This window comes from Pseudomonas sp. HMSC08G10, assembly GCF_001808425.1.
GTDB classification, from domain to species: domain Bacteria; phylum Pseudomonadota; class Gammaproteobacteria; order Pseudomonadales; family Pseudomonadaceae; genus Aquipseudomonas; species Aquipseudomonas guariconensis.
On the sequence record NZ_KV793321.1, the window covers coordinates 67,760 to 125,283 of the forward strand.

Below are 57,524 nucleotides of genomic sequence, written 5' to 3' on the forward strand. Positions count from 1 at the left end.
TGATGCTGCCTTCGCCGGTGTCGTGGGCGAAGTTGCCCAGCTTGGCGCCCTGGTTCAGGGCGCGGATGGCGTTGGCGCTGAGCGAGCCGAAGCTCATGGCCGAGATATTGAAGATGGATGCCGAGTACGGCTGGCTGCACTGCGGGCCGCCGACCACCACGCGAAAGCTCGATGGATCCGCCAAGGGCGCCGGGCGCATGGAGTGGCCGATGAACTCAAAGCCCGATTCATAGACGTCGATCAGCGTACCGAAGGGTTTGTCGGACGCTTCGTTCTTGGCGCGGGCGTAGACCAGCGAGCGCTGGGCCCGGGAGAAGGGCAGGGCATCGCTGTCGGCTTCTAGCAGGTACTGGCGGATTTCCGGGCGAATGGCCTCGACCAGGTAGCGGATGTTGCCAAGGATCGGGTAGTTGCGCCGCACCGCGTGGCGCTGCTGCAGCAGGTCGAACAGGCCGATCAGGCTGAGCACGCCGGTGGTCAGGGTGAAGGGCCACAACCATTCGTGGTGCAGGAAGGGCAGGCTGGCCAAGGTGAACAGCACACAGGCGGCGAAGAAGGCATAGCGGCTGAGAAGTGACAGGCTCATACGGGGTCCTTGCGATGGCTCGGTCAGGCTCAGGGGCCTGGGTCAAACCCCGACCTTAGCCCCATTGCGTGGCGTATTGCCAGTCGATGGCCCGCTGTACACATGAAAGATTGGTCATCTCAAGGGCCGCTGCACGACCCAGCGCAGGCTTGGCCAGTTCTCACAAGGCTTTGTGGCATGCAATCGGCAGATGCCTGCGAAAGGGTGCGAAGCGGCTTCAGGGCCTGTCACGCAACAACTGCTGTCGCCAGCTCTCTTGTTCTGTGGTCGGCGCTTCCAGCAGGAACTCATAACGCCCCGCCACCCGGGTCGCGACCGGCACGCCATCGCGGTACAGCAGCCGATTGCCTCCCGCCGCGGCCACTTTGTTTCCTGGCAGCAACGTTCCCAGCAGGTTCAGCGGGTCGCAGGCGCTGACCATCACCCGCTCGCCTTGTCGCGTGCGCTTTCGTACCTGGCGCAGCAAACCGACCGCCTCGGGCAGGGCGAATTGCTCTCCGGCCAGCCCGGAGATGAAGCGTCCACCGCGGATCTCCCCGCGTGCCTCCAGGCGATGATAGCAACGAAGCAAATCACGCCAGGGCGGTAGCACGTCGCTTTCACGCTCCAGCAATCGCCAACAGATCACCCCGTATCGGCGCAGCAGCGTACGGGCGATGTGTTCCAGGCGCTGCTCTGGTTCCTGCGTCTGGCTGCTTCGGCGCAGCAGTGCCCAGCGCCCGGCGTGGGCCATGCTGCTCGAAAGCGGCGGATGGCCGCGGCGACTGTTGCGTGAACTTCGCTTGGCTGCGGGAGCGATCAGGCTGCGCAGGCCGGTGAAGCTGTCCGCACTGATCAGGCCTGCGCCCACCAATTGCTGCAGGGCTGTTTCGAGTTCGCTGGGTAGCAGATGCGTTTCTTGAGCCAGCTCATCGAAGAACAAAGCACCTTGTTCTTGGAGTGTCTGATACACACGTTGTGCCCTGGGGCTGAGTGTGTCGGGCGCCGGAGCGGGGGCCAGGCTGCGCCACAGACCCAGGTGCTCGCGGGGCAACAGTACCAGCGGTGTGCTCGACAGCGTGCTGGCGGAGACGGTCGATGCCAGTCGGCTCCAGGCCCACTGGCCGCTGCGACAGGCATCGTCTAGCCAGTGCGGGCTGTAGTCCTTGATGCGGGCAGGCAGCAGCTCCGCCTCCCAGGCTCCGGCCGCACTCGGAAAACCTTGCAGTTGATCGAGCACCAAGGCCACTGCCTGCGGGCCTTGCACGCGCTCGCTGGTCGTCACGTGCTGCCAGTCGAACAGAAAGCGCATGAAGTCTTGCAGGGTGACCGGCTCGATCTCCCGGCGCAGGCGCTTGACTGTGTACCGATGGATACGCGCCAGCAGATGCCGCTCGCACCACTGCTGGGTGTGCTGGCCAGGGCTGAAATGCCCCCGCAGTACGTAGCCTTCGACCTCCAGGCGGGCAAGGGCCTGTTCGATATCGCTGCTGGGCAGGCCCAGGGGCGCGGCGATTTGCGCCACGGTCAATGGGCCAAAACCGCTCAGACGCGAGCGCAGCAGTTCGGTCAGCGCGGTGTCTGGCTCGACAGCCTGGTCGAAGCCTGGCAGAAGCGTGAGCCCAGGCGTCAAGTGAGCCTGCGGATAACACGCCTGCAACAGATTCTGGCGTTCGCGGGCCAGCCACAGAATATGCTCGCCGGTGTGCAGCCGGCAGGCGCGACCGGCATCGGCCAATGGCCCGAGTAGGGCTGCCCACGATGCGTTGGCCTGCACCTCGGCCTGGCTGATGGCACCCAGGCTCATCAAGGCTTCGTGCATTTCGTCGGCATTGCTCGGTTGCGGCCAGGCTTCGGCCTGTACGGCGGCGATGGCGTCGATGTCCAGCGCGCCCAGATCGTCGCTGCCCTGGACTTCGTTCCAGCGGCGGTTGAGCACCGCCTGGGTGCGGCGCTCCTCCAGAGGCGCATCATCCAAGAAGGTGTAAGGCCGGGCATTGAGGATGGCCGAGGCCAGCGGTGATGGCGCGGGCAGATCGCGGGCAAGCAGGCGTATCTGGCCGCTTTCCATGCGCCGCAGCAGGGCCAGCCAGCCCTCGCTGTCCATGGCTTCGTGCAGGCAGTCGTCCAAGGTTTGCTCCACCAGCGGGTGGTCGGGGATCTGCCGCTCGCCCGCGATGTTCTCAAGGCACGCAATCTGGTCGGGGAACACGGCGGCGATCAGGTCTTCGCTTTTCATCCGCTGGATCTGCGGCGCCACCTTGCGTCCACCGACATAGCGCGGCAAGGCCAGGGCCACGCCAGCGTTCCAGCGCCAGCGCACGCCGAACAGCGGCGCGTCGAGCAAGGCCTGGATCAGGATCGGCTCGGCGCTTGTGCTGGACAGATACCGCCAGACATCGTCCAGCGCAAAGCTATGGCTGGTCGACAGCGACAGCACGATGGCGTCTTCGCTGGCCGCGGCCTGCAGTTCGAAGTTGAACGTGCGGCAGAAGCGCTTGCGCAGGGCCAGGCCCCATGCCCGGTTGATACGGCTGCCGTAGGGCGAATGAATGATCAGTTGGGTGCCGCCGGACTCGTCGAAGAAACGCTCCATCACCAGGGTTTGCTGGGAGGGCAGGGCGCCAAACACCTGCCAGGTGCGGCCGAGGTAGTCGAGCAGTTGGCTGGCGCAGGCTTCGTCCAGCGCGAAGGCGTCCTGGAGCCAGGCCAGCACCGGGGCGAAGTCGCCGGCGCTGGCCTGCAGGCGTTCATCGATTCGCGCCTGCAGACGGGCAACGGCGGCGGACAGCTCATCGCTGCGCCCCGGTGCTTCACCGAGCCAGAATGGAATGGTCGGGGGCAGGCCGTGGGCGTCTTCGACCCGCACCCGACCAGGCTCGACCCGCAAGATGCGATAAGACGCGTTGCCTAGCTGGAAGATGTCGCCGGCGATGCTTTCCACCGCGAAGTCTTCATTGACGCTGCCGATGTTAAGCGACTGCGGCTCGAGCAACACCGCGTAGTCGGCGGTGTCCGGAATGGTCCCGCCACTGGTCAGGGCGGTCAGCTGGCTGCCCCGGCGTCCGCGCAAGGTGGCGCTGACCGCATCGCGGTGCAGGTAGGCACTGCGTATACCCTGGCGTCCGTTGTAGCCCTCGGCGAGCATGCGCAGCAGTGCCTGGTAATGGTCCTGGTCCAGGGCGCTGTAAGGCGTGGCCTGGCGCAGGCAGTCGTACAGCGCCAGTTCCGACCAGGGCTGGTTGGCCACTTCAGCGACGATCTGCTGGGCCAATACGTCCAGTGGCGCCTTGGGAATGTGCAGCTCATCGAGCTCGCCGTGATGAATGCTGTCGAGCAAGGCTACGCATTCGATCAGATCGTCTCGCGAGGTCGGGAACAGCCGCCCCTTGGGCACCCCTTCCACCTGGTGGCCGGAGCGCCCGACCCGTTGCAGGAAGGCTGAAATCGAGCCGGGCGAGGCGATCTGGCATACCAGCTCAACCTCGCCGATGTCGATGCCCAGCTCCAGCGAGGCGGTGGCCACCAGCACCTGCAGCTCGCCCGCCTTCAGACGCTGTTCGGCGGCGAGGCGGTACTCCTTGGCCAGGCTACCGTGGTGCGCGGCCACTGCAGTCTGACCCAGGCGTTCGCCCAGGTGACGGGTCAAGCGTTCGGCCAGGCGCCGGGTGTTGACGAAGACCAACGTGGTGCGGTGTTCGCGGGCGAGCGTGGCGATGCGGTCATAGACCAAGTCCCACACATCGGTGGCCATCACTGCCCCCAGCGGGACCGGTGGTACTTCGATGGCCAGGTCGCGTCGGCGGGCATGGCCGACGTCGACGATAGCGCACGGGCGCTGGTGACCGACCAGAAACTGCGCCACCCGCTCCACGGGACGCTGCGTAGCGGACAGGCCGATGCGCCGCAGGGGGCGTCTACACAGTGCTTGCAGGCGTTCCAGGGTCAGGGCCAGGTGGCAGCCGCGCTTGTTGCCGGCCAACGCGTGGATCTCGTCGACGATGACCGTGTGCACGCTGGCCAGGCCCTCGCGGCCAGAGGCCGAGCCCAGCAACACGTAGAGCGACTCGGGGGTGGTCACCAGGATGTGCGGCGCCTGCTTGCGCATGGCGGCGCGTTCCTTTTGCGGAGTGTCGCCGGTACGTACTTGGGTGGTGATGCGTGGCGCCTGTAGGCCTTGGTCCTGCAATGCCTGGCTGATGCCCGCCAGCGGTACGTCCAGGTTGAGACGGATGTCGTTGGACAGCGCCTTGAGTGGCGATACGTAGACCACCTGGGTCTGCGCGGGTAGTTCCCCGCCCTGCGCCAGGCCCTGGCAAAACAGTTCATCGAGCACGGCAAGGAAGGCGCTCAACGTCTTGCCCGAGCCGGTAGGGGCGGCGAGCAGCATCGACTGGCCGCCGTGGATCAGCGGCCAGGCCCGGGCCTGGGCGTCGGTCACGGTGGCGAAGTGTTGCCGGAACCAGGTGCCGACGGCGGGGTGGAACAGGTCGAGCACCGGATGGTGCTGGGCGGGAAGGTTCATGTGTCGTTTATGGAGGGTGAGGCGGCCATTGGCAAGGGGCCGTTCGTCATGAACTTAGCGGTTCCTTGTCCATACCCTGCGCCCGTGTGATCCTTGCTGCCTTTTTACCTGTAAGCGAGTTCCCATGTCCCAGATCATCCGCATCGCCGCCGCCCTGCTGATCGACCCGCAAGGTCGTACCCTGCTCGTACGCAAGCGCGGCACCCAGGCCTTTATGCAGCCCGGTGGCAAGATCGATGCCGGTGAGTCGCCCAAAGCGGCGCTGGTGCGTGAGCTGCATGAGGAATTGGGGCTGCGGCTGGACCCCGCACAAGCGGTCTATCTGGGTCAGTTCAGCGCACCGGCTGCCAACGAGCCAGGCTTTGAAGTCCAGGCCGAGCTGTTCCGGGTCGACAGCGCCGAGGACGTCGCGCCGGCGGCAGAGATAGAAGAAGTGGTCTGGCTGGCAACTGACCAGGCCACGGACCTTGAGCTTGCGCCCCTGACCCGCGACCTGATCCTGCCGCTCTACCGCCAGACGGTCAGCGCACCGCGCTGACACCATCGAGGGTGGAGAAGGACGTGTCCTTGGCCGTCAGCAGGAAGTCGCGCATGTAAGGCGCATCGAGCATGTCGGTGCGCACTGCCGCGTGCAGGGTGGCGAACAGGCCCTTCTCACCCAGGCGTTTGCCTTTCACATAGCCGCGCGAGCTGTATTCGTGCAGTGCCCAGTGCGGGATACCGCACACACCACGGCCACTGGCCACCAACTGCATCATCATCACCGTCAGCTCCGAGGTGCGCACCGCGGCGGGCTCGATGTCGGCCGGTTCCAAAAAACGGGTGAAGATGTCCAGGCGATCACGCTCCACGGGATAGGTGATCAAGGTCTGGTCGAGCAAGTCCTGGGGCACGATGTAGGGCTTGTTGGCCAAAGGATGCTGGTTGGCGACCGCGAGCATGGCTTCGTAGGTAAACAGCGGCACGTAGGTGATCCCTGGCAGATCCACAGGGTCGGAAGTCACCACCAGGTCCAGGTCGCCGCGGGCCAAGGCTGGCAGTGGGGCGAAGGCAAAGCCTGAAGCCAGGTCCAGCTCCACCTCAGGCCACGCATCGCGGAACTGGTCGATGGTCGGCATCAGCCATTGAAAACAGCTGTGGCACTCGATGGCCATGTGCAGGCGGCCTGCGGTACCACCGGCCAGCCGGGCGATGTCTCGTTCGGCGCCGCGCAGCAGGGGCAGGGTGGCATCGGCCAGTTGCAGCAGGCGAAGGCCCGCGCTGGTGAAGCGGATCGGTTTGGTCTTGCGCACGAACAGTGCCATTCCCAAGCGTTCTTCCAGCTCCTTGAATTGGTGTGATAGGGCCGACTGGGTCAGGTGCAGACGTTCGGCGGCCTCTACCAGGCTGTCGGCTTCGCGCAGGGCATGAAGGGTTTTCAGGTGGCGGATTTCCAGCACGGCGGCTCCGAGGGCATTCATGGAGGGTAACAACGAGTGCTGTTGAGTTTCCCTCATGTTGAGCGCGTTGTCGACGCGGGAAAAAGAAGGGCACCTGAACAGGTGCCCACAATAGCTAGAAGTACGGTAAGAGGTGTTTCTGAGCCTGGGCACGACTCAGGTCGCCGCGCCAGATGGCCTCTACATGGCTGATTTGCCATTCTCGGCCCAGATAGCGTTGGGCCGGTGTCTTCAGGTGTGCCTTGACGAAGTCGTCGAACGCAGGTGTTGGCTTGTTGAAATGCACATGGGCGTACCAGAGTACCTTGGTCAGGTCCTGGCGCTTATCGATCACTTTGAATTCCTGCAGGAAGTCTCGACGTCCATCGGGGAGCCGCTTGAGCTCGACCAAGGCGCCCACTTTCTCGATCTTCACGACATCCTGCTCAACCAGGTAGTCGAGCTGCGCACCCTTGGGCTCGTGGGTCTTCACGATCTGTGCGATACGCAGGGTCCGGCCGCGTTCGACAAGACGCTCAGAAGCCTCGCGTAGGCGGGGCAACGAAGGGTCGGTGGGATCGAGCTGGGTGATCCGGCTGGCAATATCATCAAGATCCGCTGCCTTGAACTGCATCAGGTCTTGCAGGCTTGCTCCGTCCATGTTCTGTGCCGCGTACTGCTCGATCTGACGCTTGAAGGCCTCGAGCACGCCGAGGTGGCGAGCTGCTTCAGCTTTCAGTTCTTTGAGGGTTGCCTTGCGAAGGTGCCTCAGATCAGTGGGGGCCGGGTTGGTGAGAACGAACTTGCCGGAGGCGTCCTGTCGATAGATTTCGATGCGGCCGTTCGCGCCTGTGACGCGGTAGGTGTTGGGTTGTTGCCGGTCACGGGTGCCGATCAGGTAATCGTTCTGCACGGTTTCGAATACCCGTGGTTGGTTTGGTCCCTGAGCGGGGCGTTGTGGGTGCTGGGGGCGATCTGGCTGCTTGGCGGCCTCCTGCAGCTTTCTGGCATAGGGCATATAGGCATCGAGCTTGGTTTCCAGGCGTTTGACTCTGGAAAGGTCCAGGTAGTCGGTGTAGCTGAGCTTCCAGTACCTCAAACTGCTTTTGAACTGCCCTATCAGGTCGATCGATCTGGCAACGATGACGCTGCGTTGACGGTTGCTGGCCTGCACATTAGGCAGTTCATGCAGAAGATAGAGAGCACGATCCAGATCCGCTTGTGGCGCTGCCATCAGAACGCGGAGATTGAACCAGCCGCCATCGGGGGAATGTACGGGTTTGAGCAACAGGTCTTGCAGTTGGGAGATCTCCATGTAGTCCAGAACAGGGTCTGTCAGCCTCTGCATACCGGCATCTATGGTGGCGATATCCTTATGACGCGGCTGGGTGTTCGTGATTGCATTACGCCATGTGCGTAGCGTTTGTATGTGCTGGCGAAACTCGTCCAGTTCTGCCAGCGCCTTGACACGTTGGGTGCTCATTTGTTGGCGAATGGCCAAGTACTCCTGGAGTTTGGCCTGGAACAGCGAGCTCCCCATTTCAGGACGCAGCTCAAACGCTTTTGCATGGCTCGCCAGCCTGAGATTGCCTAGTTCGTCCAGTATTTCCAGGTAGCGCAACTGACTGACCTCGATCAGTCGGTAGTGACCGTCAACGATCATTATTGCCGCCCCATTCGCGTCAGCCATGCTATTGGCTCTGACGTGCCCTGACGATATTTCTTTCAGACTCAGGCAGTCCGCATGGAGGCGTTTGGCCTCCTTGATGCATGCTTTGATCTCGGCGATCAGGTCGGTATCGTGGAAATGTACCGATAGTGAAGGTTCCATGCGTTGCTTGAGCGCGTCAGTCCTAGCTTTCAACAAGTTCCAGTCGCGCGGAGTGCTTTTGCGAAGGCGGTTGTGCAGCCGGTAGGTCCGATCGCGCCACCAGCGAGGCAGTTGTTCTCTGATGAAGGCGGGCCATATGGGGTCCAGTGTGTCGGCAAGATGGCCCAATGCCTGACCACCGCCGGCGCCTCCACCCAGGCGGTGGACGCCGTACAGGGCAAAGTGCGTGTCCCAGTTACCCGTTTCATCAAGCGCGATTGCACGTTTGAATAGGCTGCCAGTGTCGCCGGTCAGTTCCCAGGTATGACTGGTCTCATCCCACCGTACCTTGTACTGGTGGTCCTGCACCACGATGTAGTTGCCTTGGGAATGACGGTAAATGCCACGGTAACGACCCTCATTGGCCGGGGAGCTTCCTACCAGGGAGACGGGTTCGCTGACCCGATAAGCGGCCAGGCCGGCAAGCGGTTCCGGTCTGGAGGTTGGCAGGTGGGGCGATGTTGCGCCCGCTGTCGACAATTGCCCTAATTGATATCGCCTGGCTGAACGGCGCAGCGCGGGAGCGCGGATGTCCACGCCACTGCCCAGCACATCCATGGCGACATCGATCAGACTGGCCACTACATTCTCAATGGCATCGAGTACATTGCTTGCCTGGCCATCGGCCAGGGCTCTGACCAATTCGGCAGAGGCGTCGTACAGATCATAAAGACTTACCGGTAAGCCCAGGACGGGGATCAAGCCCAATGCGATCTTGAAGCCCAGCAGCAGTTTTCCTGCCTGCGCGGCGAGGTTTTCGATGTGCAAGTCAAGGTTGGTCCGTGAGGTATCGCGATGTGCCTGGAGCAATTGCCCCATATGGGTATCGAGCTGCAACTGGGCAAGCGATTGTGTTGCGGGCCACTCGGCGCCAATGCCGATGATGCCGTTGAAACGATGTTGGTGGGCCTGATTCAGCCGCGAATGGTGAGCTCTTGAATTTCCCCCCAGGGCCCGGCTGACCAGATAGTCGCGCTCGCGTGCGTCCACGCTGCCCTCGAACAGGCTGAGCCGTGCCGACTCCAGATCCGGATACTGGCGTAGTGGTGCGATGGGATGGTCTGGTCGGTACAAGAGCGTGGTCTTGTGGATGCGATCCTCGATGAACGTGATGCCTGCAAGGGTGGTGGGCTGCTCGGAGGTGTCCTTGCCTCCACTTGTCAGCCGTGCAGCCAGTAGGCGCAGGTCGAAGCCGTTGGCCTGCAGGTCGGTTTTGCTGCGTGAATCGATCACCTGGGCGAACATGGCGTGGCTGGTGCTGTCCAGGTGACCGCTGGTATGAAACAGCAGATTTTGCAGCTTGAGTATCAAGCGGTGGGGCTCGATCAGGCATTCGCGTCGGTAGGCCTGCTCGAAGTCGCCTTCATCATTGCCTCTAAAGGCATGGATGATCGCTGCCTCGTATTGCTTTGCAACGTCCAGCTCGTTGGCCAGCGTGCGCAGATAGGCCGCATCGAGGTGGCCTTGCAAGCGCTGACGCAGGTCGTCATCGGCCGGTGTGACCTTCACATTCACAAAGCGCAGCCGGTCCTGCATCGCGTCATCGATGTGCTGCAGCAGGACAGTTTCAAGCGTGAGCGTGACACGTTCGGTACTGGGCTTGAGTGTGGATTTGACGGGCGTCCCGGGGGCTCCGCTGCCGGCGATCAAGTCTTTGCCGCTATTGGATGTGCTGACAGGCACGTCGAGTTCGATGTATTGGTCGACGAAGCCTTGAACGTCCTGCTTTAGACGTTTGTTGATCAGATTCCGGCAGAACTGTGTCCGCTCTGGCAGGTCGCGACGAATCAGGGATTGGGCCTTGCGCAACGCAGTGAGGTAGTCATGGATGAGCGTGCGCAGGGGCTGGCGTTCGTTGGCGGGTACTTTTTCCAGGCTATCGAGTGCAATACCTGCCTGGGTAATGACGTCCTGCTGCCGTTTGTGAAGAAGCAGGGCTGTTTCGCGGGCGGCGTGACGCGGCACTTGCATACGTAGGGCAAGCGACTCACGTAGTTGCGGCAGTTGTGCTGGCATCGCGTCTAGGCCTAGACGCTTTTGCAGAGTGTCCTTTTCCTTGCGGCAGGCGGCCAGCACGCCATCGAGCGTGTGGCCGAGCGCATTTTCCGACAGTGAGGACAGACGCACAGGCAAACCCGCTTTCAGGCCGGCCTCGAGCTGGCGTTGTCCTTCGCATCGCAAAAGCCCGCCGTGTTCACCTAGCCAATACAACAGCAACGTGTGGGTATCATCGGTTGCGTCCAGTGCCGCCTGGACTGTGATGACCAGCGCACCGTGCAGAATGTCGGGCGGCGTTCCGTCAGTGGGCTCGCTCGTTTCATGCAGCAGTTCGATCTGGGCGGCCACCGCTTCGGTACCTGCTTGGGTACCTGCCTCGGTGCAGACCGACTCCACCCACGCCAGATGCTGGTCGTCGAGCAGCCCCAGCGCATGTTGGAACTGTGCATGGGCAAGCAGTCCATCGCGATGAGCCTCGATCAGTGGTGTGCTGGTGGTCACAGGCCGGGCGTCCGAATGCCATTTGGCCGATGAGGTCACTTGGGTAATCAATGTTTGGGCCGAATTCCTGGCTTTGACCAAGGCGTCTTGATGCCGTTGGCACGCTTCGACTTCGCTGGCGGAGAGTGTCTCCAGCAGCGTGAGCTGTTTGTCGATCAATGCTTTGCGCAGGGTGGGGGCAAGATCCAACCCTAGGTTGCCGAAGTCGAACAGGGTGGGCTGGGTATCCTCGGGGTCGTGTGGGTAGTCGTCATTGGGCGCTTGGGCGAACACCGGGCTGTTACGCCAGCTTTGTTCCAGTTCGTCGGCGCGGGCCAGACTGGTGGCAGCATCGGTTTCAAGGTCCGGACCTACCCCTGTTTTCAGTGTGTCCAGCAGGTCGGCTTCGAGCTGGTCGAGCAGCGAGGTGAAGCCCAGGCCGATGCCGTCCACGGCGGTGTAGGTGATCGTTGCGTGGCCCGTAGAGGCCAGATGGGTTTGAAGCGCCTCACGCGTGGCGTAGCCCATGAAGGCCGTTGTCTGGTCCGGCGAGTAGAGCACCTGGGGCGCTTCGCCTTCGAGGCTGATGACCAGGGCGCCGGATTGGTTCGAGGGCACTTCGAGCTGCACCTTTTTCTGGTTGTGGATCAACCACTCCGGATTTTCCAGCAGGCCGATCACCGGCGCTCGATGCTCGACGTCCAAGGTGCCTTGATCCAGCACGATATCCAGCGTGGCCAGGAAATGTGCTCGGTATTGCTGGCGGGCAAGCTCACGCCGGCTCAAAGTCGTCCCTTCGGCGCGCGCGTCCCAGTACGTCTGCCAGCGCTTGCTCACCGCCGTTGGCAGGTCAAGCGCGGCGAGGCGGGCATACAGTTCGTTCGGGCGTAGCTGGGTCAGCTGGCGATTGGCGTCGGATTTGCCCTTCACCTTGGCCTTGGTGTTCAGGTCCTGTGGTGGTGTCCGATGTTGATAGGCGAACACGCACAGTTGGGTCAGGTTGACGAACTGGTTATCGGACTCCAGCACCAGGCCGGTATGCTCCGGATCGCTGGCGAGTGCGCTTCGCAGCACGTCATTGACCAATTGGCGAACGCCAGGCGCAAGGCTCAGCAGACGGTTGAAGATCTGGCGTGCCTGGCGCCACTGTGCAAGGGCACGGCGAGTCGACGGGGTATCGGCTAACAGGGCACGCGAGTCATCGTGAGGGGGCAGGTAAAGTGTCGTCGTAACGGTCATGAGGATTCCATCAAACGTTCGGCCGGATTGGCCGGAACCATTGAAGGGCAACCGCGTAGGAGGGATGAGGTACTCAGATATGGCAGGACCGCCTAGCAGGATTCACGAAACTGTCACGGTTTTATGGCAGCGCGCCCGAATGGATTTCATCAGACTCGCGCTCTACTGGGGATCTGCATTCTGGTGTTTCGTTCATGCGGGCTTTTTTGGTTTTCTTGTTTTTGTCACTCAGCATGCCGGCGAGCTTCGCCGAAGGACGCTGCGACACCCGTGCGCCGGTACAACGGGCCGAACTGGGCGAATTGAGCGTGGTGTACCAGAGCGTGGGGGCAGCGTCGGACCCCGTATTACTGTTGGTCATGGGGCTGGGCGGGCAATTGATCCATTGGCCCGACGATGTGGTCGAGGCCCTGTGTCGCCAAGGTTTCCGTGTCGTTCGTTATGACAACCGCGATGCCGGGCTGTCGCGTTGGAACCAGCTGCCAGCCTCGGCCAACCTGACCGTCGAGCTGTTGCGTTACAAGCTGGGGCTGCCCGTTTCTGCCCCGTATACCTTGACCGACATGGCCACCGATGGCTTGCGCCTGATGGATGAGCTGAAGGTCGAGCAATTCCATGTGCTGGGGGTGAGCATGGGCGGCATGATTGCCCAACACCTGGCGGCGATGGCGCCGGAGCGTGTGCGCAGCCTGACGCTGGTGATGTCGAGCTCTGGCGCCGAGGGCCTGCCGGCGCCAAGCGCTGCATTGGTGCAACTGCTGGCCCGGCGTGATGCGCCGAGTCGTGAAGTGGCCATCGAGCACCAGGCGGACCTGCTGGCTGCGCTGGGTAGCCCGACGATCACCGACGAGCGCACGGTGCTGTTGCACCAGGCGGCTGAGGCCTATGACCGGGCGTTCAATCCAGAAGGGGCTCAGCGACAGATCATGGCGATTCTGGCCGAGCCCAGCCGGGTGGCGCTGCTCAATCAGTTACGTGTCCCCACACTGGTGGTGCATGGCACGGCCGATCCGCTGCTGCCGGTGATGCATGGGGTGCACCTGGCCGCGCATATCCAGGGCAGCCAGTTACGGCTGATCCCGGGGCTGGCGCACCGCTTCCAGGAGCCGTTCAAGGCGCCGCTGTTGGCGGCGGTGCTGCCTTACTTGAGCTCGCACCGCGAAGAGCCGCGGCATGTGGCCGGCCTTTGACCTGTGATGTCCTTCTCGTGGGGAACCCGCACTCACAAGGATCACGAGGTGCGGCTGCTCAGTGAAAGCGCACCCACAGCGTGACCAGCACTGTCGCTGCCGCCAGCCAGGCCACCGTGGCCAGGGCCAGCGAGGCTTCCAGGCGCAGCCGATCGACCAGAACGTACAAGGTGGCCAGGTAGACGAAGTACGGGATGATCGACCACATGCCGAACAGGATGGTGGCCTTCAGGTCCGCCAGCGACCGGCCCTTGCCCACGATGTAGTGGGCGATCAGCGCAAAGGTCGGAAACAACGGCACCAGCCCCGCGATGTAGTAGTTGCGGGTCTTGGAAAGGATCGCCAGGAGCACCACGACGGCGGCGCCCAGGCTGGCTTTGAGTATGAGGTCCACGGGCTTCCCTTGGCCTCAGCTGAGGCCGTACTTCTTTACTTTGTCGAACAGCGTGGTCTTGGCCATGCCCAGCTCCTGGCTGGCCTGGCTGAGGTTGCCGCCGGTGCGCTGTAGGGCGTCGCTGAGCAGGTTGCGCTCGAAGGCTTCCACGGCCTCGGCAAAGCCCAGGCCTTGACTGGCGCCGCTGGCGTTCTTCTTGAAGGCTGGCAGGCCAAGGGCATAGCGCTCGGCCACGTTGCGCAACTCACGCACATTGCCTGGCCAATCGTGGGCCATCAGCCGTGACAGGGTCTGGCTGTCCAGCTCCGGCACCTCACGGTCGAAGCGCAGCGCCGATTGCTCGAGGAAGTGCTCGAACAACTGCAGGATGTCCTCGCGGCGTTCGCGCAGAGGCGGCAGCTCCAGGGTGACGACGTTCAGGCGGTAGTACAAATCGCTGCGAAACTGCCCGTTCTGGCCCATGGCGTCCAGGTCCGACTTGGTCGCGGCGATCACCCGGCAGTCCACCGGAATGCTCTGGTTCGAGCCCAGGCGCTCCAGCGTGCGCTCCTGCAACACGCGCAGCAGCTTGATCTGCAGGTTGATCGGCATGCTCTCGACTTCATCGAGGAACAACGTCCCACCATTGGCATGTTCGATCTTGCCGATGCGCCGTTTGCCGGCACCCGTGAAGGCATTGGCCTCATGACCGAAGATCTCGCTCTCGAACAGGTTCTCCGGCAGGCCGCCGCAGTTGAGCGCCACGAAGGGCTGCCCCTGACGACGACTGAAATCGTGCAGGCAACGGGCGACCAGTTCCTTGCCGGTGCCGGTCTCGCCTTCGATGAGCACGTTGGCTGAGGTATCGGCCACGTTGGCGATCAGTTCGCGCAGGTTCTGCATCGCTGGCGAGCGGCCGATGATGCGGCCTTCCAGCGTGCTGTGGCCGGCCAGCTGACGGCGCAGCGCATGGACCTCGCGGGACAGGCCGCGTTGCTCCAGGGCGCGGCGGACCACATCCACCAAGCGCTCGGGGGAGAAGGGTTTCTCCATGAAGTCATAGGCGCCGTTGCGCATGGCGCCGACCGCCATGTCGATGTCGCCGTGGCCGGTGATCAGCACCACCGGCAGGCTGCGGTCGCGGGCCTTGAGCCGGCCGAGGAGCTCCAGGCCATCCATGCCAGGCAGGCGGATATCGCTGACGACGATGCCGGCGAAATCATCGCCGATGCGTTCCAGCGCTTGCTCGGCGCTGCCCACGCCTTCGCAGGCGATGTCTTCCAGGGCCAGAGCCTGCTGGCAGCCCAGCAGCACATGGGGGTCGTCTTCGACGATCAGGACAGTCAAGGGCACTTGGTTCATACGGACCCTGCGTTCATAGAGGTTCTACCGAATTGCCGGTGGGCGTGACCAAGGGCAGGGCGAGCACGAAGGCGGTCCCGCCACTGGCAGGATGCTCGACGCTCAGCGAGCCCTTGGCAGCGGCGGCGAGGCTCGCCGAAAGGGTCAGGCCCAGGCCCAGGCCATGCTCGCCCGGTTTGGTGGTGAAGAAAGGTTCGAACAGGTGCTTGCGCGCCTCGGCATCGATGCCGTGGCCATTATCGCGCACCCGCAGTCGGTATTTGTCGCCTTGCAGCTCGCCTTCGAGCCAGAGCTGCGGTGTGGACTGATGGGTCATGGCGTCCAGGGCGTTGCCGACCAGGTTGACCAGGATCTGCTCCAGGCGTGTCTGGTCGATGGCCAGCTGCTGGTCCTCGAATTGGCTGTGCAACTGTAGCTTGCAGCCGGCGATGCGGTTGGCCAGCACCTGCAAGGAGGCATCGACGGCTTTGCTCAACGAGGCCTGGCCACTGTCATCGCCACGCCTTGCGAAGGAGCGCAGGCTAGCGGTGATACGGCCCATGCGGTCGATCAAGTCGTTCATGGTGCGCAGATTGGTGCTGGCCGTTTCCAGGGCCCCGCGTTCCAGGAAGCGCACGGTATTGCCAGACAACGTGCGCAGCGCCGCCAGAGGCTGGTTCAACTCGTGGGCGATGCTGGTGGACATTTGCCCGATGGCCGCCAGTTTGCCGGCCTGGACCAGTTCGTCCTGGGCGTGGCGCAGGGTCTGCTCGGCGTGCCGACGTTCGCGGATCTGCCCCTTGAGGCGCTCGTTGCTGGCGCGCAGATCAGCGGTACGCTCGGTGATGCGTCGCTCCAGTTGGCTGTTGGCCTCTTCGAGGGCTTCGCGGGCGGCCAGGCGGGTGGCGATCACCTTGCGGCGCTCGTTCCAGGCGATCGCCAGGATGGTCAGCAGGGCGAAGGCCACACCCACCAGGATGCCTTGGACCATGGACTCACGGTGCAGGTCCTGCAGCGGCGTGAGCAAGGTGAAGTGCCAGGGGGTGTCCACCAGTCGCCGGGTCTGGGCCAGGTAGGCCATTTCACGGGGCTTGCCCTGGCCGATTTCGCTGTTGGCAGGGAAGGTGAGTTTTTCCACGCCCTCGGACAGGGTTTCCCTGGCCAGTGGTTGCAATTCGTTGAGCGGCCACCAGTAGTACTGCAGGCTGCGCGCCAGGCGTTCCTTGATCTGCGGGGTCAGCGGGCGCACCGACTTGAGCCGGCGGGCCGGGTCGCTGGAAAGAATGATGATGCCATTCTCGTCGCTGACGAAGGCTTCCAGGCGGGCGCGTTGCCAGCGTTCTTCGAGGGTGTCCAGGCGCACCTTGATCACCGCCACGCCGATGATCTTGCCGTGCTCTTCCAGCCCATGGGCCAGGTAGTAGCCTGCTTCGCCAGTGGTGCTGCCGATGCCGTAGAAGCGGCCAGGCTCGCCGCGCACGGCATCCTGGAAGTAGGCGCGGAACGACAAGTCCTCGCCAAGGAATGAGTCGGCGTCGCGCCAGTTGCTGGTGGCCTGGACGCGACCGGTGGTGTCCAGGACGAAGATGGCCCGGCTACGGCTGCGCCGGTTCAGGCCTTCGAGGTATTCGTTGACAGTCTGGCGGTAGCCGCCGTCGGGGTCGGTGAGCAGTTTCGAGACGCTGTCTTCGAGTTCCAGCAGGCTCGGCAGGTAGGTGTACTTGCTGATCTCGCTCTCGACGGTGCGTGCGTGGAGCTCGAGCTGGCGTTCGCCGTTCTCGCTCAAGGCGCGGATGCCGTTGCTCTCGCTGATCAGGTAGCCGGCCATCCCCAGGCCGACCATCAGCAAAATGATCAGGGGCGGAAGCAGCAATTGACGGATCAGGCGGGATTTCACGGCAGGCTGGGCAGGGCGAAGGAGCGAGGGGTCGCATTTCATCACAGTGGCCTTGTCACGACCAGCGTCCGCTGCCCGGATCGCCGGGCAGCGGCATGGCCGACTCAGTGCTGCAGGATCTTGCTGAGGAAGTGCTGGGTGCGCTCGTGGCGGCCTTCGGGGTTGCCGAAGAAGTCCTCCTTCTGGCAGTCCTCGATGATGCTGCCCTTGTCCATGAAGATCACCCGGTTGGCCACCTTGCGAGCGAAGCCCATCTCGTGGGTCACGCACATCATGGTCATGCCTTCATGGGCCAGTTCGACCATCACGTCCAGCACCTCGTTGACCATTTCCGGATCCAGCGCCGAGGTCGGTTCGTCGAACAGCATGACGATCGGGTCCATCGACAGCGCACGGGCGATCGCCACACGCTGCTGCTGGCCGCCGGAGAGCTGGCCAGGATGCTTCTTGGCGTGGGCGCCCAGGCCTACCCGGTCGAGCAGGGCCAGGCCTTTCTTGGTGGCTTCGGCCTCGCTGCGGCCCAGTACCTTGCGCTGGGCGATGGTCAGGTTCTCGGTGATCGACAGGTGCGGGAACAGCTCGAAGTGCTGGAATACCATGCCGACGCGTGAACGCAGCTTGGGCAGGTTGGTCTTCGGGTCGGCGATGGAGGTGCCGTCGACCACGATGTCACCCTTCTGGAAGGGCTCCAGGGCATTGACGCACTTGATCAGCGTGGACTTGCCCGAGCCGGATGGCCCGCAGACCACCACCACTTCACCTTTCTTGACCTCGGTGCTGCAGTCGGTCAGCACCTGGAAGTCCCCGTACCACTTGTTGACGTTCTTGATGGAAATCATACGGTGATCCTTTTTTGCAGGCGCTTGACCAGCCACGAAGCGGAGAAGCTGATGAGGAAGTACACGACCCCGGCGAAGATCAGGAACTCATGGGAGCGCCCGATGATGTCGCCGTTGGAGCGTGCCGAGTTGAGGAAGTCCACCAGGCCCACGGTGTAGACCAGCGAGGTGTCCTGGAACAGGATGATGCTCTGCTGCAGCAGCAGGGGGGTCATCTTGCGAAACGCCTGGGGCAGGATGATCAGGCGCATGGTCTGGCCGTAGGTCATGCCCAGTGCCTGCGCGGCGCCCATCTGGCCCTTGGAGATCGACTGCACGCCGGCCCGCACGATCTCACAGAAGTAGGCGGCCTCGAACATCATGAACGCCACCACACAGGAGGTGAAGGCGCCGACCGGGGTGTCCTCGCCGGTGATCCAGCGCAGCACGAACGGGACCGCCAGGTAGAACCAGGTGATCACCAGCAGCAGCGGGATGGAGCGGAAGTAGTTGACGTAGGCGCCGGCCAGATTCGACAGCAGCTTGCTCGATGACAGGCGCATCAGCGCCAGGATTGTACCCAGCACGATACCGCCGACCACGCCCATGACCATCAGTTGCAGGGTCATCACCATGCCTTCCCAGAGGGCCGGCAGGGCGGGGATGATTTCGCTGAAATCCATGTCCATTTACTTGCCCCCCACGGAGATCAGGCCAGGTACCGAGACTTTCTTCTCGATGAAACGCATGAACAGCATCAGCCCCATGTTCAGGGTGAAGTAGATCAAGGTGGCCAGCGTGAATGCCTCGAACAGGTTCGCGGAGAACTCGGCGGTCTGCTTGGTCTGGGCCAGCAGTTCCATCAGGCCGATCAGCGACGCCACGGAGGAGTTCTTGAACACGTTCAAAAATTCCGAGGTGAGCGGCGGGATGATGATCCGGTAGGCCTGGGGCAGAAGCACGTTCATGTAGATCTGCGGCAGGCTGAAGCCCAGCGCCCGGCCAGCCGATTCCTGACCGCGAGGCAGGGCCTGGATGCCGGTGCGTACCTGCTCGCAGACCCGCGCGGCGGTGAACAGGCCCAGGCAGATGACTACGCTGATGAGGGCGGAGGTGGTCGGGTTGAGGTCTTGCTTGAACCACTCCTGCAGCCTTTCCGGCAGCAGGTCCGGCACCAGGAAGTACCAGATAAACAGCTGCACCAGCAGCGGCACGTTGCGGAACAGTTCCACATAGGCGGTGGCGATCCCCGATACCACACGGTTCGGCACGGTGCGCATCACGCCGAGCAGCGAGCCCAGCAGCAAGGCGATGATCCAGGCGGTCACGGCAATGGCGATGGTCCAGCCCAGACCGGTGATATACCAGTCCAGGTAGGTTTCGCTGCCCACGCCGGTGGACTTGAAGAATACGCCCCAGTCCCAGTTGTAATTCATCGGGATTTCCCCTCAGACGGTTGTTTCACGGGCACCTTCGAGCAACCGAGGGCGGCGAGCGCCCTCGGTTGAAAGGTTAGACACTAATGAGTGGCCTGTCGGGTTGATTGCTGCTCGGGTCGAGCAACAGGCCACTGGCTGGGGATCAGGACTTCTTCTCGTCCGCCGCCTTGTCGGTCGGCTCGGCGATCAGCTTTTTCAGCTCTTCGCTCATCGGGAAGTTCAGGTTCAGGCCTTTTGGCGGAATCGGCTGCTGGAACCACTTCTCGTAGCTCTTGTTGACCGCGCCAGACTTGAAGTACGCCACGATGGCGTCATCGACCGCTTTTTTGAAGGCGTCGTCACCCTTGCGCACCATGCAGCCATAGATCTCGTAGGACTGCGGGGTGCCGGTAATGACCCAGTCGGCAGGCTTGCGCGCCTTGGCCATTTCGCCGGCGAGCAGGGCGTCGTCCATCATGAAGGCTACGGCGCGGCCGCTTTCGAGCATGTTGAAGGCTTCGCCGTGGTCTTTTGCGGAGATCACGTTCATCTTCATCTGCTTGTCGGCGTTCATCGCCTTGAGGATGCGTTCGGAGGTGGTACCGGCGGTGGTCACCACGTTCTTGCCGGCCAGGTCCGGGAAGTCCTTGTAGGCTGGCTGACCGTCCTTGACCTTGGTCAGCAGGCGGGTGCCGACTTCGAAGATGCCGACCGAGAAGCCGACCTGCTGCTGGCGCTCGACGTTGTTGGTGGTGGAGCCGCACTCAAGGTCCACGGTGCCGTTCTGCACCAGCGGGATGCGGGTCTGGGAGGTGACCAGGTTGTAGCGGACCTTGATGTCCGTACCCAGTTGCTTTTTCAGCGCGTCGACGACGGCCAGCTGGATGTCGTGGGAATAGCCCACAGGCTCTGGCTTGCCGGCCAGGTAGGAAAATGGAATGGAGGAGTCGCGGTGGCCCAGGGTGATGGTGCCCGAATCCTTGATCTTCTTCAGGGTGCCGGTCAGTTCTTCGGCCATGACAGGCGATGCGATGACAGCGGCCGCGATGGCGGCGCCCAGCAATTGACGAACGATGCGCATCAAATTTTCCTCGACGTGTTTGTTTTTTTTATGGAGCCGTTGGCGGACTCTTCGTTCCACGAATACAGCAGCAAACGTGGTGCATTCGGCTACCAAGTGTAGAGCATGAGTCGTGCCAAGCCCTGCTGTCGATCATATCGCCGCGAAATTACTGGTTTTGAGGCTTTTTTTTACCGTTTTTTGCCAGAGCAGGCGTGCGGATTTCCGAATGAATACCCTCTGCGTGTTCGGAAATCCGAATGAGGGGCCTGGGTGGTACCCCGGTACTGCGCCACCGGGGCAAGCAATTGATGAGATCGAGCTTTTCAACCGCTCGAGATTGCACATGCCTGATTCCGCTCCATCTGACGATTCCATCGACACCTTGTTCGCGCAACAGATGCCAAGCTGGTTGCGCCGTGAGGACGGCCACCTGCACAGCATCGATCGCTTGCGTGCGTTTCACAAGGCATTGCTCAGGCAAGAGCGTGCGGTAGCTGCCTTGCGCCCGGTGCTGGCGCAGATTCCTTCGATCGAGGCGTTCGCCGAGCCGCTTTTACGTGAAAAGCTGGTGCAACTGGGTGAAGCGGCCCCTGACGTCAGGCACAGCCAGGTGTGTATCTGGCGGCGTCCGGTCATGCCGTCCTTTGCTTTAATACTTTCGACGCGCCAGTTCGTTCCATCATCGACACAAAGCCTATTGGTCGCTGCGCTGCACAACTTTCATCTGGTCGAGACCCGGCCTTCCGACACTCGCAAAGGGTATCTGCGCACGCGTTCGGGCAAGCGGATGGCCTTGGGGTTTCATGCCTTCGCCGGGCGCTGCCGAGAGCTGGACATCGGCGCGAAGTACCAGGAAAAACTCAAGGCGGTTCTCAAACCCAAAGACGGTGCTGACGCCGTGTATCGCCTGTTCCAGGAAAACCAACAGGCGCACCTTGAGGTCGCCGTGCGCTCGGCGCAGCTCAAGGGCGAGCTGGATGAGCACAGCTTCCAGTGCATGCTGGCCTTGATGGCGTTTCCGTCAATCGTGCCGGCAACCTCGTCCAACGTGGAGCTTCGGCACCTGTATTTATTGGGCGTACCCATTCATGGCGTGGTCTGCGCAGCGGCCAGTGCGGCTGATGGTGGGGCGTTGCAAGGTGTGATCGTCTGGGTGCCCAATGATCCGGATTGTCCGGTAAAGCGTTTTGATTCCTGGCAGGCGGTCTACGACGGGCTGGCCAGGCGTTTGGTCAGCCGTCGTTATCGGCAGTTTTTCGCCCGATTCGTCAGCGAGGCCGACCGCGTCAAGTTCTTCACCCGTCTGGCCGAGCAGTCCAAGGGCTGGACGCACGAACGGTTGGCGACATTGACCGGCGGACATAAGCCGATCATTGCAAAAAAGGACAAATCGATAGGAGAGCGGTTGAGAGTCTTTCTGGCTGACTCGCAGATCGACAAGATTTTCGACGATGCACGTGTGCTCGCTGTGCCGACAGGCCAGGAAGACGAAAACGATCGTAACGAACGGCTAAGCGGTTACGAGTCCTTGGGCCTGAATGTACTCAATATCGCTTCGCTGTTCGTTCCGGTATTGGGGGAGGCATTGCTGCCTGTGGCCCTGGCGCAGATCGCCAGCGAGTTCTATGAAGGTTACGAGGATTGGAACCTGGGCGATCGTCAGGGGGCTATCGCCCATGTGTTTGGGGTGGCCGAGAGCATGGTCGCTGGAGCGCTGCTGGCTAAAGGGGTATCGGTGGCGGTAAAGGCGCTCAAGCCAGTGGCATTCGTCGATAAGCTCAGCCTGGTTCGCACCCGTCAGGGCAAGGTGAAGCTGTTCGACGGCTCGCTCGAGAGTTACCAGCTAGACCCCGCCAGCCACAATGCTCAAACCCCGCAAGAACAATGGTTGCTGCATGACGACAATCAGCTCTACCGGCTGCAGACCGAGCGTGGCGGGCGCCTGCGTCATCCCACGCGTGCTGATATGTACACGCCGCGTATAGAAGACAACGGAGCAGGGGGCTGGCGCCACGAATTCGAGCAGCCGCGGACCTGGAGCGGTGCCGGTACCTTGGTTCGGCGGCTGAGCGGGCGCTTGTCTGACCTTTCCGATGAAACGGCAAAGCATTTGTTGCAGGCGACCGGTTACAGCGAGGCGCAGATACGCCAATTGCACCTCGAAAACCAGGGGGCGCCTGCGCGATTGCTCGATGCGCTGAAGCGTCATCAACTGCATCAGCAGCATGCTCATCTGGGGGGCGCTGAGCTCGAGGCGCTGTTCAAGGAGCGCGAACCCTTGGGCGGTCCAGCGCAAAGCAAATTGCTGCGGGATTTTCCGGGGTTGTCGCTTCGTTGTGCGCGGGAAATTTGTGCCCAGGCCACTGGCGCCGAAATCACCCGCCTGGAGACCCGCGAGCGAGTGCCGTTGGCATTGGCCGAACGTGCTCGATGGTATCTGCGCGAGAGCCGTCTCGACCGCGCCTGCGCCGGGCTGCGCCTGTTCAGGGCGACCAATGCCGACACCCAGCGTCTGGCGCTTGAGTTGATCGAGTTGCTGGCGCCCTGGCCTGCGGATTTGCGGATCGAGATTCGCGAAGGCTCGATCGAGGGACCGCTGCTGGCCAAACAGGGCAAGGCGCAGGCCGCCAGGCTACGGCAGATCATCCGCTCGGGTAGTCAATACACGCTTCAGGGACAGGAGGGCGAGCAGGACTTGATGTCGTTGTTGTTCGGCCTGTTGAGCGACACGCAAAAACGTACGTTGGGTATTGCGGGAAAGCAGGTCGACGCCCTGGAAAATCGCTTGGCAGCGTATGCCAGCGAGTCGCGTGATCGGGTTGCCAAGTGCCTTGGTATGGGCGATGCGAAGGCCCTACGTGCCCCGCTGCGCTTCGGCGATGGGCAGGTGGGGTATGCGCTCAGCGGAAGAGGGGCTGTCGATGGATCGGCCATCGTGCGAGGCATCCATCGGATTTTCCCGACCTTGAGCGCGCTGCAGCTCGATGCCTACATTCGTGAGCTGCGCACCCGTCGATTGGGGTTGTACGAGCACTTTTCGATGTTGTCGCTGCATCTGGAGCAGTTGCGCACGGGGCTGGAGGCTTGGCGCAACGAGGCCAGCGGGCTGTTCACTCGTCTGCGTCGTCGTCGGGTCGCCGACCAGATCAGGCGTAGCTGGCGACGCAAGATCGTCAATGAAGATGGCTCCTACGTCCTGGTAATCGACGGAGAGCGGGTCGGCGGGCTGCCGACCTTGCCTGAAGGGGTGAGGTTCGATCACGTCGAGCGGCTGGTTCTGCGCAACATGGAACTGTCCGACATCGAGGCGGATTTTCTGCACCGCTTCGCCAATGTGCGTGAGCTCGATCTGAGGGGTAATCGCCTTGCCCGCGTACCTCAGGGCCTGGAACACCTTGGGCAGCTCAGGTGGCTCGATCTGTCGCGTAATCTCATCGTCATGGATGAAGCCGGGGAACGCTGCCTGCGTGGCCTGGCGCGCCTTCAGCATCTCAACCTCAGCCATAATGGCGAACTCGGCCGCGCGCCGGACCTGAGCCACCTGCGCCACCTGCGCGAGATGAGCTTGCGGGCGACGGGGTTGATGGCGTTGCCGGAGCGACTCCCACTGGCTGCACTGGTGGACTTGCGCAGCAATCGTATTCAGTTGCTGCAGCGTGACAACCACAGGCTTCGCCACCGACTCGAGCGGGTGCTGCTGCACGATAATCCGCCCTCGCACAGCGGCAGCGAAGGGTCCTCCAGCTCGGGCGATGTGTCGTTGGCGCCGGTGAGGGCGATCGCGGGCGAGGATGTCCAGGAGAACCCCGGTTACCAGCATGCTGTCGTCGACGCTGCGCTGCGCGCGCGGTGGCTGGATGAGGGAGCGGATGAACAGAGCCTGCGCAGGCAGGCACTCTGGGAGACGTTGCAGGAGGAGCCTGGTTCGGCATCGTTGTTCCAGTTTCTGGCTGACTTTGCCAGCTCGCGGGATTTCACGAGGAATCCGCAGCGCTTTCGCGCCCGCATCTGGTCATTGCTGCAAGCGTGTGCCGAGCGTGAGCCCTTGCGCCAGCGGCTGTTCATGATGATGGATGGCCCCCGCGGCTGTGATGACAGATTGTTGCTGACGCTGCGTCACGCCGAAGAGGCCGTGCTTGCCGAACAGGCCATTCTCGGCGTTGCGAAGGATCAGGTGGAAAGCACCTTGCTTGGCCTGGCACGTCCATTGTTCCGACTGGATGAGATCGACCGGATTGCCAAGGAGCACGTCGCCCGGCTGGAGTCTGAACGGGAAATGCAACTTGCCCTGGGGCAAGAGACGGGTGTGGTGGATCCGGTTGAGACGGAGCTGGCTTACCGGGTCGCGCTCTATGAATGGATCGGTCTGCCGCTGCAAAAGGACTGGATGCATTTCGGGCGTTTTTCCAGGCTTACCAAGCACGACGTGGAAATCGCTCAAGCGCGGGTGCTCTCGCTGGAAAATGATGACGCCTTTATCGACTCGCTCGCTCAACGCCCGTTCTGGGCGCACTACGTCAGGGAACACTATGCGCAGCGCTTCGAGGCGGTGCATCAGGCGTCTTGGGGAGAGCTGGATTCGCTCGACGATAAGCTGGCTACGGACCGGATCACGGAAGGGGAATACGCAAGACGGCTGAAGGAGATGGCTGATGAGTTCAACCGGGCCGAACGTGAGCTGGTGAAGGCGCTGGCCCGGGAGGTCTACATGCGCGCCAAGCCATAGGCTGGCTGTCAGCCCCCTGGCTGCGCGGGCGCCATGCCAGGGGGCTTGAGGGTCAGGCTGCCTGCTCGGCGGCTCGGTTGGAGTGGGCGCGGTGCAGGTAATCGGCCAGTGCCTGCTTTTCAGCCAGGCTGGTGAACAGCCCCAGCTTGGTCCGGCGCCAGAGGATGTCATCGGCTTGCACCGCCCATTCCTGGGCGATCAAATAGTCCACTTCACGGCTGAACAAGCCGCCACCGATTGGTTGGCCCAGGTCCTCGGGACCACTCACGCCTTCGATCAGGCGCCATACCCGGCTGCCATAGGTCACTGCCCAACGCTTGGCGATATCCACCGGCAGCCAGCCGTGGCGGGCCAATACCGCATCGACCAGCGCTTGAACCGTCGTCATGTTTTCACCGCCTGGGAGTGGGGCGGTGGCCGTCCAGCTATCACGCATCTGGGTGAAGAATGGCTTGAGTTCGCCCATGGCCGATTCGGCCAGCTTACGGTACGTGGTGAGCTTGCCGCCAAAGACCGACAGCAGAGGTGCCTGGCCGTCGCTGGCCGACAGCGCCAAGGTGTAGTCGCGGGTGACGGCCGACGGATTGTCGGATTCGTCGTTGCACAGCGGGCGTACCCCGGAATAGGTGTGCAGGATATCGGCGCGGCTGAGCTGATGGTTGAAATGCTCGTTGACGATCTTGAGCAAGTAGTCGGTTTCCATCTCGGTGATGGCTACCTTGGCTGGGTCGCCGCTGTACTCACGGTCGGTGGTGCCGATCAGGGTGAAGCGCTCCAGGTACGGGATGGCGAAGACGATGCGTTGGTCTTCGTTCTGCAGGATGTAGGCGTGTTCGCCGTCGTACAGACGCGGAACGATGATGTGGCTGCCCTGGATCAGGCGGATGCCGTAAGGCGCGTCGAGCTTGAGATCGTCCTTGATGAAGCTGGCTACCCAAGGCCCGGCGGCGTTGACCAAGGCGCGGGCGCGGATGGTGCGCTGGCTGCCGTCGGCCTGTTGCAGTGCCACCTCCCACACCCCATCGACGCGCTCTGCGTGCAGGCAGCGGGTATGGGTATGGATGTGCGCGCCTTTTTCACGGGCAGCCATGGCATTGAGCACCACCAGACGGGCGTCGTCCACGGCGCAATCGGCGTACTCGAAACCTCGGGTAATGGCGGGCTTGAGCGGATTGCCAGGGCCGAAGCGCAGGCTGCGCGAGGCCCCCAGGCGCTTGCGCTTGCCCAGGTGATCGTAGAGGAACAGGCCCGCGCGGATCATCCAGGCTGGGCGCAGGTGTGGGCGGTGGGGCAGGACGAAACGCATGGGTTTGACGATATGCGGTGCCTTGGCCAGCAACACCTCGCGCTCTGCCAGGGCCTCACGGACCAGACGGAACTCATAGTGCTCGAGGTAGCGCAGGCCGCCATGAATCAACTTGCTACTGGCCGAGGACGTATGACTGGCCAGGTCGTCTTTTTCGCAAAGGAACACCTTCAGGCCGCGTCCCGCTGCGTCGGCGGCGATGCCCACGCCATTGATGCCTCCCCCGATCACAGCGAGGTCGTAACAATCGGCGAGGGGCGGCTGGGACGAAGCGGGCTGGGACACGGCAAGGCCTCCTGAGGGCGCAGTTCACATCGAAAGTGAACATTGATGTTCATTTTCGAAAATACTAGCGCAACGAATAGCCGTTATCCAGTCAGTCGCTATAGAAAAAACTGATCAGAGAACAAGAAAATGAACAATAGCGAACATAGGAGGCGCCGTATTCGGCGCATGCGAGCACTGGGGGTGGGCCGGTGAGGACCTTGCCTGTGATGGGCTGCGAGGCAGCCCAGGATCTGCTGGATTCCGGCGGCCAGGATCAGACGACTTCTAGGCGAATCTTGTGCTGGTTGAGCAATTGGGTGAGGGCGGGGGTTGGGGGCTGGTCGGTCACCAGGCAGTCGACCAGGCTGATCGAACCCAGGCGAACCATGGCATTGCGGCCGAACTTGCTCGAGTCGGCAGCCAGGATGACCTGACGGGCGTTGTTGATGATCGCCTGGGAAACCCGTACTTCCTGATAGTCGAAATCGAGCAGGCTGCCGTCTTCGTCGATGCCACTGATGCCGACCAGGGCGAAGTCGACCTTGAACTGGTTGATGAAGTCGACGCTTGCCTGGCCCACGACCCCGCCGTCGCGGCGCACGGTACCGCCAGCCACCAGGACTTCGAAATCGTCCTTGGCGCCGAGTATCGCTGCCACATGCAGGTTGTTGGTGATGACCTTGAGATGGTTGTGATTGAGCAGGGCGCGGGCGATCGACTCGGTGGTCGTGCCGATATTGATGAACAGCGAGGCATGATCGGGAATCTGCCGGGCCACGGCTTCGGCGATGCGTTGCTTCTCATCGCGCATCTGGTCTGCACGCATGGCGTAGGCGGTGTTCTCGATGCTCGAATCGTAGGCTGCGCCGCCGTGGTAGCGTCGGAGCAGGTTGCCCTCGGCGAGCTGGTTGATGTCACGGCGAATGGTTTGTGGGGTGACGACGAACAGCTGCGCCATTTCTTCGATGCTGACGTAACCGCGCTCGCGCACCAGTTCGAGGATTTGTTGTTGGCGGGGAGGCAGATTCATGGGCGGTCCTTTGGGGCTGCCGGACAAATTCTGCAATGAAACCAAAGGCGGCTATAAGCTACAAGCTACAAGTTACAAGCCATAAGAAAAAGCAGCGTTCGGTTGGGCGACGTGCCTATGCTTGGCTTGCAGCTTGCAGCTTGCAGCTTGCAGCTTGCAGCCTACTCTTCCCAGTCGCGGGTGCGCTCCACAGCCTTCTGCCAGCCTTTGTAGAGCTTTTCTTTCTGTGCTTCTTCCAGTTGTGGGCTGAACTCGCGCTCGATGATGGCCTTGTCCCGCAGTTCGTCCAGTCCGCTCCAGAAACCACAGGCCAGGCCTGCCAGGTAGGCTGCGCCCAGGGCTGTGGTTTCGCGCATTTTCGGTCGTTCGACGCAGGTGCCGAGGATATCGGCCTGGAACTGCATGAGGAAGTTGTTGGCCACTGCGCCCCCGTCGACGCGCAGTTCGCTCAGGCGCTGGCCGCAATCTTGCTGCATGGCATCGAGCACGTCGCGGGTCTGGAAGGCGATCGATTCCAGGGCTGCCCGGATGATGTGATCGACCTTGACACCGCGGGTCAGCCCGAACAGCGCGCCACGGGCATAGGGGTCCCAATAGGGGGCGCCGAGGCCGGTGAAGGCGGGTACCAGGTAGACGCCATTGCTATCCTTGACCTTGCTGGCGAAGTATTCGGTGTCATAGGCATCGTTGACGATCTTCAGCTCGTCGCGTAGCCACTGCACGGTGGAGCCGCCGTTGAATACTGCGCCTTCCAGGGCATAGGCCACTTCACCCCGCGGGCCGCAGGCGATGGTGGTGAGCAGGCCGTGGGACGATTTTACCGCCTGCTTGCCGGTATTCATCAGCAGGAAGCAGCCCGTGCCGTAGGTGTTCTTGGCCTGACCGGGTTCGACGCACATCTGGCCGAACAGGGCCGATTGCTGGTCGCCGGCGATACCGGCAATGGCGATGCCGCTCTTGGTGTGACCATAGACCTCGGACGATGGGCGTACCTGGGGCAGCATCTGGCGAGGAATACCCAGGATCTCTAGCAGCTGGTCGTCCCATTGCAGGGTATGGATGTTGAACATCAGGGTGCGCGAGGCGTTGGTGTAATCGGTGACATGAACCTTGCCGCCCGAGAATTTCCAGATCAGCCAGGTATCGATGGTGCCGAACAGCAGTTCGCCCCGTTCGGCACGCTCACGGACACCTTCGACGTTGTCGAGGATCCATTTGAGCTTGGTGCCGGAGAAATAGGGGTCGGTGACCAGCCCGGTGGTTTCGCGGATGTACGCCTCATGGCCTTCGCGCTTGAGCTGCTCGCAGATCTCGGTGCTGCGCCGGCACTGCCAGACGATGGCGTTGTACACGGGGCGGCCGGTTTCCTTGTCCCAGACCACAGTGGTTTCACGCTGGTTGGTGATGCCTAGCGCGGCCACCTGGGCATGGCTGATGCCAGCCTGGGCCAGCGCCTCGACCATGGTCGCGCTCTGGGTGGCGAAGATTTCCATCGGGTCGTGCTCGACCCAGCCAGCCTGGGGATAGTGCTGGGCGAACTCGCGCTGCGAGGTGCCGACCACGTTAGCGTCGCGGTCGAAGATGATGGCCCGCGAACTGGTGGTGCCCTGGTCCAGGGCGATGATGTAGTTCTTGTCCTGGGTATCTGTCATGTCGGTGGCCTTGCACAAAATTGGGGGAAGTCAGGGCTGGTCGGGCAATTGGCCCGGCGGCGGCATCAGGAGACCTGGGTCTTGCCCTGAGGATTATCGTCTGTTTGTAGGTTCGCAGGTTGCACCGTCGGCAAATTGCGGGCGATCAGGCCCCGATACAGGGCGGCGCCCAGGCAGGCGCCTAGGATCGGTGCGAACACCGGAACCAAAAAGTAGGGGATGTCACGCCCGCCAGTGAAGGCGATTTCGCCCCAGCCAGCCAGGAAGGTCATCAGCTTGGGCCCGAAATCCCGGGCCGGATTCATCGCAAAGCCGGTGAGCGGGCCCATGGCGCTGCCGATCACTGCGATCAGCAAGCCAATCAAGAGCGGTGCCATGGCGCCTCGGGGCAAGCCGTTGTTGTCGTCGGTCAGCGCCATGATCACGGCCATGAGAATGGCGGTGATCACCACTTCGACCACTACGGCCTGGGCAATGGACAGAGACGGGTGTGGATAGGTGGAGAATACCGAGGCCAGCTCCAGACTGGCCTGGCTGCCACGAACCATCGCGTGGGTCTGTTCGAAATCGAAGAACAGGTTGCTGTACAGCGTGTAGACCAGCGCTGCGGCACAGAAGGCGCCACAGACTTGGGCGAGGATGTAGAAGGGCAGCTTGCGCTTGTCGAAATCGGCGAACAGGCTCAAGGCAATGCTCACGGCAGGGTTCAGGTGAGCCCCTGAAATGCCGGCGGTGAGGTAGATCGCCATGCTGACGCCAATGCCCCAGATGATGCTGATCTCCCAGAGACCGAAGCTGGCGCCCGCGACCTTGAGGGCGGCGACGCAACCGGTACCGAAGAAGATGAGCAAGGCGGTGCCGAGGAACTCGGCCAGGCATTGGCTTGAAAGGGTGGGTTGTCGTAGAGCAGTCGTCATGTGAAACCTCGTTTCTTGTTGTTGTGAGGCACTGGGCGCTCGACAAAAGGCTCGGTGTCTATCCCCATAAACCCCGGGCGAATGTGGGAAACGCACCTTTAAAGGGCGCCATTTATTCAAAAACGAAAAAATATAGACAAGAAACGCTGATGTCAAAGGTCGAAAGTGAACCGTCATTCACAATCTGACTGCCTGTATCAAGCGTGAATCCGCGAGCCAGACACGGTGGAGCTCGGTTCGCTGGTCGCTCTGTGGGATTTGTCCTAAAGTAGCCGGCGACTTGCCCTCGACTGGAGCCGTACATGACCCCCGCCCTCGATCTTTTGAAGAAGGCGCGTGCCGAACACCGCGTGCACAGCTACGAACATGACCCCAAGGCTGCCTCCTACGGCTTGGAGGCCGCAGAGAAGCTAGGGCTCGACCCGCAGCGGGTGTTCAAGACCCTGTTGGCCAGCAGTGAAAAAGGTGAATTGCTGGTGGCAGTGGTGCCCGTGGGAGGCACGCTGGATTTGAAGGCGTTGGCCCATGCGGCAGGGGTGAAGAAGTGTGAGATGGCCGACCCGGTGGCGGCGCAGCGTGCCACGGGCTACCTGGTGGGTGGGATCAGCCCGCTGGGCCAGAAGAAGCGCCTGCGTACTTTCATCGACGATTCTGCGCAGCAGTTCGAGAGCATCCATGTGAGCGCCGGGCGACGCGGGCTTGAGGTGGAGCTGGCGGCGGCGGTGCTGGCCGAGCATACCCAAGGGAAGTTCGCCGGGATCGGGCGAGGCTGACCCTTAGCGGATTGGATGGAGGGAAGCAGGTGCTCCGGACAATCAGGAATGGGCCGCCCAGCGGCCCCTGTCGGGTGGCTCAGGTTGCCGAGCTGTAGCGGCGAACCCCGTTCTCCTGACGTGGCAACTGCGCCGCCACGCTGCCTGGTACCGGGAAAAGTACCAGGTGATCTGCTGCCACGCTGATGCCGACATCCTGACCGACCTGATGGTCGATATGGCTCGGGAAGATCGCCTCGAGCTGGCTACCGGTGGGCAGCTGCAGGCGATACAGCGTCGACGCGCCGAGGAAGCTTTTGCCGATGATGGTTGCCCGCAAATCGCTGTCCGGCGCGTGGATGATGTCATCCGGACGCAACAGCACGTCCACCGAGCTGCCCAGCGCCATGGTGTAGGCACGATTGCCGCGCAACTCACCCAGTTCGGTATTGACCGCATCATGGCTGCTCATCTGGCCACGGATGAAGTAGCCCTGGCCGATGAAGCTGGCGACGAACGGCGTTTGCGGTTCGTGATAGAGGTTGTAAGGAGTATCCCACTGCTCCAGGCGGCCTTCTTTGAACACGCCCACGTGATCGCTCACGGCGAAAGCTTCCTCCTGATCGTGGGTAACCAGGATGGCGCTGGTGCCGCGGCTCTTGAGGATATCGCGCACCTCATGGCTCAGACGCCGGCGCAGCTCCACGTCCAGGTTGGAGAAGGGCTCGTCAAGCAGCAACAACTGGGGTTCCGGCGCCAAAGCCCGAGCCAGGGCGACCCGTTGCTGCTGGCCGCCGGACAGCTCGTGGGGGTAACGACTACCCAGGCCGCCGAGCTTGACCAGCTCCAGCATTTCGTCGACCACCTCGCCCTGACGGGGATGCTTCCCGATACCGAAGGCGATGTTCTGTGCGACGGTCAAATGGGGGAACAGTGCATAGTCCTGAAACACCATGCCAATGCGGCGTTTCTCCGGCGCCAGGGTGAAGCCTGCGCGGGAGATGACCTCGCCGGCCAGCTGGATCTCGCCCTCATGCACCGGCTCGAAACCGGCGATGGCGCGCAGTGTGGTGGTCTTGCCGCAGCCTGAAGACCCCAGCAGGCAACCGATGTCGCCTGCATTGAGGTGCAGATTTAGGTTCTGGACGATGCGCTGGTCGCCATAGCCACAGGCCAGGTTGCGCAGGTTAAGCAGTAGCGGATGACTCATGCGTGGTGGTAAGCCGGTTCTACAAGGAATTCCAGAAGGGCCTTCTGCGCATGCAGGCGGTTTTCAGCTTGGTCCCAGGCGACCGAACGTGGGTCGTCGAGCAGGTCCTGGCTGATTTCCTCGCCACGGTGGGCGGGCAGGCAATGCATGAACAGGGCGTCGGGTGCCGCCAGGTCGAGCAGTTCGCGGGTGACCTGGTAGGGCGCGAAATGCGCCAGGCGCCGTGCAGTTTCCTCCTCCTGGCCCATGGAAGTCCAGACATCGGTGGTCACAAGGTGTGCACCGCGCACGGCTTCTCTGGGGTCGCGGACGATGGTCACGCGATCGCCACCCAGTTGGAGGAAGCGCGGATCGGGCTCATAGCCTTCCGGGCAGGCGATGCGCAGTTGGAAGTCGAATTGGTGGGCCGCTTCGATATAGGAGTTGCACATGTTGAAGCCATCGCCGATCCAGGCCACGGTCTTGCCTTGGATCGAGCCGCGGTGCTCGAGGAAGGTCTGCATGTCGGCCAGCAACTGGCACGGGTGCGACTCGTCGGACAGGGCGTTGATCACCGGGACGCGCGAATAGGCGGCGAATTCGGTCAGGGTGTTGTGGGCGTGGGTGCGGATCATCACCACGTCAAGCATGCTCGACAGGACGATGGCGCTGTCGCTGATCGGCTCGCCACGACCCAGTTGGGTGTCACGCGGCGAAAGGAAGATCGCCTGGCCGCCCAGTTGGATCATGCCAGCCTCGAAGGAGACACGGGTACGGGTCGAGGATTTTTCGAAGATCATCCCCAGTACGCGATTCTTCAGTGGCTCGAACAGCACGCCTCGTTTGCGCAGATCCTTCAGCTCGATGCCTCGGCGGATCACACCGAGCAATTCGTCGGTGGTGAAATCCAGCAGGGAGAGAAAGTGCCTAGCGCTCATGATTGACTACCTTATCTGCAACGGTTTGCAGGTCGACCGTATGGTTTTGTTGACAACGGGAGTGACCTGCGGCGTAAGCCGCACGAGGCGGACGGAATAGGGGAAGGCGCAATACTATAATTAAATGTCGCCTCAAACCAAGAGGGGAAACAGCTGCTCTATTACTGCGGATGTCATAACCCCTTGTAGGGCAGCTGTTTTTTATTTTCTACAGGGGTTGTACACGGCTTGCCGGCGGTTTGGCAAACCCCTTGTCGCGAATCGCGCGGCACAGGTCGGAGGATGTTCAAGGCATTGCGCGGCGTCGATACCTATGTGAAGGCCGCTGTGGTGCCGGCAAGGCCGAGCATGCTGCTCGGCTTTCCGTTACAATGCGTCACCGTGCCGACGATTGCGTCGGAAAGTTCAGCCGAGGTGCTTCATGGATATCATCGAAACAATCAAAGAGCAGATCGCCAACAACACCATTCTGCTTTACATGAAAGGCTCGCCGAATGCCCCGCAGTGCGGCTTCTCGGCGCGCGCTGCGCAGGCCGTGATGGGTTGTGGCGAGAAGTTTGCCTACGTCGACATCCTGCAGAACCCGGAAATCCGCGCCAACCTGCCCAAGTACGCCAACTGGCCAACCTTCCCGCAACTGTGGGTCGGGGGTGAGCTGGTCGGCGGCAGCGACATCATGCTTGAAATGTTCGAGAAGGGTGAGCTGCAAACCTTGATCAAGGAAGCCGCCGCCAAGGCCAAGGCCTCCGAAGCCTGATCTTGCCGCCAGCCCCGCGACAGAACAATCCGGCGGGGCTGACAAGGTTTGACAGGTATGAAAAAGCCCCGCATATGGCGGGGCTTTTTCATTGCTGGCGAAACTTATTCTTCGCCCATCTGCGATTGCAGGTAGTTCTCGATACCAATTTTTTCGATCAGACCCAATTGGGTTTCCAGCCAATCGATGTGTTCCTCCTCGGACTCGAGGATATCCTCGAGCAGGTCGCGAGAGCCGAAGTCGCCTGCGGTCTCGCAGTGGGCGATCGCAGCCTTAAGGTCGGCCAAGCCCTTCTGCTCGATCTTCAGATCGCATTCGAGCATTTCCTTGGTGTGTTCGCCGATCAGCAACTTGCCCAGGTCCTGAACGTTGGGGATGCCTTCGAGGAAGAGAATACGCTTGATCAGTTTATCAGCGTGCTTCATCTCATCGATGGACTCCTTGTACTCGTGCTTGCCGAGTTTGTTCAGGCCCCAGTCTTCATACATACGTGCGTGCAGGAAGTACTGGTTGATTGCGACCAGCTCGTTTCCGAGGATCTTGTTGAGATGCTGGATGACGCTTACGTCGCCTTTCATGTCGGGTTCCTGCCCTTGTTGAAGTGTGTCAATACAAGAAGTCTGATCCCGCCAACGGCCTCTGTCAAACCTAAGTAATTGAATAGTAAGTGAAAATTAATAGAAATAAGAATGTTTGTGAACCGCGTTAGGACGCTAACTTCTTGAATTCTGGGCATAAAAAAACCGGACACTGGGTCCGGTTCTTCTTGATTGGGTGTGTTCAGGCCGCGTTGAATTCAACAGGGTAGGGCAGGGCAGCGTGCTGGGTGGCCTGAAGTTCAGTCAACGTCTCGCGAACGACCTGCTTGGCAAGGCAGGCGCATTTGCCGCACTGGCTGGCCACGTTGGTGGCGGCTCGGACTTCCTTGTAGCTGCAGCATCCTTCATAGATCGCATCGCGGATCTGTCCGTCGGTGACGCCGACACAAAGACACACATACATAGGGGAGACCATCGCTGGTTAGGCTCGATGGGTTGGAGCTTAATGGTAATGAGAATGCGTGTCAAAGAACTTTCGGTAAGCGTCCGTCTAGAGCGACCGGTGGTTGGATTCGGCCTGTCACCAGAAGCCGTGTATGATGGGCGGCCTTTGCTGGATGCCGGGCGGCCCCGCCCACCCAGGCATCGGTATTTCACCACCCTCAGGAGATCACGAATGAGCGTACTCGTTGGTAAACAAGCCCCTGACTTCACCGTTCCAGCTGTGCTGGGCAACGGCGAGATCGTCGACAGCTTCAACCTGGCTTCGGCCATCAAAGGCAAGTACGGCCTGGTATTCTTCTACCCGCTGGACTTCACCTTTGTCTGCCCGTCCGAGCTGATCGCTCTGGACCACCGCATCCCTGACTTCCAGGCGCGCGGCGTGGAAGTGATCGGCGTGTCGATCGACTCGCACTTCACCCACAACGCCTGGCGTAACACCCCAGTCGACAAAGGCGGCATCGGCCAGGTCAAGTACACCCTGGCAGCTGACATCGCCCACGACATCTGCAAGGCCTACGACGTCGAATCCGAAGGCGGCGTGGCCTTCCGTGGCGCCTTCCTGATCGACAAGAACGGCGTTGTCCGTTCGCAGATCGTCAACGACCTGCCTCTGGGCCGTAACATGGACGAATTGCTGCGTCTGGTCGATGCTCTGCAATTCCACGAAGAGCACGGCGAAGTGTGCCCGGCCAACTGGAAGAAAGGCGACAAAGGCATGACTGCTTCGCCAGAGGGCGTTGCTGCCTACCTGAGCGAGAACGCTGGCAAGCTGTAATTGCCAAGCGCATAAAAAAACCGGCCTTCGTGGCCGGTTTTTTTATGCGTCGGATTTGAGCTCAATCGTTGAAGTCGCGCCAGCCGCCCATTTCCTTCCAGCGGTTGACGATGCCGCAGAACAGCTCGGCGGTCTTCTCCGTATCGTAGCGGGCCGAGTGGGCCTCGCGACCGTCGAAGTCGATGTCGGCGCTCTGGCAGGCCCGTGCGAGTACGGTCTGGCCGTAGGCCAGGCCCGCCAGAGTGGCCGTGTCGAAGCTGGAGAACGGGTGGAACGGATTGCGCTTGAGGTCGGTGCGCGCCACCGCGGCATTAAGGAAGTTCAGGTCGAAGCTGCTGTTGTGCCCGACCAGGATAGCCCGTTTGCAGCCATTGGCCTTCAACGCCTTGCGCACGCCGCGGAAGATGTCGGTGAGCGCCGTTTCCTCGCTCACCGCCATGCGCAGCGGATGGTCCAGCTTGATGCCAGTGAATTCCAGGGCTGCCGGCTCGATGTTGGCCCCTTCGAAAGGCTCGACCCGATAGAAGTAGGTGTGCTCCGGGAACAGGAAGCCCTTTTCGTCCATGCCGATGGTGACTGCGGCGATTTCCAGCAAGGCATCGGTCGCACTATTGAAACCGCCGGTTTCAACGTCCACCACAACGGGCAGGTAACCGCGGAAACGCTCGGCCATCGGATGGCGAGCGCCGCTGCCTTGACCTTCCTGGTCTTCTTCGTAGAACGCTTCGCTCACGCCTGACCCTCCAGCAGACGCCAGCGCAGCTTCTCGCCTGCGCGCAGGGGGATCACGGTATTGTCGCCCAGTGGCAGGCTGTCCGGGGCAGTCCACTCCTCGCGAACCAGGGTAATGGTGTCGGTGTTCGCCGGCAGGCCATAGAAGGCCGGGCCGTGGAGGCTGGCGAAGCCTTCGAGCTTGTCCAGCGCATTACGTTGCTCGAACGCCTCGGCATACAGCTCGATGGCGGCATAGGCGGTGTAGCAGCCGGCGCAACCGCAGGCGGCTTCCTTGGCATGACGGGCGTGCGGTGCCGAGTCGGTCCCCAGGAAGAATTTGCTGTTGCCGCTGGTGGCCGCATCCAGCAAGGCTACCTGGTGGGTGTTGCGCTTGAGGATCGGCAGGCAATAGAAGTGCGGACGGATACCGCCCACCAGCATGTGGTTGCGGTTGTACAGCAAATGCTGGGCAGTGATGGTCGCGCCGACGTTGGCCGGGGCCTGCAGGACGAATTGCGCGGCATCGGCGGTGGTGATGTGCTCGAACACCACTTTCAGGGTCGGGAAACGCTCGACCAGGCGAACCAGGTGCTCGTCGATGAAGCGCTTCTCGCGGTCGAACACATCGACCTCGGGGCGGGTCACCTCTCCGTGCACCAGCAGCGGCATGCCGGTCTCGGCCAGGGCTTCGAGCGCTGGTGTGATGTTGTCCAGGCTGGTCACCCCCGAGTCGGAGTTGGTAGTGGCGCCGGCCGGGTACATTTTGGCGGCATACACGAATCCGCTGGCCTTGGCCGCGCGGATGTCCTCGGCGCTGGTTCGGTCGGTGAGGTACAGCACCATCAAAGGCTCGAATCGGCTGCCGGCCGGACGTGCGGCCAGGATGCGCTCACGATACGCTCCGGCCTCGGTGGCATTGCGGACCGGTGGGACGAGATTGGGCATGATGATGGCGCGGGCGAAGGTGCGCGCCACGTCGCCAACGGTGTGGGGCAGGACGGCACCATCGCGCAGATGGATGTGCCAGTCGTCGGGGCGCAGGAGGGTCAGGCGATCGGACATTGGGGATTCCAGGCGGGTCGAACTCGTGTGCCAATGCTACCGGAAAACCCTCGTTCGAGCACGGCTATCAAGTTTTCCTGCCGGCGTCCGATAGCTTGCAGGTAAGCCGTCAGAATCAATGGAGCCGCCCGTGCGCCAGCGTTACCTAGCCCTGTTCACCCTGTTTGCCAGCCTGCCGGCCGGGGCATTGACCTTCCAGACTCGCGTGGAGAACGTTACCTGGAACGTCGAAGGGGATCAGTTCGAGTGCCGCCTTGTCCAGCCGATCGACGGTTTCGGTAGTGGCGAGTTCGTGCGTCGGGCCGGTGAGCAGCCGATCTTCCAATTGCGTTCGGACACCAACGCATTGGGAGCCGGCGGTGCGACTTTGCTGGCGGCAGCAGCGCCTTGGCAGCCAGGTCGCGGTGATATCAATCTCGGCTCAGTGCGCATGGGCCGCACGGGGGTGTTGTTCACCTCGTCCCAGGGCCAGGCCAGCCGACTGATCAATGGCCTGCTCGATGGTCGCAGCACGGTGGTGCGCAACTACACGGGCGAAGCTGGCAGGCCCATGGAAGTGCGTGTGCTGCCTGTGAGTTTCGCCAAGGCTTACAGCGACTACCAAGTGTGCGCCAGCAAATTGCTGCCGATGAACTTCGACCAGATTCGCCAGACCCAGGTGAGCTTCCCCCGTGGGATCGAGCTGGACAGTGCTGCCAGGGCGCGACTGGATGTGATCCTTGATTACCTCAAGGCCGACCCTTCGGTGAATCACATCGAGCTCGATGGCCATTCCGACAACAGCGGCAATCGGCTGACCAACCGCGACACATCGCGGCGCCGGGCCTTGGCGGTCGCCGATTACCTCAAGGCCCATGGCGTGCCACAGGAGCAGATCACCGTGCGCTTCCACGGCGAGCGATATCCGCTCGCGCGCAACAACAGTGCCGCCAACCGGGCGCGCAACCGCCGGGTGAGCATCCAGCTGGATCGCGTCGCGCCGGTGGAAAAACCCGTGGAAGCCCCCACCGACAAGCCCGCTGGCCAACCGCCGGCGACGCCTCCCGCCACCGCCCCTGCAACCCCGGCTGCGGCCGCGGCTGGCCCACGTGCGGGCAAAACCGCCTGAATGCGACCGCTGGTCGCGGTCTTGACTGTTCCTGTCGCTTTGTCGTCACAAGCTGTCGCCCCATTGTAAATATTTCAATGGGGCCGGTAGAATCAACCGCTTTCCGTACAACCCCGTGGAGTGATGGCATGGCGGACGTAAAAAAGGTCGTACTGGCGTATTCCGGCGGCCTTGATACTTCGGTGATTCTCAAGTGGCTGCAGGATACCTACAACTGCGAAGTGGTGACTTTCACCGCTGACCTGGGGCAGGGCGAAGAGGTCGAACCGGCCCGCGCCAAGGCTCAGGCGATGGGCGTGAAAGAAATCTACATCGATGACCTGCGCGAAGAATTCGTGCGTGATTTCGTTTTCCCGATGTTCCGCGCCAACACCGTCTACGAAGGCGAGTACCTGCTGGGTACGTCCATCGCCCGTCCGCTGATCGCCAAGCGTCTGATCGAAATCGCCAACGAAACCGGCGCCGATGCCATTTCCCACGGTGCCACCGGCAAGGGTAACGACCAGGTACGCTTCGAGCTGGGCGCCTATGCGCTCAAACCAGGCGTAAAGGTCATTGCACCCTGGCGTGAGTGGGATCTGCTGTCCCGCGAGAAGCTGATGGACTATGCCGAAAAGCACGGCATTCCGATCGAGCGCCACGGCAAGAAGAAATCGCCGTACTCGATGGACGCCAACCTGCTGCACATCTCCTACGAAGGCGGTGTCCTGGAAGATACCTGGACCGAGCACGAGGAAGACATGTGGCGCTGGAGCGTGTCTCCGGAAAACGCCCCGGATCAGCCCACCTACATCGAGCTGACCTACCGCAATGGTGACATCGTCGCCATCGACGGCGTCGAGATGACCCCCGCCACCGTACTGGCCGAGCTTAACCGTATCGGCGGTGCCAACGGCATCGGTCGCCTGGACATCGTCGAGAACCGCTACGTGGGCATGAAGTCCCGCGGTTGCTACGAAACCCCTGGCGGCACCATCATGCTCAAGGCTCACCGTGCCATCGAGTCGATCACCCTGGACCGCGAAGTCGCTCACCTGAAGGATGAGCTGATGCCGAAGTATGCCAGCCTGATCTACACCGGCTATTGGTGGAGCCCGGAGCGTCTGATGCTGCAGCAGATGATCGACGCTTCCCAGGTCAACGTTAACGGTGTCGTTCGCCTGAAACTGTACAAGGGCAACGTGATTGTCGTAGGGCGCAAGTCGGACGATTCGCTGTTCGATGCCAACATCGCGACCTTCGAGGAAGATGGCGGTGCCTACAACCAGGCCGATGCCGCGGGCTTCATCAAGCTCAACGCCCTGCGTATGCGCATTGCCGCCAACAAGGGCCGTTCGCTGCTCTGATCTTTGCGAGCACCTCGAAAACCCCGGCCGTGTGCCGGGGTTTTTTTTGCCTGGATTTCAGGGCTGCTCATGTTTTTCGTTTGTGCCCTCGACATTGATCGAGAGATGGATGCGAACACCGGTCTCGAGGTTTTCGAGAACCCAACTGCGAGGGAGCGTATGAGGTTGGTTGATGGCACGCAGAATGTGGGTTTCGACGATCTTGCGTGTGTCTGGCTCGGAAAGGGTGATGCTCAGGGGCTGTTCTGGCGAGACGTGTTCAGGAGGGGATGAAAGGGAGCTCTGAGGGTCGGTCTTTTCTGCCGTCTCCGGTAGGGGAGGTTGATACAAAGATTGATTGTTGAAGTTCAAGGTCAGGAAAAACAGCATAGTCAGGAAGAAGGGAAAGCCTACCAGGAACCACGTGTAGATTTCCTGACTGTTCTCACTGAGAAAAGGCAACGTCGCCAGCGCAGAAGCTTCGATGATGCCTGCAAAGATGGCGATGATAGCCAAGGGGCTGATGGAGTCTGTTTGCATGGTGCTTGCCCACGAATGTTTGCCTATCTCTCGCCTGTTTTGAGCCTGATGAAAAGATAGAGCTGTTTCCCGTGGAAGCGACATGACGCTTCATGTCATCTGTATTTTCTAAAGTTACCCCGCCTGAATCGAGAATTCCTTCAAGTTAGAAGCGTTATGGAGGTGGGGTTTTATATTCCTTATTGTTAGTTTTATAGGTGGCGCCTGGGAGCAAAAGTTTTAAGTAACTAGGCTTGTAGGAAAATTCTTTAATTTATGTAGGGGCGCTCTCTGCTTGCTGATGAGCGGCAATTCGCTGCGCCATAAGGCAGTCAGCTCGGTTATCGTAATGCTTTGGAGTTGTAATAGTGAACCAATGGATGCCGCATGAATAAAGTGCTTATCGTGGATGATCATCCGGTAATTCGTCTGGCCGTACGCATGCTGATGGAACGGCACGGGTACGACGTGGTGGCGGAAACCGACAATGGTGTGGATGCCTTGCAATTGATCCGGGAGCACCTTCCGGACATCGTGATACTCGATATTGGTATTCCGAAGCTGGATGGGCTGGAAGTCATCGGCCGTATGGCATGCATCAGTCCAGGCAGCAAAGTGTTAGTACTGACCTCGCAGGCGGCGGGACATTTTTCGATGCGTTGCATGCAGGCCGGTGCTGCCGGGTATGTGTGCAAGCAGCAAGACCTGACGGAGTTGCTCAGTGCGATCAAGGCCGTGTTGTCTGGATACAGCTATTTCCCCAATCAGGCGCTGCACAAAGCTCGTGGATGCGTGAAGGGCGGTAGCGAGGAGGAAATGGTCCAGCGCCTCTCCGGCAGAGAGGTGATGGTGTTGAAGGAGCTGGCCAGCGGCAAGAGCAACAAAGAAATCGCCGACAGCATGTTCCTCAGCAACAAGACGGTGAGCACTTACAAGACGCGTCTATTACTCAAGCTCAATGCTCATTCGCTGGTCGACCTCATCGAGCTCGCCCAGCGCCATGGCTTATCCCGTCCCTGAAACACGAAGCCTCCGCAAAGGAGGCTATCTAGGATATCCGACCCGTCACAGGTCGTAATCAAAATCGGCGAGTTGCTTTTGCAGACGCCGCTCCTCGAGAAGGTTGTCGATGGTGCGGCGCTTGCTCAAATTGGTCTTTGCAGGTTCCACCTGAGGCTCTGCGTCGTCTTCCGAGGTGGAAAATTCATCGTCGATTGACAGCTCGTCTTTATCGGTACTCATGAGTCACTCCAAGCCAAGGGGCCGTTGGCCGTCCTTATAGCGAGAAACCCGATTCCGGTAAAAAAGATTTTTTCAATCGTGTAGAACCCTTTCTTTCTATTGCATCAATCGTCAGAAGTCTTGTGTTTGTACTCGCACAAGTCTTCGATTCGACAGCTGCCACAGCGAGGCTTGCGCGCCTGGCATACATAGCGACCATGAAGGATCAACCAGTGATGAGCGTCGAGCAGGTAGTCTCGGGGCACGAACTTCATGAGTTTCTTTTCCACCTCCAGCACCGTCTTGCCAGGGGCGATGCCAGTGCGGTTGCTGACCCGGAAAATATGCGTATCAACCGCCATGGCGGGCTGACGGAAAGCGGTATTGAGCACTACGTTCGCGGTTTTGCGACCCACACCCGGCAGTGCTTCCAAAGCTTCACGAGTTTGTGGCACTTCGCTGCCGTGGTGCTCAATCAGCAAACGACAGGTTTCGATGACATTCTTGGCTTTGCTGTTGTAGAGGCCGATGGTCTTGATGTATTCGCTAAGCCCTTCGACACCCAGTGCGTAGATCGCCTCGGGGGTATTGGCCACCGGATACAGGCGAGCGGTGGCTTTGTTGACGCCGACGTCCGTTGCCTGGGCGGATAGGATCACGGCGATCAGCAATTCGAAGGGCGTAGTGTAGGCCAGTTCGGTTTTCGGATCGGGATTGTCTTCGTGCAGCCTGCGAAAGATCTCCAGGCGTTTGGCAGCATTCATGGGCTCAACGGCTTCCTTGACAACGTGAGGGGGCAGCCCCCGGATGCAGGCGATTGTACAGGGCCAGCAGCAGGCCAAGCAGCATCAACCCCCCAGGCACAAGGCCCGCTAAATGAAGACCTGGTCCTGTTGCCAACCATTGACGACAGGCGCCAAGCAGCACGCATAGCATTGACAGAGCGCTCACGTGAACCGCGAGATAGCGCCACCGCCCCGTGGTGGGGAGCAGGTAATCCACCGCGAGGCTCTGCACGCTCAGCAAGGCCGGGTAATGGCCGAGCGCCAGGGCCAGGGGTAGCGCCCAAGCGTTCAAACCTAATTGCAGGCAACTGGCCAAACCGGCGAGCAGCAGCAGGCTGGCCAGCAAACGGGGGAGGCCAGTCAGATTTTTGCGCAGTGGGAGCATCAAGACCTGGTGAGTGATGATCATCCCGGCCGCGCAAAGGCCGATCATTATCCCTTGCGCCAGGGTCGAGGTCGCACCGACCAACGACACCACGCTCACCCCCAGCAATCCGAACCTATTCATGTGCACTTTCCTCCAGCAATGCGGTTCGATGGGTGTCGAAATAGCGCAATGCGTCCTGCAGGGCGTCGATTACCGCGCGTGAGGTGACGGTAGCGCCTGCCAGCTGGTCGAAGTCCCCTTGATCACGTTTCAATGCCCATCGGCTGGTCTGGGCGTGGCCTGAAAATTGCTCCAACCAGTGCACCGCAGGGTCGATCAAGCGCGCCCCCAGTCCAGGGCTCTCCTGTTGTTCTAGCACCTGAATGCCCAGCAGACGCCCATTGGGGGCGATCGCGATTGCCAGGACTATCGGGCCGGCATAACCCTGGACCTGACTGCGCAGCAAGATAGCGCTCGGGCTTCCAGCCAATGTGGCACGGTAACCGGCCAGCAACTGACTATGGGGCAGACGGGTATCGCGCAGGGCGAGGGGCGCTTGCAGGGGCTGGTTGTCATAGCTGCTGTCAGGAAGCACTGAAAGCCATTGACGGCTTTGCAGCTGTTGCTCGGCTTGCTGGATGGCCGAGAGCGTCCAATGCCTCCAGATCAATGCCATACCCAGTGACAAGGCGCCGACCGCGACAACCAACAGGACACCGCGCGCTGTTCGGTTCATGGGGCGGCCTGCGTGCGACGTACGGCGTATCGCTCCAGAACCGGCACGGCAAGGTTCATCAGCAAGATGGCGAACGCGGTACCGTCGGGGTAGCTACCCCAGGTTCGGATCAAGTAGATGAGCAGCCCAGTGCCGAAACCGAACAGTAGCCGCGCCGGAGGACTCTTGGGGCCAGACACAGGCTCAGTGGCGATGAAGAATGCGGCCAGCATGGTCGAGCCGGAAAACCAGTGCAGCAGCGGCGAGCCATTGGAGTCGGAACCTGATCCGTTCCAGCACAGCAGGCTGAACAGGAACAATCCGCCGAGCAAGCCTGCCGGCGTGTGCCAACTGATGACCTTGCGCTGAAGCAGGAACAGCCCGCCCACCAAAAAACCGACATTCACCCATTCGCTGCTTCGACCTCCAATCGCGCCGAATCCAGGGTGCTGGGCGAACAGTTCATCGATGGTCAGGCTGCGATTGTGGCGCAGGCCATCGAGCACTGTCGGGGTAGCCCAGGCGTCGATGTGTCCGGTGCTGGCCCAAAGGCTGTGCAGGCTTTCCATGAGCCCGGGCGAGTGGCCCGGCCATTGGTTCATCTGTAGGGGGAAGCTCAGGAGCACGAAGGCATAACCGACCATCGCGGGGTTGAAGGGGTTGCGGCCGACCCCGCCAAAAGCGTGCTTGCCAACGCCGATGGCGACGCTTGTGGCGATGACCGGCAACCACCAGGGCGCATGGGGGGGCAGTGAGGCGGCCAGCAGTACGGCGGTTACCAATGCGCTTGCATCGGCCAACGCCGGTTGCGCAGGTTGGCTGCGCAGGGCCAGGAGTAACGCTTCGCAGGCCAGCGCAGTGCTTGCGCAAAACAACAAGTTGAACAGTACGCCCCAGCCGTGCAGCCAAAGTAGCCCTAGCAAGCCTGGCACACAGGCCAGCAGCACTTGGCCCATGGCGCTGCGCAAGCGCGGATCAGGCGCGGGCATGATCCGCCCCGGCCTGAAGGGCGTCGAGGTGCTGTTGGGCGTCTTTGGCGGCTTTTTCCAGTAGGTTTAACTGGGCGTGCTGCGCCTCGTTCGGTGCGGCGCCGAATGCGCTGCGGGCTTTGTTCAGTTGCGCGCGGCTCATGGCCGCTGCGATCTTGGCTTGCTTGAGGGCGGCATCGTTGTGGGCGGCCTTTTGTGCCTTGACCCGTTCGATAGCGGCTTTGATCGGGTCGGATGCGTCGCCACTGGCGGTCGGAGTGTTCGCAGCACGCTGGCTGCGTGCCATACGTTCGGCCTGGCGACGTGCTTCCTCGCGCTGCAGTCGGGCATTGCGTTGTTCGTGGCGATAACGAGCGTGGTCACGACGTTTGGCGCGGGCATCGAGTTGTTCGGCGGTGTGAGCCAGGCCGCCGACGATAGGTACGATTTTGTCAGGCAGGGGCAGCAAGTCGATACAATCGACCGGGCAAGGCGCCAGGCAGAGGTCGCAGCCGGTGCACTCGCTGGCGATGACCGTGTGCATCAGCTTGGCGGCGCCGACGATGGCATCCACTGGGCACGCCTGGATGCATTTGGTGCAACCGATACATTCGGCCTCGCGAACAAAGGCGACTTGGGGCGGTGCGTTACCACGCCCAGTGTCCAGTGCAATGACCGGCACCTTGAGCAGGTTGGCAAGGGCGGCGATGGTTTCGTCGCCGCCGGGTGGGCATTTGTTGATCGCTTCGCCCGCGGCCAGCCCTTCGGCATAGGGCCGGCAACCGGCATGGCCGCACTTGCCGCATTGGGTTTGCGGCAGCAGGGCATCGATGCGTTGAATCAGACTCATTGTGTAAATAATCCGTTGAAACCGGAAAATGCCATGGTCATCACTCCGGCACCGATCAGGTCGATGGGAAGGCCACGCAAAGCACTGGGGAGGTCTGAATGATCGCTGCGCTGGCGCAGGTCATCGAACAATGCCAGGGCAAGCCAGAAGCCCAATCCACCGAATACGCCCCATCCCCACACCGCCAACCATCGATCATTCGCATGGATGACCTGTAGCAGCAAGCCTAGCACCAGGGCGTTGCAGAGCAGCCAGGGCAGCAGGTCCTGCAATGGCCAGGTCGGCTGTATCCGCTGGAGCGCATTGGCGATGCCCCAGCCCAGTAACAGCAACAGCGGTAGGAACAGGAACAATTGCAGGTCCTGCAGGCCCAACGCATTCAACACTTGATCATGCAATAGCTTTCCAAGCGGCAGGCCCAAAAGCATGAGTAAGGCTATGGATGCGCCGAGCAAGTGAATCCGCAGGCGGGAGACCGGCGTCCTATGCAAGATCAGGTGATTGACCAGCGCAGCGCTGACCAGAACCAAGACGTAGTCGTTCATGGGGATGCCGATGGCCGGGGCTGCCGTCATTATCCGGTAGGCGGCCGGGGATGGAAATGCCCCGGCACTGGACCGGGGCAGAAACGCGGACGTTTACTTGATGCGCTGGCCAGGCTTGGCGCCGCTGTCAGGGCTGAGCAGGTAGATCTCTTCGCCACCCGGGCCGGCCGCCATGACCATGCCTTCGGACACGCCGAAGCGCATTTTCCGTGGCTTGAGGTTGGCGATCATCATGGTCAGACGGCCTTCGAGCTTGGCCGGGTCAGGATAGGCCGATTTGATACCGGAGAACACGTTGCGACGCTCGTCGCCAATGTCCAGGGTCAGGCGCAGGAGCTTGTCGGCCCCTTCCACGGCCTCAGCTTTGACGATCAGCGCCACGCGCAGATCGACCGCGGCAAAAGTGTCGAACTCGATTTCTGGCGACAGCGGGTCCTTGGTCAGTTCACCGTTGCCTGCCGGGACCGGGGATTGGGTGGCAGCCAGGTCTTCCTTGCTGGCGGCGACCATGGCTTCGACCTTGGCAGGCTCGATGCGGCTCATCAGCGCCTTGAATGGGTTGAGCTTGTGGTTTTCCAGGCGCGACAGGTGGTCATTCCAGGTCAGCGGCGCGACGTTGAGGAAGGCCTCGGCATCGGCAGCCAGCAGCGGCAGCACAGGCTTGAGGAAGATCACCAGTTGGCGGAACAGGTTGATCCCCTGGGCGCAGATGGCCTGGACCTCGTCCTGCTTGCCTTCCTGCTTGGCCAGGGACCAGGGGGCCTTGTCGGCAATCCAAGCGTTGGCGCGGTCGGCCAGTGCCATGATTTCACGCATGGCGCGGGAGAAATCACGATTCTCGTAAGCTTCGGCGATCGACGGCGCAGCCGCGAGGAAGGCCTCGCTCAGTTCGGGTGCGGCATCGCCGGCGACCAGGACGCCCTCGTTGCCCTTGTGCACGAAGCCTGCGCAGCGGCTGGCGATGTTGACCACTTTGCCGACCAGGTCGGAGTTGACCTTCTGCACGAAGTCGTCGAGGTTCAAGTCCAGGTCGTCGACGCCACGGCCCAGCTTGGAGGCGTAGTAGTAGCGCAGGTACTCGGGGGCCAGGTGGTCCAGGTAGGTACGCGCCTTGATGAAGGTGCCGCGCGACTTGGACATCTTCGCGCCGTTGACGGTCAGGTAACCGTGCACGTTGATGCCGGTCGGCTTGCGGAAGCCCGCGCCTTCGAGCATGGCCGGCCAGAACAGGGCGTGGAAGTTGACGATGTCCTTGCCGATGAAGTGGTACAGCTCGGCCTTGGAGTCTTCTTTCCAGAACGCGTCGAAGTCCAGTTCCGGACGACGCGCGCAGAGGTTCTTGAAACTGGCCATGTAGCCGATCGGCGCGTCCAGCCAGACGTAGAAGTACTTGCCGGGTTCGCCTGGAATCTCGAAGCCGAAGTACGGTGCATCACGGGAGATGTCCCACTCCTGAAGGCCCGAATCCAGCCACTCGGCGAGTTTGTTCGAGACCGCTTCCTGCAGGGTGCCGCTGCGGGTCCACTGCTGCAGCATGGCCTGGAAATCCGGGAGCTTGAAGAAGAAGTGCTGGGAGTCGCGCAGCTCCGGCGTGGCGCCGGAGATTGCCGATTTTGGGTTCTTCAGCTCGGTGGGTGCGTAGGTGGCGCCGCATTTTTCGCAGTTGTCGCCGTACTGGTCTTCGGCCGCGCACTTGGGGCAGGTGCCCTTGATGAAGCGGTCGGCCAGGAACATGCCCTTCTCGGGGTCGTAATACTGGGTGACCGAACGGGTGGCGATGTGGCCGGCGTCGCGCAGGCGGGTGTAGATCAGGCTCGACAGCTCGCGGTTTTCTTCGCAGTGGGTCGAGTGGAAGTTGTCGAAGTCGACCAGGAAGTCGGCGAAGTCGCTGCTGTGCTCGGCCTGGACATTGGCGATCAGCTGTTCGGGTGTGATGCCTTCCTTTTCGGCGCGCAGCATGATGGCCGAGCCGTGGGCGTCGTCGGCGCAGACATAGATGCACTGGTTGCCGCGCAGCTTCTGGAAGCGCACCCACATGTCCGTCTGGATGTACTCGAGCATATGGCCAAGGTGGATTGAACCGTTGGCATAGGGCAGGGCGCTGGTGACGAGAATCTGGCGTGGCTCGGACATGGTGGCTCGGCTACTTAATCTGGCGACAGGATGGAAAAAATAAAGATGATCGGCAACTATAAAGGGCTGACGAATATATTTCACCCCAAGGACGCATCTGCTGACGATTGACGGGTTAGCATAGGCACCTGTTCGATCTAAAGCCTGTCAATGGGAGCCTCCATGAGTGCCGTCACACGTGCCGCCGTCGAAGGCGTGCTTCGCCAGTACACCGACCCCTATCTGAATCAGGATCCGGTCAGCGCCGGTTGCGTGCGCGCTATCGATATCCAGGGCGGCCAGGTCAATGTGCAGTTGCAGTTGGGCTATGCGGCCGGGCTGTTCAAGAATGGCTGGGCGCAGGTGCTGGGCACGGCCATCGAGAACCTGGACGGCGTCACGGCCGCACAAGTGTCCGTCGAGTGCGTGGTCGTGGCGCACAAGGCCCAGGCTCAGGTCCCGGCCATGGCCAACGTCAAGAACATCATCGCCGTGGCCTCGGGCAAGGGCGGGGTGGGCAAGTCCACCACCGCTGCCAACTTGGCCCTGGCCCTGGCCCGCGAAGGCGCCCGGGTCGGCATCCTGGACGCCGATATCTATGGCCCGAGCCAAGGTGTCATGTTCGGTATCGCCGAGGGTACCCGCCCTCAGATCCGCGAGCAGAAATGGTTTGTGCCGATCAAGGCGCACGGCGTGGAAGTCATGTCGATGGCCTTCCTCACCGATGACAATACCCCGATGGTCTGGCGCGGCCCGATGGTTTCCGGCGCGCTGCTGCAACTGGTGACCCAGACTGCCTGGGATAACCTGGACTATCTGGTGATCGACATGCCGCCTGGCACCGGCGACATCCAGTTGACTCTGGCGCAGAAAGTGCCGGTGGCCGGTTCCGTGATCGTCACCACCCCGCAGGATCTGGCGCTGCTGGATGCGAAGAAAGGCGTGGAGATGTTCCGCAAGGTGAACATTCCGGTGCTGGGGGTGGTGGAAAACATGGCCGTACACATCTGCTCGAATTGCGGTCATGCCGAGCATTTGTTCGGCGAGGGGGGCGGGGAGAAGCTCGCCGCCCAGTATGGCGTCGACCTGCTGGCCTCGCTGCCACTGTCGATGTTGATCCGCGAGCAGGCCGACAATGGCAAGCCGACCGCCATTGCCGAGCCGGAAAGCCAGATCGCCATGGTCTACCAGGAACTGGCCCGCCAGGTAGGGGCGCGGATCGTGCTGCAGGAAGCTGCGGCGCCTGCGATGCCGAACATCACCATCAGCGAGGACTGATCCGCAGGGCCGACAAATTTGCTTCACGGGTAAACCCGCTCCCGCCTCTGTGGTAGCGGGTTCAATCCGCGAAGAAGCCTGCAAATTTCTGCGTCAGGCATAAAAAAACCCGCCATATGGCGGGTTTTTTTGAAGCGCGAAAGAAGGATTAACCTTCGATGCGAACTTCTTCAGCCTGCATACCTTTCTGGCCGCGGGTAGCGACGAAAGTAACAGCCTGGCCTTCTTTCAGGGTTTTGAAGCCGTCAGCCTGGATGGCCTTGAAGTGTACGAACAGATCGTCACCCGACTGAGGGGTGATGAAGCCGTAGCCCTTCTCATCGTTGAACCACTTGACGGTACCGGATTGGCGGTTGGACATGGTATGTCTCCTTGGACAAAGTAGATTTCGGCACAGGAACACCCTGGCCGGGACTGAGTGCAAAGAGAGCGGAAAATTCAGCGATGGGCCGATAGGAATCGTGCATCAAACAGAGATTCTCGGTGTCACGTGCAGCACAGTGGCGCCACCTTAACCCACTTTCCCCGACCTGCCAATGGTCAATGACGGCTTTGTCGAAAATCGGATCGGCGGCGGCTGCAGCTCCCGTCCGGCGCGGGATTGCGGGATGGAACTTTGCCGTAGCCGCCGGGACCGGTAAGATGCGCGTCTCGTTTTTCACCTAGCACTTTCAGGACACTCCCGCCATGAGCATCAAATCGGACAAGTGGATTCGCCGCATGGCGCAGGAACACGGCATGATCGAACCGTTCGTCGAGCGCCAGGTGCGCGGCGGCGAGGACAGCCGAGTCATTTCCTTCGGCGTGTCCAGCTACGGCTACGACGTGCGCTGCGCCGATGAATTCAAGGTCTTCACCAACATCAACTCGGCCACTGTCGACCCGAAGAACTTCGACGCCGGTAGCTTCGTCGACGTCAAGAGCGACGTGTGCATCATCCCTCCGAACTCCTTCGCCCTGGCCCGCACCGTCGAGTACTTCCGCATTCCGCGCAATGTGCTGACCATCTGCCTGGGCAAGAGCACTTACGCGCGTTGCGGCATCATCGTCAACGTCACGCCCCTGGAACCGGAGTGGGAGGGGCACGTGACCCTGGAGTTCTCCAATACCACCACCTTGCCAGCGAAGATCTATGCCAATGAAGGCGTGGCGCAGATGCTCTTCCTCGAATCCGATGAGGAGTGCGAAGTGTCCTACAAGGATCGCGGTGGTAAATACCAAGGGCAGCGCGGCGTCACCCTGCCACGCACCTGAGGCGACGAGCGCGGGGAATTCCTCGCCCGCCAGGCACTCCAATGGCTAGAACGATCCGGTGCGCATGACGCGCATCGGGCATCGCCGGGAGCCGCCAATGAAACTTCACCCCGCAATCAGTGCGAAGCTCGCCGTCCTGCAGCCCAACCAGATCGGGCTGCTGGCTTGGTCATTGCTGGCGCACCCTTCAACGCCCGTACAAGCCGGTGGCGTACCCCATCAGCCCGACCCCGACACACCTCAGCCCCCTGATCCTGGCGAGTCGCCACCCATGGAGCCGGGAGAGCCGACCTTGCCTGACGAACCACCTCCTTCGCCGGTGGCCTGAGGGCCAGGCAGCACGACGGGCTCAGTTGGCCAGCAGGTAACCGCTGCGACAGACCTGCTCGCCCGCCACGTGGGCGACGACCATGCCCGCTGTGGCCATGCGCCTGACGCTGCGCGCATAAAGGAGGCCAGGCTGGGTATTGCGCACCGCGGTCACCCGGTCGTTCAGCGGATCGATGACTTCCGCGATCAGCTCGCCCGCCTCCAGGTATTGGCCGGGTGTCGCGTGGAAGACCAACAGCCCGCCCAACGGCGCCACCACAGGCTCCACGGCGGCCAGCGGCGTTGCCGGGTAGGCCAATGGCGGCAGGGCGGGCGCTTCTCCCGAAATGACCCCAGCATGGGTCAGGAAATTGAGTATCCCTTGGCAATCCTGAGTGGCCAGGTCGTGGCTGACATCTGCCTGCCCGCGTAGCTCGACAGTCACAGAGAAACTGCCCAGGGGGATGGGGAACTGCTTGCCAAAACGCTGCTGCAACTGCCACCACACCAGGCTGAAGCATTCATCGAAAGACTGGCCGCCGGAGTCCGTGGCCAGCAGGCTGGCCTGCACGCCCAGATAGCGGGCCAGCGGCTCTACCTGATTCCAGGCCTCCGGTGTGGTGTACAGATGCTCCACGGCCTCGAAGTCGCAATGCAGGTCCAATACCATATCGGCATCGCACGCCAGGCGTTGCAGGGTCAGGCGCTGGGATTGCAGTGGGGTGCGCGCGGGATGCGCATCCAGGCCCCGGCGCAGATACTCGCGGATCAGCGCCAGGTTGTGCGAAGGATCATGGGTCAGATGCCCCTCGATCTGATCGCCGATACTGTCGGACAAATCAACGAAGTTGCGGTTGAAGTTTTCGCCACTCTGTAGCTCGAAGCGCCCCAAGGGGGCGTCCAGAAGCACCTGTTCCAGGCCCACGGGGTTGGCCACCGGCACGAGGATGATCTCGCGTTGCAGCCGTCCGTCCTGTTCTAGCTCCAGCAAACGTCGCTTCAGGTGCCAGGCCACCAGCATGCCGGGTAGCTCGTCGGCGTGCAGTGACGCCTGGATGTACACCTTGCCACCGCCGCGAGGGCCGAAGTGGAAGCTATGAAGCTGGCGGGCAATGCCCGGGACAGGGGACAGCAGGTCGTGGGTCGAATGATGCATGGTGGTCCTGGCTGAAGTGGCGAATACGGTCTGCGATGACAGTCGGCAGAAAGATAGAAGCATAACTTCTGCCATTGCGCAGCCTCCTTGCGCGGGTTTGCCCGCACTCAGGCAAGCAAGGCCTGCAAGGTGGCCAGGTCGTCGGCTTCTTCCACAGGTTTGTCATGGCGCCAGCGCAGCATGCGCGGAAAGCGCACCGCGATGCCGCTCTTGTGGCGTTTGGACAAGGCAATACCCTCGAAGCCCAGTTCGAACACCAGTGTCGGGGTCACACTGCGTACGGGGCCGAAGGTTTCCACCGTGGTCTTGCGGATGATGGCGTCGACCTGCCGCATTTCTGCATCGCTCAGCCCGGAATACGCCTTGGCGAAAGGCACCAGGGTGCGTCCGGGAGTCCCCGGTGGCCCGTCCCAGACGGCAAAGGTGTAATCGCTGTACAGGCTGGCACGACGGCCATGACCGCGCTGAGCGTAGATCAACACGGCATCGACGCTGAAAGGATCGATCTTCCACTTCCACCACAGGCCCATGTCTTTGGTGCGGCCGACGCCATAGAGGGCATCGCGCTGCTTGAGCATCAGACCCTCGACGCCCAGGCTGCGTGACTGCTCGCGCTGGCGGGCGAGGTCATGCCAGTCGCGGCCCTGTAGCAACGGTGACACCAGCACCGGGGCCAGCGGGTACTGCTGCGTCAGGTGTTGCAGTTGGGCCCGACGTTCATGTTGAGGCTGGTTGCGCCAATCTTCGCCCTGCCATTCGAGCAGGTCATAGGCTTGCAGCACCACCGGCGCCTCGGTGAGCAACTTCTTGCCCAGCGTCTTGCGGCCCAAGCGCTGTTGCAGCAGGGCGAAGGGTTGCACGGCGACATCGCCGGCTTGGCTGCCCGGTTTCCAGACCAGGATTTCACCATCGAGCACTACACCGTCAGGCAAAGTGGTGGACAGGCTGTGCAGTTCCGGAAAGCGCTCAGTGACCAGTTCCTCTCCCCGTGACCATATCCACAGCTGGCCATCGCGCTTGACCACCTGTGCGCGAATGCCATCCCACTTCCACTCCGCCTGCCAGGCAGACACCGGGCCGAGCAACGTCTCGAACTGCTCGACGGGAGCCTGCAGCGCGTGGGCGAGGAAGAACGGGTAGGGCTGGCCGCCGCGTTGGCGATGTTCATCGGCAGATTCGGCGGCGATCAGCTGCAGGTAGTCTTGCGCCGTCGGGCGGTGGCTGAGATCGGTATAGCCCACCAGGCGCTGCGCCACGCGTTTGGCATCCAGACCGGCGAGTTGGGCCAGGGCGCGGGTCACCAGCAGTTTGGACACCCCGACGCGGAAGCTGCCGGTGATAAGTTTCAGGCACAGCATCAGGCCGGGTCGATCCAGCTGCGACCACAAGCCCGGCAGGCGTTGACGAATGGTTTCCGGCGGTAGGCCGCGCAGGTGCAACAGGTGCTCCTCGACCCAAAAGGCCAGGCCCTCGTCATTGCCATGCGGGTTGTCCGGGAGCACTAGGGAAATAGTCTCTGCCAGGTCGCCCACAGCCTGGTAGCTCTCTTCGAACAGCCAGTCGGGCAAGTGCGAAAGTTCAAGGGTGAGCTCGCGCAGCAGGCGGGTAGGGACCATTTGCCGCGGACGGCCGCCGGCCAAGAAGTACACGGCCCAGGCTGCATCCTCGGCAGGTGCGTCTGCGAAGTAGTCGCGCAGGGCCTCGAGCTTGGCATTACTGGACGTGGTCGCGTCCAGGCGCAGATAGAGCTCGGCGAAGGTCTTCATGTGCCAGCCTCGGTGTCGGTCTCGTCCTCGTCGCCGTATTCGGTAGCGAAGGCGCGGGCATCGAGGCCCTGTTCGTTGAGGTAGCGCACCAACACATCGACCGAGCCGTGAGTGACCATCACCCGCTCGGCGCCGGTTTGCTCGATCGCCCATAGCAGCCCCGGCCAATCGGCATGGTCGGAGAGCACGAACCCGCGGTCCACGCCGCGGCGTCGTCGGGTGCCGCGCAGGCGCATCCAACCGCTGGCCAAGGCGTCACTGTAATCGCCGAAGCGCTTCATCCAACTGCTACCGGCCGCCGAAGGCGGAGCCAGCACCAGGGCCTGGCGCAGCATCGGGTCGTTGCGGGGGATGTCGCCTGCGTAGTGCGTCGGGGCCAGGTGCACGCCCGCTTCCCGATAGACGCGGTTCAGAGGTTCCATCGCGCCATGGACCAGAATTGGGCCGGCGTGCGGGTCCAAGCCGTGGAGAATCCGCTGAGCCTTGCCGAAGGCATAGCAGAACAGCACGCTGGTTTTGGCCTGTTCACGGTTGGCCCGCCACCAGGCATCGATCTGTGCCATCACCTCGGCCTGAGGTTGCCAGCGGTAGATCGGCAGGCCGAAAGTCGACTCACTGATGAAGGTATGGCAGCGCACCGGCTCGAACGCAGCGCAGGTGCCGTCCGGCTCGATCTTGTAGTCTCCCGAGGCGACCCAGACCTCGCCTTGGTATTCCAGGCGCACCTGGCCCGAGCCGAGCACATGGCCAGCGGGGTGAAAACTCAAGGTCACGCCCCGGTGTTCGAGGCGTTCGCCATAGGCAAGCGTCTGCAACTGGATGTCCGGCCCCAATCGGCTGCGCAGGATGCCTGCACCGGGGGCGGCGGTCAGGTAATGGTGATTGCCGGGCCGGGCGTGATCGCCGTGGCCGTGGGTAATCACTGCGCGGTCCACCGGGCGCCACGGGTCGATGTAGAAATCACCGGGCGGGCAATAGAGGCCTTCGGGGCGGGCGATGACGAGATCCATAGGCGTGCCGGTTGGCTAAGGGCTTGTAACCTCAGAGCACGCGAGGATCATGGAAGTTCTTGGTGAAGGAACCGCGAGCGTCCAACGGCGGACGTCGCGGTTCAAAGGGGGTGCTGGCAATCAGCGGGCAGGGACCAGGGTGAGTCGCTGCGAGCCATAGGCGCGGGAGAAGTTCTGCTGTTGCAGCGGCAGGTTCATGAAACGCACCTGGAACCAGGCGTCCAGGCCATCGCTGTAATGCCGGCTCGCGGGGTTGCCGGACTGGCCATTGCTCGTCAGCACCTGCAGCGGTTCGGCCTGCCCGAAATCGACGATCATGCGCGCCGACGCGGGCAGGTGGGTATCGAAGCTGCCACCCCAGGCATAAGGCGTCAGCGCCAGGGTGCTGAAATCGCCGCTTGCGGCCATGGGACTGCGGCTGATGGCATCACCCAGGCCATGGTAGGCCGGTGCCGGCCAGCGATACTGGTGCAGCTTGCCCCATTGCCAGGCGCGACGGTCGCTGCCCAGCTGGGCAACGCCAGCATCCACGGCCCCCGCCAGGCTACGGGCGAGAATGGCGGGCTTGTCTTCTTTTTGCGGTGTGTTGCGGTCATCCCAGAACGGGCTGTCCTCGCGGCCCAGCAAGTGGTCGGCCTGGGCCGAGTAGGAAAGCTGCGCATTGCCGATGAACGCCTGCCAGGCCGGGCTGGACTCCGGGCCCAGGTCGTCGAGGAAGGTCTGGCGAGCGACCTCCTGCAGGAACAACGCATACAACGCGGCATCGGCCGATACCGGGCTCAGGCGGCCATCGAAGGCTTTGAGCCGGGTCAGCGCCTCACGGGCTTTGTCCCGCTGGGCGGCCGGTAATGCGTCGATCGCTTGAGTGAGCGACTGGGCCATGCCGGGGGCGTCGAACATCTGCTTGAGTTTGTCTGCCAGCAGAGTGACCTGGTCGTTCTGCAGGGCCATCAGGCTACGGCTGTCGTGGCGGCCGTTGCCGGCCAGCTGGGCCAGGCGCTCGGCGCGCTCGGGGTAGTACCAGGTGTTGGACAGCTGCATCCCGTAGCCACGTGGCAGGCTGCGTTGGTTGGCATGGCCGACCCAGCCGGCGACCGGGTCCTGGTCGTAGGGGTGCAGCATCGGGTCGGCGTAGCCATCCCAGTCGTAACGGCTATCCCAGCCGGGCGAGGGCAGCAGGCCCTGGCCTTCGCGGCGGTTGGGGTAGCGGCCGCTGACCTGCCAGCCGATGTGCTGCGGTTCGGCGAAGACGAAGTTCAGGGCAGCGGCGCCGACTTCACGGGTATTGTCGAAGGCCCGCTCCACCGACGATGCGCGGGTCAGGTCGAACAGCGCGTCAAGGCTGCGGTCGCCTTTGAGTTGTGGCAGGTTCAGGGCCAGGCCCAGGCTGGCATTGGCCGGTTGGCTGAGCAGGGTGCCGTGGCGGGTGTCGTACATGACTTCACGCAGGGGACGTTGACCGCGGACGAAGAAGGTTTCGCTGCGTGCTCGGGCAGGCTGCCACTTGCCATCGGCCAAGTAGGTTACCTGGCTGCCCTGGTGACGCAGTTGCTCCAGGTACAGGTCCTGGTTGTCGGCCATCACCGCGCTGCTGCTCCAGGCCAGCTTGCCGTTGTAGCCGGCGAGGATGATGGGCAGGCCCGGCAGTGCCAGGCCTGCGACCTGATACTTGCCGGTGTGGATCTGTACCGGGGCGAGGGCCCAGGTGGCGCGGCTATCGCTGGCCAGCAGGCTCTTGCCGCTGCGGCTGCGTTGCGGCGACAGCGCCAGGTTGGCCGAGCCGGGGCTGCCCAGCAGGCCCAGATCGGCGAGCTTCTGCCCTGCTGCGCCCAGGCGCTCCAGACCTGGCAGTTGGCTCGTCAGGTTCAGGCCTTTGAGCTTGTCCAGTTCAGCCTCGGCCAGCGGTTCGTCGGGAGCACCTGGCAGCAGCCATGCAAGCTTGTCGCTGCCGACTTTCTGCGCCAGGGTCAGGGCGGTCAGTTCTTCCTGCAGGTTCACCGACTGGCTGAAGGCATACAGGCTGAAGATCAGCGCCGAGTCCTCAGGCTTCCAATACTCCGGGCGATAGCCGCTACGAGCCAGGTCCGCCGGCAACTTGTCGCGGTAACGGAACAGATAGGCGTTGACGCCGCGGGCATAGACCTCGAAGAACCGCTTCAGGCGTGGCGAGGCGTCGGCGTAAAGCTGTCCAGCGCTTTGCTTGAGGTTGGCAGCGCGCATCAGACGATCGATGTCCAAGGCGTCAGGGCCGGCCAGTTCAGCCAGGCGCCCTTGGGCCAGCAGGCGCATGGCGACCATCTGCTCGATGCGATCGCCGGCCTGCACGTAGCCCAGGCTAAACAGCGCATCATGGAAACTGCTGCTTTCGATCAGCGGTGCGCCCATGGCGTTGCGGCGTACCGAGACATTCTGCGCCAGGCCTTTGAGCGGTTGCACACCAGTGGTCGCAGGCACGCTGTCCTGGTAGCCGCCCACCTGACAGCCGGCCAGGCCGAACATGCCGAGCACGACGGCAGCGGGGCCGAACCGAAGGCGGAAGGGGGGAAGGACGGGGGCTGCCATGACAAGGCTCCTGCAGGGCGTGGCGGGATTCGGAAAGGCGCTACGTTAGTGAGCGCGCGGTCGCCATGCAAGGTGCCTGTAGGCTTTATTTTCAGGGGGCTGCCCAGTGGTTGGCCGGGCCTGAAGTTTCAAGCTTCAAGTCAAAGCAGGTCGAGGGCGAGTCTGCTTTTTCTTGTCGCTTGAAACGTGCCGCTGCCGCGGGGTCAGGCCCCGTGGCACTTCTTGAATTTCTTCTGGCTACCGCATGGGCACGGGTCGTTGCGGCCAACGTCTTTCAGAGCGTTGCGCACCGGCTCCTGATGGCCATGGTTGCAGTGCGGGCCGTGCACGTGGCCGTGGTCGTGATCATGG

Annotated in this window: 47 protein-coding genes and 1 pseudogene (1 of these 48 cut by a window edge); 12 read left to right on the top strand and 36 right to left on the bottom strand. The window is 61.9% G+C overall.

All coding sequences use genetic code 11. The features are described 5' to 3' along the window. The coding region (locus HMPREF3173_RS25135; RefSeq protein WP_256544529.1) for a glutamate synthase-related protein at positions 1-586 on the bottom strand (586 nt) is incomplete at its 3' end. Between the two features lie 217 nt (positions 587-803). Further along, a complete protein-coding gene (locus HMPREF3173_RS17545) occupies positions 804-5,090 on the bottom strand; it encodes a DEAD/DEAH box helicase (protein ID WP_070574971.1) in 4,287 nt (1,428 codons plus the stop codon). A 124-nt stretch (positions 5,091-5,214) separates the two neighbouring features. Between HMPREF3173_RS17545 and HMPREF3173_RS17550 the strand changes: the two genes are divergently transcribed. Continuing rightward, on the top strand, positions 5,215-5,628 hold the full coding sequence (locus tag HMPREF3173_RS17550; RefSeq protein WP_070574974.1) for an NUDIX hydrolase: 414 nt from the start codon (positions 5,215-5,217) through the stop codon (positions 5,626-5,628). Here the strand turns inward: HMPREF3173_RS17550 and metR are convergent. Both metR and HMPREF3173_RS17560 read right to left on the bottom strand, forming a co-directional pair. After that, positions 5,612-6,529 (bottom strand): transcriptional regulator MetR, encoded by a 918-nt coding sequence (metR, locus tag HMPREF3173_RS17555; protein ID WP_043206532.1) that lies wholly within the window; start codon positions 6,527-6,529, stop codon positions 5,612-5,614. The two genes, HMPREF3173_RS17550 and metR, sit on opposite strands and share 17 nt — an antisense overlap. A 115-nt stretch (positions 6,530-6,644) precedes the next feature. Then, entirely contained in the window at positions 6,645-12,095 is a 5,451-nt protein-coding gene (locus HMPREF3173_RS17560; RefSeq protein WP_070574977.1) for a dermonecrotic toxin domain-containing protein, read from the bottom strand. A gap of 194 nt (positions 12,096-12,289) precedes the next feature. Here HMPREF3173_RS17560 and HMPREF3173_RS17565 point away from each other — a divergent pair, with 194 nt between their 5' ends. Further along, positions 12,290-13,285 carry an alpha/beta fold hydrolase gene (locus HMPREF3173_RS17565; protein ID WP_070574980.1) on the top strand — a complete coding sequence of 332 codons (996 nt, stop codon included), beginning with the start codon at positions 12,290-12,292 and terminating at the stop codon, positions 13,283-13,285. Positions 13,286-13,343: 58 nt separating this feature from the next. Here the strand turns inward: HMPREF3173_RS17565 and HMPREF3173_RS17570 are convergent, their stop codons facing one another. The 7 genes from HMPREF3173_RS17570 to HMPREF3173_RS17600 form a co-directional block, all read right to left on the bottom strand. After that, positions 13,344-13,670 carry a GlpM family protein gene (locus HMPREF3173_RS17570; protein WP_168166395.1) on the bottom strand — a complete coding sequence of 109 codons (327 nt, stop codon included), beginning with the start codon at positions 13,668-13,670 and terminating at the stop codon, positions 13,344-13,346. A 24-nt stretch (positions 13,671-13,694) separates the two neighbouring features. Continuing rightward, on the bottom strand, positions 13,695-15,020 hold the full coding sequence (locus tag HMPREF3173_RS17575; protein WP_043206502.1) for a two-component response regulator AauR: 1,326 nt from the start codon (positions 15,018-15,020) through the stop codon (positions 13,695-13,697). A gap of 13 nt (positions 15,021-15,033) precedes the next feature. Beyond that, positions 15,034-16,938 (bottom strand): two-component sensor histidine kinase AauS, encoded by a 1,905-nt coding sequence (locus HMPREF3173_RS17580; RefSeq protein WP_070574988.1) that lies wholly within the window; start codon positions 16,936-16,938, stop codon positions 15,034-15,036. A 62-nt stretch (positions 16,939-17,000) separates the two neighbouring features. Further along, positions 17,001-17,735: an amino acid ABC transporter ATP-binding protein gene (locus HMPREF3173_RS17585; protein WP_043206506.1), complete on the bottom strand. Its 735-nt coding sequence runs from the start codon at positions 17,733-17,735 to the stop codon at positions 17,001-17,003. Then, positions 17,732-18,403, bottom strand: coding sequence for an amino acid ABC transporter permease (locus tag HMPREF3173_RS17590; RefSeq protein ID WP_043206507.1), 672 nt, complete (start codon positions 18,401-18,403; stop codon positions 17,732-17,734). Before HMPREF3173_RS17590 ends, HMPREF3173_RS17585 begins: the two co-directional genes overlap by 4 nt. Beyond that, entirely contained in the window at positions 18,404-19,150 is a 747-nt protein-coding gene (locus HMPREF3173_RS17595; protein WP_070574991.1) for an amino acid ABC transporter permease, read from the bottom strand. 145 nt (positions 19,151-19,295) lie between these two features. Further along, positions 19,296-20,213 carry a glutamate/aspartate ABC transporter substrate-binding protein gene (locus tag HMPREF3173_RS17600; RefSeq protein ID WP_043206509.1) on the bottom strand — a complete coding sequence of 306 codons (918 nt, stop codon included), beginning with the start codon at positions 20,211-20,213 and terminating at the stop codon, positions 19,296-19,298. A 325-nt stretch (positions 20,214-20,538) separates the two neighbouring features. On the opposite strand from HMPREF3173_RS17600, the gene HMPREF3173_RS17605 reads away from it, so the two are divergent. Continuing rightward, the gene (locus HMPREF3173_RS17605; RefSeq protein ID WP_070574995.1) at positions 20,539-24,921 is read left to right on the top strand and encodes an NEL-type E3 ubiquitin ligase domain-containing protein; all 4,383 of its coding nucleotides are present in this window, start codon (positions 20,539-20,541) and stop codon (positions 24,919-24,921) included. Between the two features lie 52 nt (positions 24,922-24,973). Here the strand turns inward: HMPREF3173_RS17605 and glpD are convergent, their stop codons facing one another. From glpD to HMPREF3173_RS17625, 4 genes are all read right to left on the bottom strand, one after another. After that, entirely contained in the window at positions 24,974-26,512 is a 1,539-nt protein-coding gene (gene glpD / locus HMPREF3173_RS17610; protein ID WP_070574998.1) for a glycerol-3-phosphate dehydrogenase, read from the bottom strand. A 256-nt stretch (positions 26,513-26,768) separates the two neighbouring features. After that, positions 26,769-27,524, bottom strand: a complete 756-nt coding sequence (glpR, locus tag HMPREF3173_RS17615) for a DNA-binding transcriptional repressor GlpR (protein ID WP_043206512.1) — start codon at positions 27,522-27,524, stop codon at positions 26,769-26,771. Positions 27,525-27,685: 161 nt separating this feature from the next. After that, complete coding sequence (gene glpK, locus HMPREF3173_RS17620; RefSeq protein WP_070575001.1) at positions 27,686-29,176, bottom strand: glycerol kinase GlpK; 1,491 nt, start codon at positions 29,174-29,176, stop codon at positions 27,686-27,688. Between the two features lie 65 nt (positions 29,177-29,241). After that, on the bottom strand, positions 29,242-30,093 hold the full coding sequence (locus HMPREF3173_RS17625; protein WP_070575004.1) for an MIP/aquaporin family protein: 852 nt from the start codon (positions 30,091-30,093) through the stop codon (positions 29,242-29,244). A gap of 302 nt (positions 30,094-30,395) precedes the next feature. Between HMPREF3173_RS17625 and ybaK the strand changes: the two genes are divergently transcribed. Then, a complete protein-coding gene (gene ybaK, locus HMPREF3173_RS17630) occupies positions 30,396-30,866 on the top strand; it encodes a Cys-tRNA(Pro) deacylase (RefSeq protein ID WP_070575007.1) in 471 nt (156 codons plus the stop codon). Positions 30,867-30,945: 79 nt separating this feature from the next. Here ybaK and HMPREF3173_RS17635 read toward each other — a convergent pair whose 3' ends face one another. Both HMPREF3173_RS17635 and argF read right to left on the bottom strand, forming a co-directional pair. Continuing rightward, positions 30,946-32,055, bottom strand: a complete 1,110-nt coding sequence (locus HMPREF3173_RS17635) for an ABC transporter ATP-binding protein (protein ID WP_070575010.1) — start codon at positions 32,053-32,055, stop codon at positions 30,946-30,948. Then, entirely contained in the window at positions 32,052-32,972 is a 921-nt protein-coding gene (gene argF, locus HMPREF3173_RS17640) for an ornithine carbamoyltransferase (RefSeq protein WP_070575012.1), read from the bottom strand. Before argF ends, HMPREF3173_RS17635 begins: the two co-directional genes overlap by 4 nt. A 421-nt stretch (positions 32,973-33,393) precedes the next feature. On the opposite strand from argF, the gene grxD reads away from it, so the two are divergent. Continuing rightward, a complete protein-coding gene (gene grxD / locus HMPREF3173_RS17645) occupies positions 33,394-33,729 on the top strand; it encodes a Grx4 family monothiol glutaredoxin (protein ID WP_043206518.1) in 336 nt (111 codons plus the stop codon). A 104-nt stretch (positions 33,730-33,833) separates the two neighbouring features. On the opposite strand, the gene bfr is transcribed toward grxD, so the two are convergent. After that, a complete protein-coding gene (gene bfr, locus HMPREF3173_RS17650) occupies positions 33,834-34,307 on the bottom strand; it encodes a bacterioferritin (protein ID WP_043206520.1) in 474 nt (157 codons plus the stop codon). Positions 34,308-34,509: 202 nt separating this feature from the next. Beyond that, positions 34,510-34,731, bottom strand: a complete 222-nt coding sequence (locus HMPREF3173_RS17655) for a bacterioferritin-associated ferredoxin (protein WP_043206521.1) — start codon at positions 34,729-34,731, stop codon at positions 34,510-34,512. Between the two features lie 213 nt (positions 34,732-34,944). Between HMPREF3173_RS17655 and HMPREF3173_RS17660 the strand changes: the two genes are divergently transcribed. Then, entirely contained in the window at positions 34,945-35,547 is a 603-nt protein-coding gene (locus HMPREF3173_RS17660; RefSeq protein WP_043206522.1) for a peroxiredoxin, read from the top strand. Between the two features lie 61 nt (positions 35,548-35,608). Here HMPREF3173_RS17660 and rnt read toward each other — a convergent pair whose 3' ends face one another. Both rnt and pyrC read right to left on the bottom strand, forming a co-directional pair. Then, the gene (rnt, locus tag HMPREF3173_RS17665) at positions 35,609-36,220 is read right to left on the bottom strand and encodes a ribonuclease T (protein WP_230387848.1); all 612 of its coding nucleotides are present in this window, start codon (positions 36,218-36,220) and stop codon (positions 35,609-35,611) included. A gap of 56 nt (positions 36,221-36,276) precedes the next feature. Beyond that, positions 36,277-37,323 carry a dihydroorotase gene (gene pyrC / locus HMPREF3173_RS17670; RefSeq protein ID WP_070575018.1) on the bottom strand — a complete coding sequence of 349 codons (1,047 nt, stop codon included), beginning with the start codon at positions 37,321-37,323 and terminating at the stop codon, positions 36,277-36,279. Between the two features lie 130 nt (positions 37,324-37,453). Between pyrC and HMPREF3173_RS17675 the strand changes: the two genes are divergently transcribed. Together HMPREF3173_RS17675 and HMPREF3173_RS17680 are read left to right on the top strand one after the other, a co-directional pair. Further along, a complete protein-coding gene (locus tag HMPREF3173_RS17675) occupies positions 37,454-38,431 on the top strand; it encodes a flagellar protein MotY (protein WP_070575021.1) in 978 nt (325 codons plus the stop codon). Positions 38,432-38,559: 128 nt separating this feature from the next. Then, positions 38,560-39,777 carry an argininosuccinate synthase gene (locus HMPREF3173_RS17680; protein ID WP_043213048.1) on the top strand — a complete coding sequence of 406 codons (1,218 nt, stop codon included), beginning with the start codon at positions 38,560-38,562 and terminating at the stop codon, positions 39,775-39,777. A gap of 57 nt (positions 39,778-39,834) precedes the next feature. On the opposite strand, the gene HMPREF3173_RS17685 is transcribed toward HMPREF3173_RS17680, so the two are convergent. Then, a complete protein-coding gene (locus HMPREF3173_RS17685) occupies positions 39,835-40,296 on the bottom strand; it encodes a hypothetical protein (RefSeq protein WP_070575024.1) in 462 nt (153 codons plus the stop codon). A 366-nt stretch (positions 40,297-40,662) separates the two neighbouring features. Between HMPREF3173_RS17685 and HMPREF3173_RS17690 the strand changes: the two genes are divergently transcribed. After that, positions 40,663-41,295, top strand: a complete 633-nt coding sequence (locus HMPREF3173_RS17690) for a response regulator transcription factor (protein ID WP_043213052.1) — start codon at positions 40,663-40,665, stop codon at positions 41,293-41,295. A gap of 45 nt (positions 41,296-41,340) precedes the next feature. Here the strand turns inward: HMPREF3173_RS17690 and HMPREF3173_RS24630 are convergent, their stop codons facing one another. The 8 genes and pseudogenes from HMPREF3173_RS24630 to metG form a co-directional block, all read right to left on the bottom strand. After that, positions 41,341-41,517 carry a PA3496 family putative envelope integrity protein gene (locus HMPREF3173_RS24630; protein WP_043213055.1) on the bottom strand — a complete coding sequence of 59 codons (177 nt, stop codon included), beginning with the start codon at positions 41,515-41,517 and terminating at the stop codon, positions 41,341-41,343. 104 nt (positions 41,518-41,621) lie between these two features. Beyond that, complete coding sequence (gene nth, locus HMPREF3173_RS17695; protein WP_070575027.1) at positions 41,622-42,260, bottom strand: endonuclease III; 639 nt, start codon at positions 42,258-42,260, stop codon at positions 41,622-41,624. Between the two features lie 4 nt (positions 42,261-42,264). After that, the gene (locus tag HMPREF3173_RS17700; protein ID WP_070575030.1) at positions 42,265-42,789 is read right to left on the bottom strand and encodes an NADH:quinone oxidoreductase; all 525 of its coding nucleotides are present in this window, start codon (positions 42,787-42,789) and stop codon (positions 42,265-42,267) included. Next, positions 42,782-43,384: an RnfABCDGE type electron transport complex subunit G gene (locus HMPREF3173_RS17705; protein ID WP_070575033.1), complete on the bottom strand. Its 603-nt coding sequence runs from the start codon at positions 43,382-43,384 to the stop codon at positions 42,782-42,784. Before HMPREF3173_RS17705 ends, HMPREF3173_RS17700 begins: the two co-directional genes overlap by 8 nt. Continuing rightward, positions 43,381-44,352, bottom strand: a complete 972-nt coding sequence (locus tag HMPREF3173_RS17710; protein ID WP_070575037.1) for an RnfABCDGE type electron transport complex subunit D — start codon at positions 44,350-44,352, stop codon at positions 43,381-43,383. Before HMPREF3173_RS17710 ends, HMPREF3173_RS17705 begins: the two co-directional genes overlap by 4 nt. Positions 44,353-44,356: 4 nt before the next feature. Beyond that, a pseudogene (locus tag HMPREF3173_RS17715) lies at positions 44,357-45,181 on the bottom strand (RnfABCDGE type electron transport complex subunit B); the annotation flags it as partial. Continuing rightward, positions 45,178-45,726: an Rnf-Nqr domain containing protein gene (locus tag HMPREF3173_RS17720; RefSeq protein ID WP_070575136.1), complete on the bottom strand. Its 549-nt coding sequence runs from the start codon at positions 45,724-45,726 to the stop codon at positions 45,178-45,180. The pseudogene HMPREF3173_RS17715 and the gene HMPREF3173_RS17720, both read right to left, overlap by 4 nt. 93 nt (positions 45,727-45,819) lie before the next feature. After that, on the bottom strand, positions 45,820-47,859 hold the full coding sequence (metG, locus tag HMPREF3173_RS17725) for a methionine--tRNA ligase (RefSeq protein ID WP_070575042.1): 2,040 nt from the start codon (positions 47,857-47,859) through the stop codon (positions 45,820-45,822). A gap of 162 nt (positions 47,860-48,021) precedes the next feature. Between metG and apbC the strand changes: the two genes are divergently transcribed. Next, a complete protein-coding gene (apbC, locus tag HMPREF3173_RS17730) occupies positions 48,022-49,116 on the top strand; it encodes an iron-sulfur cluster carrier protein ApbC (protein ID WP_043213071.1) in 1,095 nt (364 codons plus the stop codon). Between the two features lie 148 nt (positions 49,117-49,264). Here apbC and HMPREF3173_RS17735 read toward each other — a convergent pair whose 3' ends face one another. Further along, positions 49,265-49,477: a cold-shock protein gene (locus HMPREF3173_RS17735; protein ID WP_043213073.1), complete on the bottom strand. Its 213-nt coding sequence runs from the start codon at positions 49,475-49,477 to the stop codon at positions 49,265-49,267. Positions 49,478-49,803: 326 nt separating this feature from the next. Here HMPREF3173_RS17735 and dcd point away from each other — a divergent pair, with 326 nt between their 5' ends. Together dcd and HMPREF3173_RS24090 are read left to right on the top strand one after the other, a co-directional pair. Next, positions 49,804-50,370, top strand: coding sequence for a dCTP deaminase (gene dcd / locus HMPREF3173_RS17740; RefSeq protein ID WP_043213075.1), 567 nt, complete (start codon positions 49,804-49,806; stop codon positions 50,368-50,370). A 97-nt stretch (positions 50,371-50,467) separates the two neighbouring features. Then, positions 50,468-50,698: a hypothetical protein gene (locus tag HMPREF3173_RS24090; protein ID WP_080642124.1), complete on the top strand. Its 231-nt coding sequence runs from the start codon at positions 50,468-50,470 to the stop codon at positions 50,696-50,698. 21 nt (positions 50,699-50,719) lie between these two features. Here HMPREF3173_RS24090 and HMPREF3173_RS17745 read toward each other — a convergent pair whose 3' ends face one another. The 5 genes from HMPREF3173_RS17745 to HMPREF3173_RS17765 all read right to left on the bottom strand — a co-directional run. Next, positions 50,720-51,835: a succinylglutamate desuccinylase/aspartoacylase family protein gene (locus tag HMPREF3173_RS17745; RefSeq protein WP_070575045.1), complete on the bottom strand. Its 1,116-nt coding sequence runs from the start codon at positions 51,833-51,835 to the stop codon at positions 50,720-50,722. A 107-nt stretch (positions 51,836-51,942) separates the two neighbouring features. Next, positions 51,943-53,601, bottom strand: a complete 1,659-nt coding sequence (locus tag HMPREF3173_RS17750) for an ATP-dependent DNA ligase (RefSeq protein WP_070575047.1) — start codon at positions 53,599-53,601, stop codon at positions 51,943-51,945. Next, a complete protein-coding gene (locus HMPREF3173_RS17755) occupies positions 53,598-54,611 on the bottom strand; it encodes a ligase-associated DNA damage response exonuclease (protein ID WP_070575049.1) in 1,014 nt (337 codons plus the stop codon). The genes HMPREF3173_RS17750 and HMPREF3173_RS17755 overlap by 4 nt, the downstream gene beginning before the upstream one ends. Before the next feature lie 120 nt (positions 54,612-54,731). Beyond that, positions 54,732-57,173, bottom strand: a complete 2,442-nt coding sequence (locus tag HMPREF3173_RS17760) for a penicillin acylase family protein (protein WP_070575052.1) — start codon at positions 57,171-57,173, stop codon at positions 54,732-54,734. Between the two features lie 203 nt (positions 57,174-57,376). Next, positions 57,377-57,524: the 3' portion of an SEC-C metal-binding domain-containing protein gene (locus tag HMPREF3173_RS17765; protein WP_011532538.1), read on the bottom strand. 56 nt of this gene lie beyond the right edge of the window; the window shows 148 of its 204 coding nt (coding positions 57-204); the start codon falls outside the window, past its right edge; it ends in the stop codon at positions 57,377-57,379.

Bases quoted from the DNA above. Each gene is read 5' to 3' on its own strand.
- nth (WP_070575027.1), bottom strand. From the start codon at position 42,260: ATGAATGCTGCCAAACGCCTGGAGATCTTTCGCAGGCTGCACGAAGAC.
- HMPREF3173_RS17750 (WP_070575047.1), bottom strand. From the start codon at position 53,601: ATGAAGACCTTCGCCGAGCTCTATCTGCGCCTGGACGCGACCACGTCC.
- HMPREF3173_RS17755 (WP_070575049.1), bottom strand. From the start codon at position 54,611: ATGGATCTCGTCATCGCCCGCCCCGAAGGCCTCTATTGCCCGCCCGGT.
- HMPREF3173_RS17690 (WP_043213052.1), top strand. From the start codon at position 40,663: ATGAATAAAGTGCTTATCGTGGATGATCATCCGGTAATTCGTCTGGCC.
- HMPREF3173_RS17705 (WP_070575033.1), bottom strand. From the start codon at position 43,384: ATGAACCGAACAGCGCGCGGTGTCCTGTTGGTTGTCGCGGTCGGCGCC.
- glpR (WP_043206512.1), bottom strand. From the start codon at position 27,524: ATGAATCTGCCTCCCCGCCAACAACAAATCCTCGAACTGGTGCGCGAG.
- HMPREF3173_RS17605 (WP_070574995.1), top strand. From the start codon at position 20,539: ATGCCTGATTCCGCTCCATCTGACGATTCCATCGACACCTTGTTCGCG.
- HMPREF3173_RS24090 (WP_080642124.1), top strand. From the start codon at position 50,468: ATGAAACTTCACCCCGCAATCAGTGCGAAGCTCGCCGTCCTGCAGCCC.
- grxD (WP_043206518.1), top strand. From the start codon at position 33,394: ATGGATATCATCGAAACAATCAAAGAGCAGATCGCCAACAACACCATT.
- HMPREF3173_RS17710 (WP_070575037.1), bottom strand. From the start codon at position 44,352: ATGCCCGCGCCTGATCCGCGCTTGCGCAGCGCCATGGGCCAAGTGCTG.
- bfr (WP_043206520.1), bottom strand. From the start codon at position 34,307: ATGAAAGGCGACGTAAGCGTCATCCAGCATCTCAACAAGATCCTCGGA.
- argF (WP_070575012.1), bottom strand. From the start codon at position 32,972: ATGAGCGCTAGGCACTTTCTCTCCCTGCTGGATTTCACCACCGACGAA.
- HMPREF3173_RS17585 (WP_043206506.1), bottom strand. From the start codon at position 17,735: ATGATTTCCATCAAGAACGTCAACAAGTGGTACGGGGACTTCCAGGTG.
- HMPREF3173_RS17565 (WP_070574980.1), top strand. From the start codon at position 12,290: ATGCGGGCTTTTTTGGTTTTCTTGTTTTTGTCACTCAGCATGCCGGCG.
- HMPREF3173_RS17550 (WP_070574974.1), top strand. From the start codon at position 5,215: ATGTCCCAGATCATCCGCATCGCCGCCGCCCTGCTGATCGACCCGCAA.
- ybaK (WP_070575007.1), top strand. From the start codon at position 30,396: ATGACCCCCGCCCTCGATCTTTTGAAGAAGGCGCGTGCCGAACACCGC.
- HMPREF3173_RS17660 (WP_043206522.1), top strand. From the start codon at position 34,945: ATGAGCGTACTCGTTGGTAAACAAGCCCCTGACTTCACCGTTCCAGCT.
- HMPREF3173_RS17680 (WP_043213048.1), top strand. From the start codon at position 38,560: ATGGCGGACGTAAAAAAGGTCGTACTGGCGTATTCCGGCGGCCTTGAT.
- metG (WP_070575042.1), bottom strand. From the start codon at position 47,859: ATGTCCGAGCCACGCCAGATTCTCGTCACCAGCGCCCTGCCCTATGCC.
- HMPREF3173_RS17735 (WP_043213073.1), bottom strand. From the start codon at position 49,477: ATGTCCAACCGCCAATCCGGTACCGTCAAGTGGTTCAACGATGAGAAG.
- HMPREF3173_RS17545 (WP_070574971.1), bottom strand. From the start codon at position 5,090: ATGAACCTTCCCGCCCAGCACCATCCGGTGCTCGACCTGTTCCACCCC.
- pyrC (WP_070575018.1), bottom strand. From the start codon at position 37,323: ATGTCCGATCGCCTGACCCTCCTGCGCCCCGACGACTGGCACATCCAT.
- HMPREF3173_RS17625 (WP_070575004.1), bottom strand. From the start codon at position 30,093: ATGACGACTGCTCTACGACAACCCACCCTTTCAAGCCAATGCCTGGCC.
- dcd (WP_043213075.1), top strand. From the start codon at position 49,804: ATGAGCATCAAATCGGACAAGTGGATTCGCCGCATGGCGCAGGAACAC.
- rnt (WP_230387848.1), bottom strand. From the start codon at position 36,220: ATGGCCGAGCGTTTCCGCGGTTACCTGCCCGTTGTGGTGGACGTTGAA.
- HMPREF3173_RS24630 (WP_043213055.1), bottom strand. From the start codon at position 41,517: ATGAGTACCGATAAAGACGAGCTGTCAATCGACGATGAATTTTCCACC.
- glpK (WP_070575001.1), bottom strand. From the start codon at position 29,176: ATGACAGATACCCAGGACAAGAACTACATCATCGCCCTGGACCAGGGC.
- apbC (WP_043213071.1), top strand. From the start codon at position 48,022: ATGAGTGCCGTCACACGTGCCGCCGTCGAAGGCGTGCTTCGCCAGTAC.
- HMPREF3173_RS17600 (WP_043206509.1), bottom strand. From the start codon at position 20,213: ATGCGCATCGTTCGTCAATTGCTGGGCGCCGCCATCGCGGCCGCTGTC.
- HMPREF3173_RS17745 (WP_070575045.1), bottom strand. From the start codon at position 51,835: ATGCATCATTCGACCCACGACCTGCTGTCCCCTGTCCCGGGCATTGCC.
- HMPREF3173_RS17685 (WP_070575024.1), bottom strand. From the start codon at position 40,296: ATGCAAACAGACTCCATCAGCCCCTTGGCTATCATCGCCATCTTTGCA.
- HMPREF3173_RS17720 (WP_070575136.1), bottom strand. From the start codon at position 45,726: ATGAACGACTACGTCTTGGTTCTGGTCAGCGCTGCGCTGGTCAATCAC.
- HMPREF3173_RS17635 (WP_070575010.1), bottom strand. From the start codon at position 32,055: ATGAGTCATCCGCTACTGCTTAACCTGCGCAACCTGGCCTGTGGCTAT.
- HMPREF3173_RS17595 (WP_070574991.1), bottom strand. From the start codon at position 19,150: ATGAATTACAACTGGGACTGGGGCGTATTCTTCAAGTCCACCGGCGTG.
- HMPREF3173_RS17655 (WP_043206521.1), bottom strand. From the start codon at position 34,731: ATGTATGTGTGTCTTTGTGTCGGCGTCACCGACGGACAGATCCGCGAT.
- HMPREF3173_RS17580 (WP_070574988.1), bottom strand. From the start codon at position 16,938: ATGAAATGCGACCCCTCGCTCCTTCGCCCTGCCCAGCCTGCCGTGAAA.
- HMPREF3173_RS17760 (WP_070575052.1), bottom strand. From the start codon at position 57,173: ATGGCAGCCCCCGTCCTTCCCCCCTTCCGCCTTCGGTTCGGCCCCGCT.
- HMPREF3173_RS17575 (WP_043206502.1), bottom strand. From the start codon at position 15,020: ATGAACCAAGTGCCCTTGACTGTCCTGATCGTCGAAGACGACCCCCAT.
- HMPREF3173_RS17560 (WP_070574977.1), bottom strand. From the start codon at position 12,095: ATGACCGTTACGACGACACTTTACCTGCCCCCTCACGATGACTCGCGT.
- HMPREF3173_RS17700 (WP_070575030.1), bottom strand. From the start codon at position 42,789: ATGAATAGGTTCGGATTGCTGGGGGTGAGCGTGGTGTCGTTGGTCGGT.
- HMPREF3173_RS17590 (WP_043206507.1), bottom strand. From the start codon at position 18,403: ATGGACATGGATTTCAGCGAAATCATCCCCGCCCTGCCGGCCCTCTGG.